The organism is Acinetobacter sp. YH12064, assembly GCF_013419735.1.
In the GTDB taxonomy this organism is placed as follows: domain Bacteria; phylum Pseudomonadota; class Gammaproteobacteria; order Pseudomonadales; family Moraxellaceae; genus Acinetobacter; species Acinetobacter amyesii.
The window spans coordinates 115,344-173,014 of record NZ_VOZP01000006.1 but is presented as its reverse complement, the minus strand read 5'-3'; the positions used below and the strand labels follow the sequence as shown (position 1 = coordinate 173,014).

At 40.1% G+C, this 57,671-nt stretch carries 54 protein-coding genes and 1 other RNA gene (2 of these 55 cut by a window edge); 24 read left to right on the top strand and 31 right to left on the bottom strand.

Annotated features, from left to right (window positions below):
- The 6 genes from FTU13_RS07990 to FTU13_RS07965 all read right to left on the bottom strand — a co-directional run.
- Positions 1–115: the 5' portion of an NADH:flavin oxidoreductase/NADH oxidase family protein gene (locus FTU13_RS07990; protein ID WP_180126545.1), read on the bottom strand. 1,130 nt of this gene lie to the left of the window's left edge; the window shows 115 of its 1,245 coding nt (coding positions 1–115); its start codon is at positions 113–115; its stop codon lies off the left edge, out of view.
- Positions 116–227: 112 nt separating this feature from the next.
- Positions 228–1,829, bottom strand: coding sequence for an ABC transporter ATP-binding protein (locus FTU13_RS07985; RefSeq protein ID WP_180126696.1), 1,602 nt, complete (start codon positions 1,827–1,829; stop codon positions 228–230).
- On the bottom strand, positions 1,804–2,817 hold the full coding sequence (locus tag FTU13_RS07980; protein WP_180126547.1) for an ABC transporter permease: 1,014 nt from the start codon (positions 2,815–2,817) through the stop codon (positions 1,804–1,806). The genes FTU13_RS07985 and FTU13_RS07980 overlap by 26 nt, the downstream gene beginning before the upstream one ends.
- The gene (locus FTU13_RS07975) at positions 2,817–3,884 is read right to left on the bottom strand and encodes a microcin C ABC transporter permease YejB (protein WP_180126549.1); all 1,068 of its coding nucleotides are present in this window, start codon (positions 3,882–3,884) and stop codon (positions 2,817–2,819) included. The genes FTU13_RS07980 and FTU13_RS07975 overlap by 1 nt, the downstream gene beginning before the upstream one ends.
- Before the next feature lie 33 nt (positions 3,885–3,917).
- Positions 3,918–5,756, bottom strand: a complete 1,839-nt coding sequence (locus FTU13_RS07970; protein WP_180126551.1) for an extracellular solute-binding protein — start codon at positions 5,754–5,756, stop codon at positions 3,918–3,920.
- A 26-nt stretch (positions 5,757–5,782) separates the two neighbouring features.
- Positions 5,783–9,109: a LysM peptidoglycan-binding domain-containing protein gene (locus tag FTU13_RS07965; RefSeq protein WP_180161104.1), complete on the bottom strand. Its 3,327-nt coding sequence runs from the start codon at positions 9,107–9,109 to the stop codon at positions 5,783–5,785.
- Positions 9,110–9,315: 206 nt separating this feature from the next.
- On the opposite strand from FTU13_RS07965, the gene dnaQ reads away from it, so the two are divergent.
- The 3 genes from dnaQ (at position 9,316) to nudC (ending at position 13,267) form a co-directional block, all read left to right on the top strand.
- Positions 9,316–10,719 carry a DNA polymerase III subunit epsilon gene (dnaQ, locus tag FTU13_RS07960; protein ID WP_180126555.1) on the top strand — a complete coding sequence of 468 codons (1,404 nt, stop codon included), beginning with the start codon at positions 9,316–9,318 and terminating at the stop codon, positions 10,717–10,719.
- A gap of 128 nt (positions 10,720–10,847) precedes the next feature.
- Positions 10,848–12,494: a chemotaxis protein gene (locus FTU13_RS07955; protein WP_180126557.1), complete on the top strand. Its 1,647-nt coding sequence runs from the start codon at positions 10,848–10,850 to the stop codon at positions 12,492–12,494.
- Positions 12,494–13,267 carry an NAD(+) diphosphatase gene (gene nudC / locus FTU13_RS07950; RefSeq protein ID WP_180011997.1) on the top strand — a complete coding sequence of 258 codons (774 nt, stop codon included), beginning with the start codon at positions 12,494–12,496 and terminating at the stop codon, positions 13,265–13,267. The genes FTU13_RS07955 and nudC overlap by 1 nt, the downstream gene beginning before the upstream one ends.
- Positions 13,268–13,352: 85 nt before the next feature.
- Here the strand turns inward: nudC and FTU13_RS07945 are convergent, their stop codons facing one another.
- The 4 genes from FTU13_RS07945 to FTU13_RS07930 are packed head-to-tail and all read right to left on the bottom strand — an operon-like array spanning position 13,353 to position 16,408.
- Positions 13,353–14,225, bottom strand: coding sequence for an alpha/beta hydrolase (locus FTU13_RS07945; protein WP_180024161.1), 873 nt, complete (start codon positions 14,223–14,225; stop codon positions 13,353–13,355).
- A 25-nt stretch (positions 14,226–14,250) separates the two neighbouring features.
- Complete coding sequence (locus FTU13_RS07940) at positions 14,251–14,949, bottom strand: BON domain-containing protein (protein ID WP_078192932.1); 699 nt, start codon at positions 14,947–14,949, stop codon at positions 14,251–14,253.
- Positions 14,950–15,009: 60 nt separating this feature from the next.
- Complete coding sequence (locus FTU13_RS07935; protein ID WP_180079073.1) at positions 15,010–15,417, bottom strand: YraN family protein; 408 nt, start codon at positions 15,415–15,417, stop codon at positions 15,010–15,012.
- 46 nt (positions 15,418–15,463) lie between these two features.
- Entirely contained in the window at positions 15,464–16,408 is a 945-nt protein-coding gene (locus FTU13_RS07930; RefSeq protein ID WP_180126559.1) for a penicillin-binding protein activator, read from the bottom strand.
- 10 nt (positions 16,409–16,418) lie between these two features.
- On the opposite strand from FTU13_RS07930, the gene rsmI reads away from it, so the two are divergent.
- Both rsmI and FTU13_RS07920 read left to right on the top strand, forming a co-directional pair.
- Positions 16,419–17,261 (top strand): 16S rRNA (cytidine(1402)-2'-O)-methyltransferase, encoded by an 843-nt coding sequence (rsmI, locus tag FTU13_RS07925; protein WP_078189168.1) that lies wholly within the window; start codon positions 16,419–16,421, stop codon positions 17,259–17,261.
- Positions 17,262–17,365: 104 nt separating this feature from the next.
- Positions 17,366–17,788 (top strand): hypothetical protein, encoded by a 423-nt coding sequence (locus tag FTU13_RS07920; protein ID WP_180126561.1) that lies wholly within the window; start codon positions 17,366–17,368, stop codon positions 17,786–17,788.
- Between the two features lie 114 nt (positions 17,789–17,902).
- On the opposite strand, the gene FTU13_RS07915 is transcribed toward FTU13_RS07920, so the two are convergent.
- The 3 genes from FTU13_RS07915 to ubiH all read right to left on the bottom strand — a co-directional run bounded on the left by FTU13_RS07915 (position 17,903) and on the right by ubiH (position 20,775).
- Positions 17,903–18,151, bottom strand: a complete 249-nt coding sequence (locus FTU13_RS07915) for a hypothetical protein (protein ID WP_078192934.1) — start codon at positions 18,149–18,151, stop codon at positions 17,903–17,905.
- A gap of 174 nt (positions 18,152–18,325) precedes the next feature.
- Positions 18,326–19,570, bottom strand: coding sequence for an FAD-dependent monooxygenase (locus tag FTU13_RS07910; protein WP_180126562.1), 1,245 nt, complete (start codon positions 19,568–19,570; stop codon positions 18,326–18,328).
- Positions 19,567–20,775: a 2-octaprenyl-6-methoxyphenyl hydroxylase gene (gene ubiH, locus FTU13_RS07905; RefSeq protein WP_180121758.1), complete on the bottom strand. Its 1,209-nt coding sequence runs from the start codon at positions 20,773–20,775 to the stop codon at positions 19,567–19,569. Before ubiH ends, FTU13_RS07910 begins: the two co-directional genes overlap by 4 nt.
- 348 nt (positions 20,776–21,123) lie before the next feature.
- Between ubiH and FTU13_RS07900 the strand changes: the two genes are divergently transcribed.
- On the top strand, positions 21,124–21,288 hold the full coding sequence (locus tag FTU13_RS07900) for a hypothetical protein (protein ID WP_180126564.1): 165 nt from the start codon (positions 21,124–21,126) through the stop codon (positions 21,286–21,288).
- A gap of 31 nt (positions 21,289–21,319) precedes the next feature.
- On the top strand, positions 21,320–21,457 hold the full coding sequence (locus tag FTU13_RS07895; protein ID WP_180121756.1) for a hypothetical protein: 138 nt from the start codon (positions 21,320–21,322) through the stop codon (positions 21,455–21,457).
- Positions 21,458–21,860: 403 nt separating this feature from the next.
- Here FTU13_RS07895 and FTU13_RS07890 read toward each other — a convergent pair whose 3' ends face one another.
- The 3 genes from FTU13_RS07890 to FTU13_RS07880 form a co-directional block, all read right to left on the bottom strand.
- A complete protein-coding gene (locus tag FTU13_RS07890; RefSeq protein WP_180126566.1) occupies positions 21,861–23,036 on the bottom strand; it encodes a tetratricopeptide repeat protein in 1,176 nt (391 codons plus the stop codon).
- Between the two features lie 187 nt (positions 23,037–23,223).
- Positions 23,224–24,546, bottom strand: a complete 1,323-nt coding sequence (gene pepP / locus FTU13_RS07885) for a Xaa-Pro aminopeptidase (RefSeq protein ID WP_180126568.1) — start codon at positions 24,544–24,546, stop codon at positions 23,224–23,226.
- Between the two features lie 131 nt (positions 24,547–24,677).
- Positions 24,678–25,295 carry a UPF0149 family protein gene (locus FTU13_RS07880; RefSeq protein WP_111885849.1) on the bottom strand — a complete coding sequence of 206 codons (618 nt, stop codon included), beginning with the start codon at positions 25,293–25,295 and terminating at the stop codon, positions 24,678–24,680.
- Between the two features lie 64 nt (positions 25,296–25,359).
- On the opposite strand from FTU13_RS07880, the gene FTU13_RS07875 reads away from it, so the two are divergent.
- The 3 genes from FTU13_RS07875 (at position 25,360) to ssrS (ending at position 26,483) form a co-directional block, all read left to right on the top strand.
- The gene (locus FTU13_RS07875; RefSeq protein ID WP_111885848.1) at positions 25,360–25,911 is read left to right on the top strand and encodes a hypothetical protein; all 552 of its coding nucleotides are present in this window, start codon (positions 25,360–25,362) and stop codon (positions 25,909–25,911) included.
- 2 nt (positions 25,912–25,913) lie between these two features.
- On the top strand, positions 25,914–26,201 hold the full coding sequence (locus FTU13_RS07870) for a cell division protein ZapA (protein ID WP_180126570.1): 288 nt from the start codon (positions 25,914–25,916) through the stop codon (positions 26,199–26,201).
- Positions 26,202–26,300: 99 nt separating this feature from the next.
- Positions 26,301–26,483, top strand: a non-coding RNA gene (ssrS, locus tag FTU13_RS07865) — 6S RNA.
- 153 nt (positions 26,484–26,636) lie between these two features.
- Here the strand turns inward: ssrS and FTU13_RS07860 are convergent.
- From FTU13_RS07860 to FTU13_RS17640, 3 genes are all read right to left on the bottom strand, one after another.
- On the bottom strand, positions 26,637–27,101 hold the full coding sequence (locus FTU13_RS07860; RefSeq protein WP_180126572.1) for a hypothetical protein: 465 nt from the start codon (positions 27,099–27,101) through the stop codon (positions 26,637–26,639).
- An 85-nt stretch (positions 27,102–27,186) separates the two neighbouring features.
- Positions 27,187–28,386 (bottom strand): YncE family protein, encoded by a 1,200-nt coding sequence (locus FTU13_RS07855; protein WP_257226711.1) that lies wholly within the window; start codon positions 28,384–28,386, stop codon positions 27,187–27,189.
- 262 nt (positions 28,387–28,648) lie between these two features.
- Positions 28,649–30,589, bottom strand: a complete 1,941-nt coding sequence (locus tag FTU13_RS17640; RefSeq protein ID WP_180126576.1) for a type I secretion C-terminal target domain-containing protein — start codon at positions 30,587–30,589, stop codon at positions 28,649–28,651.
- A gap of 441 nt (positions 30,590–31,030) precedes the next feature.
- Between FTU13_RS17640 and FTU13_RS07845 the strand changes: the two genes are divergently transcribed.
- The 3 genes from FTU13_RS07845 to lon all read left to right on the top strand — a co-directional run bounded on the left by FTU13_RS07845 (position 31,031) and on the right by lon (position 34,857).
- Positions 31,031–31,558, top strand: a complete 528-nt coding sequence (locus FTU13_RS07845) for an OmpA family protein (RefSeq protein ID WP_180035387.1) — start codon at positions 31,031–31,033, stop codon at positions 31,556–31,558.
- A 137-nt stretch (positions 31,559–31,695) separates the two neighbouring features.
- Entirely contained in the window at positions 31,696–32,283 is a 588-nt protein-coding gene (locus FTU13_RS07840; RefSeq protein WP_180126577.1) for a 5-formyltetrahydrofolate cyclo-ligase, read from the top strand.
- Positions 32,284–32,430: 147 nt separating this feature from the next.
- Entirely contained in the window at positions 32,431–34,857 is a 2,427-nt protein-coding gene (gene lon / locus FTU13_RS07835; protein WP_180107599.1) for an endopeptidase La, read from the top strand.
- A 415-nt stretch (positions 34,858–35,272) separates the two neighbouring features.
- On the opposite strand, the gene FTU13_RS07830 is transcribed toward lon, so the two are convergent.
- Entirely contained in the window at positions 35,273–36,235 is a 963-nt protein-coding gene (locus FTU13_RS07830) for a M20/M25/M40 family metallo-hydrolase (protein WP_180126579.1), read from the bottom strand.
- A gap of 152 nt (positions 36,236–36,387) precedes the next feature.
- Between FTU13_RS07830 and rlmH the strand changes: the two genes are divergently transcribed.
- From rlmH to FTU13_RS07815, 3 genes are all read left to right on the top strand, one after another.
- Entirely contained in the window at positions 36,388–36,870 is a 483-nt protein-coding gene (gene rlmH / locus FTU13_RS07825) for a 23S rRNA (pseudouridine(1915)-N(3))-methyltransferase RlmH (protein WP_078189858.1), read from the top strand.
- 137 nt (positions 36,871–37,007) lie between these two features.
- Positions 37,008–37,784 carry a dioxygenase gene (locus tag FTU13_RS07820; RefSeq protein ID WP_180126581.1) on the top strand — a complete coding sequence of 259 codons (777 nt, stop codon included), beginning with the start codon at positions 37,008–37,010 and terminating at the stop codon, positions 37,782–37,784.
- A 168-nt stretch (positions 37,785–37,952) separates the two neighbouring features.
- Positions 37,953–38,729, top strand: a complete 777-nt coding sequence (locus tag FTU13_RS07815) for a DUF4377 domain-containing protein (protein WP_180126583.1) — start codon at positions 37,953–37,955, stop codon at positions 38,727–38,729.
- 615 nt (positions 38,730–39,344) lie between these two features.
- Here FTU13_RS07815 and gdhA read toward each other — a convergent pair.
- On the bottom strand, positions 39,345–40,691 hold the full coding sequence (gene gdhA, locus FTU13_RS07805; protein ID WP_227591817.1) for an NADP-specific glutamate dehydrogenase: 1,347 nt from the start codon (positions 40,689–40,691) through the stop codon (positions 39,345–39,347).
- A 330-nt stretch (positions 40,692–41,021) separates the two neighbouring features.
- Here gdhA and FTU13_RS07800 point away from each other — a divergent pair, with 330 nt between their 5' ends.
- Both FTU13_RS07800 and nth read left to right on the top strand, forming a co-directional pair.
- Positions 41,022–41,816 carry an RnfABCDGE type electron transport complex subunit B gene (locus FTU13_RS07800; protein WP_180126585.1) on the top strand — a complete coding sequence of 265 codons (795 nt, stop codon included), beginning with the start codon at positions 41,022–41,024 and terminating at the stop codon, positions 41,814–41,816.
- Between the two features lie 2 nt (positions 41,817–41,818).
- Complete coding sequence (gene nth / locus FTU13_RS07795; protein ID WP_180079050.1) at positions 41,819–42,508, top strand: endonuclease III; 690 nt, start codon at positions 41,819–41,821, stop codon at positions 42,506–42,508.
- Positions 42,509–42,564: 56 nt separating this feature from the next.
- Here the strand turns inward: nth and FTU13_RS07790 are convergent, their stop codons facing one another.
- The 4 genes from FTU13_RS07790 to FTU13_RS07775 all read right to left on the bottom strand — a co-directional run bounded on the left by FTU13_RS07790 (position 42,565) and on the right by FTU13_RS07775 (position 45,492).
- Positions 42,565–42,762, bottom strand: a complete 198-nt coding sequence (locus FTU13_RS07790; protein WP_180026662.1) for a hypothetical protein — start codon at positions 42,760–42,762, stop codon at positions 42,565–42,567.
- Positions 42,763–42,848: 86 nt separating this feature from the next.
- Positions 42,849–43,508, bottom strand: a complete 660-nt coding sequence (gene adk, locus FTU13_RS07785) for an adenylate kinase (protein WP_078189866.1) — start codon at positions 43,506–43,508, stop codon at positions 42,849–42,851.
- A gap of 84 nt (positions 43,509–43,592) precedes the next feature.
- The gene (locus tag FTU13_RS07780; RefSeq protein ID WP_168378316.1) at positions 43,593–44,909 is read right to left on the bottom strand and encodes a hypothetical protein; all 1,317 of its coding nucleotides are present in this window, start codon (positions 44,907–44,909) and stop codon (positions 43,593–43,595) included.
- Positions 44,910–44,973: 64 nt separating this feature from the next.
- Complete coding sequence (locus FTU13_RS07775; RefSeq protein WP_078192958.1) at positions 44,974–45,492, bottom strand: hypothetical protein; 519 nt, start codon at positions 45,490–45,492, stop codon at positions 44,974–44,976.
- 234 nt (positions 45,493–45,726) lie between these two features.
- On the opposite strand from FTU13_RS07775, the gene mrdA reads away from it, so the two are divergent.
- Positions 45,727–47,769, top strand: coding sequence for a penicillin-binding protein 2 (gene mrdA / locus FTU13_RS07770; RefSeq protein WP_180126587.1), 2,043 nt, complete (start codon positions 45,727–45,729; stop codon positions 47,767–47,769).
- 3 nt (positions 47,770–47,772) lie between these two features.
- Positions 47,773–48,324, top strand: coding sequence for a 16S rRNA (guanine(966)-N(2))-methyltransferase RsmD (gene rsmD, locus FTU13_RS07765; RefSeq protein ID WP_168378319.1), 552 nt, complete (start codon positions 47,773–47,775; stop codon positions 48,322–48,324).
- Between the two features lie 56 nt (positions 48,325–48,380).
- Here the strand turns inward: rsmD and FTU13_RS07760 are convergent, their stop codons facing one another.
- Positions 48,381–48,863 carry a hypothetical protein gene (locus tag FTU13_RS07760; RefSeq protein WP_180126588.1) on the bottom strand — a complete coding sequence of 161 codons (483 nt, stop codon included), beginning with the start codon at positions 48,861–48,863 and terminating at the stop codon, positions 48,381–48,383.
- A gap of 199 nt (positions 48,864–49,062) precedes the next feature.
- On the opposite strand from FTU13_RS07760, the gene FTU13_RS07755 reads away from it, so the two are divergent.
- On the top strand, positions 49,063–49,800 hold the full coding sequence (locus tag FTU13_RS07755) for a sulfite exporter TauE/SafE family protein (protein ID WP_180126590.1): 738 nt from the start codon (positions 49,063–49,065) through the stop codon (positions 49,798–49,800).
- A gap of 190 nt (positions 49,801–49,990) precedes the next feature.
- On the top strand, positions 49,991–50,320 hold the full coding sequence (locus FTU13_RS07750) for a hypothetical protein (RefSeq protein ID WP_180126592.1): 330 nt from the start codon (positions 49,991–49,993) through the stop codon (positions 50,318–50,320).
- A gap of 82 nt (positions 50,321–50,402) precedes the next feature.
- On the opposite strand, the gene FTU13_RS07745 is transcribed toward FTU13_RS07750, so the two are convergent.
- On the bottom strand, positions 50,403–50,981 hold the full coding sequence (locus FTU13_RS07745) for a 1-acyl-sn-glycerol-3-phosphate acyltransferase (protein WP_171262613.1): 579 nt from the start codon (positions 50,979–50,981) through the stop codon (positions 50,403–50,405).
- Between the two features lie 280 nt (positions 50,982–51,261).
- On the opposite strand from FTU13_RS07745, the gene FTU13_RS07740 reads away from it, so the two are divergent.
- Entirely contained in the window at positions 51,262–51,744 is a 483-nt protein-coding gene (locus FTU13_RS07740; RefSeq protein WP_180126594.1) for a copper resistance protein NlpE, read from the top strand.
- Between the two features lie 94 nt (positions 51,745–51,838).
- Here the strand turns inward: FTU13_RS07740 and FTU13_RS17450 are convergent, their stop codons facing one another.
- Positions 51,839–53,782 carry a YadA C-terminal domain-containing protein gene (locus FTU13_RS17450; protein ID WP_257226705.1) on the bottom strand — a complete coding sequence of 648 codons (1,944 nt, stop codon included), beginning with the start codon at positions 53,780–53,782 and terminating at the stop codon, positions 51,839–51,841.
- A 511-nt stretch (positions 53,783–54,293) separates the two neighbouring features.
- Between FTU13_RS17450 and FTU13_RS07730 the strand changes: the two genes are divergently transcribed.
- Entirely contained in the window at positions 54,294–54,668 is a 375-nt protein-coding gene (locus FTU13_RS07730; protein WP_180024135.1) for a hypothetical protein, read from the top strand.
- A 428-nt stretch (positions 54,669–55,096) separates the two neighbouring features.
- Here FTU13_RS07730 and groL read toward each other — a convergent pair whose 3' ends face one another.
- The 3 genes from groL to FTU13_RS07715 all read right to left on the bottom strand — a co-directional run.
- Positions 55,097–56,731 carry a chaperonin GroEL gene (groL, locus tag FTU13_RS07725; RefSeq protein WP_078192965.1) on the bottom strand — a complete coding sequence of 545 codons (1,635 nt, stop codon included), beginning with the start codon at positions 56,729–56,731 and terminating at the stop codon, positions 55,097–55,099.
- Positions 56,732–56,804: 73 nt separating this feature from the next.
- Positions 56,805–57,095 carry a co-chaperone GroES gene (groES, locus tag FTU13_RS07720; protein WP_078192966.1) on the bottom strand — a complete coding sequence of 97 codons (291 nt, stop codon included), beginning with the start codon at positions 57,093–57,095 and terminating at the stop codon, positions 56,805–56,807.
- A gap of 183 nt (positions 57,096–57,278) precedes the next feature.
- Positions 57,279–57,671, bottom strand: partial view of a metallophosphoesterase gene (locus tag FTU13_RS07715; RefSeq protein WP_180126596.1) — the 3' end only. Its footprint extends 393 nt past the window's final position; only the last 393 of its 786 coding nucleotides appear in the window; the start codon falls outside the window, past its right edge; it ends in the stop codon at positions 57,279–57,281.

Sequence of the window (57,671 nt, the reverse complement as noted above, 5' to 3'; positions counted from 1 at the left end):
GTAAGTGATTGGGTTGGCCTGCAGTATTGGCCAATGCTTCACTCATTGCACCTTTAATGATGCGATTTTTAAATGTGGTATTACGAATTTTAAAGCTTTCAGCTAAATGGCTCATGGCAATATCCAAAATGAAATAATAAGTCCTGAGTATTTACTCTAAGTATTATTTTCTAAAGGTCAAGGATATTTTGACAATGACACTTGTCAAAATATCCATAAGTTTGATTTTAGTATTGGCTGGCTTCAATTAATTTACGGGTATAGTCCGTTTGTGGTCGCGCAAATAGATCTGCGGTGTCTTGAAATTCCATGACTTTGGCATGACGCAGTACCAACACTTTTTGACACAAGGCTTTGACCACGTGTAAATCGTGACTGATAAATATATAACTCATATTAAATTCTTGCTGCAAACGCCGTAGTAGCTTCACGATAGCTTTTTGTGTCGTCCGATCAAGTGCCGATGTAGGTTCATCGAGTATCAGCAATTTAGGGCGTAAAACCAATGCACGTGCCAAGGCAACTCGCTGTCGTTGCCCACCGGACAACTCATGCGGATAACGCTGCTTAAACGAGCTGGCTAATTCGACTTTCTGCAATGCTTCATCTATACGCTGTGCAATTTCATTTGCAGATAAATGCTGTAAGGCCAGACCTTCCCCAATGGTTTGCTCTACATTGAGCCGTGGATTTAAACTACTGAATGGATCTTGAAAGACGATTTGAAATTCACGACGTAAAGGTCTGAGCTGTTTTTCTGAAAGTTGATTGATGGCGTGTTGATTTAACATAATTTCACCATCACTTTCTATGAGCCGAGCAATAGCCAGTGCTAAAGAGCTTTTCCCTGAACCACTCTCACCAACAATACCGATCGACTCACCTTCAGCCACTGTTAAATCCAAAGCTTCTACAGCAACGACATAATTTTTGATGCGGTTCAATAAGCCTTGTTTGACTGGGAATTTCACTCCTAACTGGCGTAATTCTAAAAGTTTTTGAGTTTGCGAAACCTGTATTGCTTTACCAAAATCATGGTCTAATAAATTTTGGGTATACGCCTGCTTCGGTTGCTCAAAAATTCCCTGAACATTACCTTGCTCCACCACTTGACCACGATTCATCACAATCACATGTTCGGCATAGCGCTTGACCAAATTCAGGTCATGGCTAATTAATATCATCACCATATTACGCTGCTGTTGTAGCGACTTTAATAAATTTAAGATTTGCGCTTGCAAAGTGACATCTAAAGCCGTGGTTGGCTCATCAGCGATTAAAATATCAGGATCTAAGGCCAATGCCATGGCAATCATGACACGTTGTCGCTGCCCGCCTGATAACTCATGTGGGTATCGTCTTAACTTATCTTCAGCATCTGGAATACCCACATCATTTAATAATTCTATAACCCGCTGCCGGGTTTTTGCCTTCGACCATCCCCGTAACAACAGTGACTCACCAACAATCTTTTCAACCCGATGTAAGGGATTTAAGGCAGTCATCGGCTCTTGAAAAATCATGGCAATTTTCTGCCCACGAATGTTTCGGTGTTGCTCAGGACTCAGTCCAAGAATATTCTGCCCGTTAAGGCTGACGCTGCCTGTGACCTGCAGATCACTTGGCAACAAACCGAGTATAGCTAGGTTGCTAATCGATTTACCTGAACCGCTTTCTCCAACAATCGCTATCGTTTCACCTGCATGCAATTTAAAATTCAGGTCTTCAACCAAGACTTGTGCTGCATGTGAAATATGTAAATGTTCCACCTCTAACACGATGGGAGGTACATTAACTTGATGATTATTGACGTCTAGGATCGAATGCATCACGTGTCGCCTCCCCAATGTAAATCAATAAAGACAGCACGATCGCTAAGGTAAAGAATCCCGACAAGGCCAACCATGGTGCATTCAGATTATTTTTCCCTTGTAGCAATAACTCACCTAATGACGCTGCATCAGGCGGTAAGCCATAACCTAAGAAATCTAAGGCTGTGAGTGCCGTAATATTTGCCGTAAGCATGAAAGGTAGCTGTGACAAACTCGAACTCATCGCATTTGGTAAGATATGCCGAAACATAATCGTACTATCTGTAACGCCAAGACTCCGTGCTGCACGTACATAGTCAAAATTACGCGCCCGTAAAAACTCTGCACGAACCAAGCCAACTAAGGTGGGCCAACCAAACAACAGCATAATGACAAAGAGCCAATACACACTCGGCGTAAACATGCTGACCAAAATCATCACCATGAATAGCATCGGTAGTCCACCCCAGACTTCTAAAATCCGTTGACCAATGAGGTCTACCCAGCCACCATAATAGCCCTGTATCGCCCCAACGATGATGCCCAATATGGCTGAAGCGAAGGTTAATGCAAAGCCAAACAGGAGCGACACACGTAGTCCATATAAAATACGCGCCAGCACATCACGTCCTTGGTCATCGGTACCGAGCCAATTTTGTGCAGTCGGTGCAGATGGCACAGGCACAGCCAACTCTAAATTCGGTGTTTGATAGGAAAATTGAATCAGTGGCCATACAGCCCAACCTTTATCTTCAATCAGTTGCTGCACCACAGGATCTTTATAATCTGCCTCAGTTTCAAATACCCCACCGAAAGCGGTTTCTGGATAACTTTTTAGTACCGGCACATATAAAGAATCATCGTATTTGACCAAGAGCGGCTTATCATTGGCAATAAACTTGACAGCTAGGGACAACATAAAAATCAAGGCAAAGCTAATAAAGCATGTAAAGCCTAATTTATTTTCTTTAAAACGTTGAAAACGCGCTTGCATGATCGGAGACATTATTTTGCCCCCTGTGAGTCAAAATTAATTCGTGGATCAATCATTTGATACATGACATCACTGATTAATCTTAAGATCAGCCCCATCAAGGTAAAAATAAACAAGGTGCCAAAAATCACTGGATAATCGCGCTGTACTATGGCTTCAAACCCCAACAATCCCAAACCATCTAAATTGAAAATAATTTCAATAAATAGATTTCCCACAAAGAAGATGCCGATCAAGGCTTCTGGTAGACCAGCAATAACAATGAGCATTGCATTACGAAATACATGCCCATACAGCACACGTGATTCGGTCAAACCTTTAGAACGAGCAGCAAGAACATATTGCTTATTTAGTTCTTCCATAAAAGAGTATTTGGTCAGATAAGTTAAGCCAGCGAAACCACCAATTACCATAGCAAACAAAGGCAACGCCATATGCCAAAAATAATCTGCAATTTTGCCAAACACACTTAACTCAGCAAAATTCTCTGAAACTAAACCTTGTAGAGGAAACCACTGAAAATATGAACCACCTGCAAAAAAGACAATGAGTAAAATGGCGAAGGCGAAAGCAGGAATGGCATAGCCGATAGCCAATAAAATAGACGTGCTTTTATCAAATAGCAGACCATGTTGACGGGCTTTTTTAATGCCTAAAGGAATAGACACCATATAGATCAGCAAGGTACTCCACAAGCCAAGGGATAAGGATACAGGCAGCTTTTCCCAAAGCAGCTGAGTCACAGGCTTATCTTTAAAAAAACTGGTACCAAAATCTAGCGTTACATAGCCCTTTAACATGAGCCAAAAACGTTCGAATAATGGTTTATCGAAACCATATTGCGCTTCGATTTTTGCCACCATTTCTTCACTTAAGCCTTTAGCACCTTGGTATTTACTGCCTGTCGTCGCAGTTTCACCACCACCTGTGTTTCCCATACCTTGAAAGGACTCAGCTTGCTGTATGGCTTGTTCAACAGGTCCTCCCGGTGCAATCTGCATCACGACAAAGTTAATCAGTAAAATGAAAAACAATGTTGGAATAATCAGGAGCAAACGCTTTAATATATAAGTGCCCATGTTGCTTTCACATTCCTTGTCCTTCAGGTGTATTCATTGCTGCCGTAGATATTGTGTTATGTGCTTGGTTTGAGCTGCATCACTCCACCAATAGTCAATCCCAACAGAAAGTTTAGGTTTGACATAAGGCTGCTTATACATATGCCAATAGGCAAACCAGTTTTCACTTTGCCCAAACATTGGGATTTGATAATAACCCGCTCTGAGCAGGCGGTCTAAAACACGCGTACGAATAATCAATTCTTCCCGATTTGGAGCATTGATCACCTGTTGAATGAGCTGATCTATTACAGGATTTTTAATCCCTGCGTAATTATAATTACCCACTTGGTCAGCTGCTTGACTGCCCCAAAGTTGAGCTTGCTCACCCGCTGGAGTGAGCGATTGAGGCATTTCATCCACGATCATATCAAAGTCAATATTTCGCATACGCTCGGTGTATTGCGGTCCATCGACTTGTCGTAATAACACCTGAATACCTAAACGTTTCAAATTTCGTATAAATGGCATTAAGGTTCGCTGCAAATCTTGTTGCTGAATCAAAAGTTCAAATTTCACAGGCCGAGATTTTGCATCCACCAATCTGCCGTCTTGATAACGATAACCCGCATTCAATAACAGTTGGCGTGCATGCAGCAGATTTTTTCGATTAAATCCACTGCCATCAGAAACGGGATATTGCCAATTGGATAAGACCCCCTGTCTTTGAATAGGATCAAGTTGCGATAACATCGGTTTTAAAATATCCAACTCTTGGATAGAGGGTTTCCCCTTCGCTTCTAGCACACTATTACTAAAATAACTCTGCAAACGCTGATACTGCCCATAAAATAATGCTTTATTTTGCCATTCAAAATCATAAGCATAGGTTAAAGCTTGTCGAAAGCGAATATCACTAAATGGCGCACGACGAGTATTAAATACGAGACTTTTTGTGGGAATCGGTCGTTCATGTTTAAAGCGATATTTGACAATTTTACCGTCTTTAAAAGCAGGAAAATTGTACGCTCCCACCCAATTACGTGCGGTCTTTTCCTCATATAACGTAAATTGACCTGCTTTAAAGCCTTCAAAGGCTATGTCTGGGCTGCGATAATATACATATTTCAGATGGTTAAAATTATAGCGACCACGATTGACGGCTAAGTTCTGCCCCCAATACTCAGGATTGCGCTTGTAGCGAATACTCCTACCTGCATCGATCGTCTCAATCGTGTAAGGGCCTGAGCCTAATATGGGCTGCAATGTAATTTGAGTAAAATCTTTTTTTGCCCAATCTTTTTTGGAGTAAATCGGCATTTGCGCCAAAATCATGGGCATATCAGTGTTGTGTCCAGATTTAAAATTCATCCTTACCTGATATTTAGATAAAACATCTGTTTTGTCTAAATCCGCTAAATACATTTGCAAACCAGGATTTGACTTGGTCTGAAAAGTATCAAAACTAAATTTAACGTCTTCAGCAGTGAGTTCAGAACCATCACTAAACCGTGCTTTTGGGTTTAAATGAAAAATAACAAAATTAGTTTTTTTCGGGTCAAATGTCACCTTTTCGGCAAGCAATGGATACATCACACCCGGTTCATCTAAAGATGAACTCATCAAGCTATCAAAAAGATAATTGATACCTTCAACAGAACGCCCTTTTCCATTCATGCTGTTTAAATTATCAAAACTCCCAATACTCGAGGTCGTGATATATCCCCCTTTATTGGCAAGAGGATTGGCATAGGGCATTGCCTGTAATTGATGATATTGAGGGCTACTATGTATGGCAAGAAAAGGCGTGGTCTGCAACGCAGCCCACGCCCCTGTTGAAAGTATGCTCAAAGTCACACCAAACACGTAACGCGAAGTTGAAGCAGAATACATTCAACTTAACTCCTTAATGTTTGGACTCAGTTTGGTACTTTAATGACTTCACCAATACGTAACTGAGCAGACGGTTGTATATCATTCATTTCAGCAAGTTTTGATGTATCAAGTCCATAACGGCTTGCTAAACCAATCAATGTATCGCCGCGTTTAATACGGTATTCACTGATAGTTTTAGGGACTTGTAAATTTTGACCGACACGCAGTCCTGCACGGGGGTTCAAGTTATTTAATTCAGCCAATGCTGCCACAGTTAAACCTGTCCGACTAGCAATCGAATTTAAAGACTCGCCTGATTTCACAGTATACCTTTCAGTATTTGTTGGTTTCACATTGCTCGTAGAGGATTTAGCTTCCGTTTTTTTGGTTTCAGTTGCTTTACTAGCTACATCAGCAGGTAGTTCACCATCTACTTTTAAACGCTGCCCTACACGAATCGCACTATTGGTATTTAGGCCATTTAATTCAGCTAAATAACGTAATTGAAGATGATATTTCTTCGCAATCACACCCAATGTTTCACCTGATTTCACCACATGAATATCGGTCGCATCAACAGAATTCGTTCGTGTATTGGTTTTGCTTTCAATTTTGGTCGCCTCAGCTTTGGTTTCTACTTTAACCGGTGTGACATCACCTGTTAATTTTAATTTCTGCCCAACGCGTAGACCAGAACTACGCTCTATACCATTTAAATTTGCGACATAGTCCATGCCTAAATCATAGCGACTAGCAATGCCTGTCAGTGTATCGCCAGACTGCACCACATATGTATCCGGAACAGTTGAACTTGCAGGAACTTTAATGCTTTGCCCAGCCATCAGCCCACTATTTACCGACATATCATTTAGACTCGCCAATTCTAACAAACTGATCTTTGACTGCGTCGCAATGCTGTAAAGCGTATCACCACGCTGCACTTTATAGCTTTCAACTTTATACGCAGGATCAACTTTGACATTTTCAATGCGATTCACGACTTTGCTTTCGAGCTTCTCAACTTCTGCTACAGCTTGTAATGGCACATTAATTTTTTGCCCCACCATCAAGCTACTGCCAGCCGTTAAGCCAGTTGTTAAATCTGCCAACTCTTGATTTGACAGCGCATAACGATCTGCAATAAGTTTTAGATATTCACCACGTTTTACCGTGTAGGATTTGGTTTGAACTTTTGCAGGTTTTTCGACAACTTGAGCTGCTTTCTTGTCAGCTTCCAATTTTGCTTTAGATGCAGGCGTTTCTTTTAAGGATAATTTCTGCCCAACATATAAACCACTCGTGGTGGTTAAACCATTGTAGTCTGCGAGTTGCTTCGTACTTAAACCAAACTGACTCGCAACAGCTGTAAGACTGTCATTTGCTTTCACCACATAGCTATCTGCAATAGGCTTGGCTTTCGATTCTTCATTATTTTGCACAATCGGTTTCGCATCATATAAATAGATGGTCGTACCGACATACAAGGTCGAATCTGGCGAAATTTGGTTCCAAGCTGCAATATCACGCCAATTTACGCCATTTTTCATCGCGATCAACGCTAAAGTGTCACCTGCCAAAACTGTATAAGTACTGCGTTTACCTTTAGGTGGTACAACTACAATTTCAGAATCTGTACGAATGACATTTTTACCTTGGTTGCGTTTGGCTTCTTCGGAATCTGCACCTGTATTTTCAGCCACGCTTTTCGGGTAAGAGAAACCTTTGGTCAGTTCTTTACCTTGTTGGTCTGCAATTGACTGACTGGTCTGAATCGCAGTCAACTTAATCTTGCCATCGTAAGGATCGACAATTTCAGTGCCTTTCGGCGCAATAGCTTTAATTTCCTGAACGACTTCTTCTTGTTCTGCTTTAGTCGCTACTGGTTTTAATACCTCATCGACTGTTTTGGTCTCACCTTCAGCTTTAATAGCCACCATGATTTGCTCACGCTCATTTGCGCTGAGTGGTGGCTCGACAGACACGGCTTTCACAGGAGTCGAAGGTGTTACAGCGACTGGTATACGCGGCGCACTTGGAATATCACTATTCGAAGCAAAAGCAGCCAAAGCAGATGATCCTATTGGCGTTTTGCCTTTCGTTCCTGATGGAACACTCGGCGTTACCGTTGTAGCGACTACAGGTGGTTTGGCAGAAGCTGTCACTGTCGGCTGTGTTTTAAGCGTAGGTGGCGTCACTTTAGCGGGCTGAATAGTTTTACTATTTAATTCCGGCGGAGTAACACGTGACGGTGTTATTTCAACATTATTTTTTGGTAAGTTATAAGTTGAATTACTTGCCCAATAACCTGATGAACCACCTGATTGTAATTTTTTCAAACGCGCATCGACTGATGGACTCACATCCGCAGGAATTAAAATCCGCATTGGGCTGCTGCTATCAATCACATCGCCACGATGACCAGGGTTTAGTGCATAGAGTTCTGCACGGCTTAAACCGGTAATAGATGCAATTTCATTTAAATTTGCAGGCCCTACAGCCACTTCACGAAAGTGTGGACGGTTGGCAATTGGCGGTAAACTTACGCCATAGGCACTTGGATTTTTAATAATTTGAGCAACAGCCAAGAAACGTGGGACATAGTTCATGGTTTCTTGGGGCAGTTTTAGCGACCAATAATCCGTTGGCAAACCTGCCGCACGGTTACGGTTAATCGCCTGTTGAATGCGGCCCGGCCCTGCATTATATGCAGCCAAAGCCAATTCCCACGAACCGAACTGGTTATGTAGCGCGCCTAAAAACTCATAAGCTGCACGCGTTGATTCCACTACATCACGACGGCCATCATACATTGAAGTTTGTTTTAAGCCGTAAATACGTCCAGTACTTGGAATAAATTGCCATAACCCTGCTGCGGCTGCACTTGAGGTTGCTGCTGGGTCATAAGAACTTTCAATCACTGGTAATAACGCCAACTCCGTCGGCAAACCACGACGTTCTGCTTCTTTAACCGTGTGATATAAATAACGGGACGCGCGCGCACTTAAACGATCAATATATGGTTGACGTGAAATAAACCAACCACGCTGCGCTTCAATTCGCGTATCCCAGTGGTTCAAATCCATTTTGAAACCCACAGTCATACGCTTCCAGACATCACCATGCTTCAGTACTAAAAGGCGATCGCCTTCTACGGCACGCATGTCTGTTGCAGAAAGTAAATCTTCGAGTGAATCTAAACTATTGGCATCGAGAAAGTTTGAGCCAACTTGTTTACTTGCTGAGTTCTGCTTAGTCGTTTGCGATGAAGAACAGCCCGTCAGACCAAGAGCTGCGAGCGCAGAACCCAAGACTGTAAATTTAAAAATTTGTGGTAACGTAGGCTGCCAGACAGTCGCAGTTGATTTATACATAAAAAAATCCAGACAACTCATATAAAATTTATTTTTTAGATATGCCATTGTAGTGAAGCAGAACACAGACACAAGGCGTTAATTTAACGCTATTTCAGTATAAATGTTACAAGAAATTAAAAAAATCGCCAGAAATGGATTTCTCTCTGTCATTTGCGTTATACAATATACGGTTCTGAATGCTTGTTTTTCTCCGGATTTGATTTATGTCTCAAACAATCACGCTTTATGTTGATGGTGCATGTAAAGGCAACCCTGGCTTAGGGGGTTGGGGGGCCTATATCATCCGTGAAACTGGAGAAGAAAAACTCTGCGGCGGCGAAGCTGAAACCACCAATAACCGTATGGAATTGACTGCTGCAATTGAAGGTATTCAACACTGTCCGTCCGATGCAAAACTGATTATTTGGACAGACTCTAACTATGTCAAACAAGGCATTACCGAGTGGATACATGGTTGGAAAAAGAAAAACTGGAAAGATGTTAAAAATCCTGATCTGTGGAAATTACTGGATGCAACTTGTCAGGGGCGGGAAATTGAATGGAACTGGATTAAAGGACATGCAGGCCATCCGGGAAATGAAATGGCAGATCAATTGGCCAATCTAGGCGCAGAAAAAACCCTCGAACAGATCAAACTAGCGGCATCAACTACAGCTGAAGCACCTAAAAAAAAAGCTGAACCAGACTGGCTGTTAAACGATCCGTTTGGACTTGAATTTGCTGATAGCGAGGATGAAGCAGAAGAAATCTCTGCTGAGAAAACTATTGACGCAGAGCAGATGGATGACATTGCGATAGAACAACAAGCAACAGACACTGCTTCAACGTTGAATGAAGCTGCCCCTATACAGTCTAAGCAAGCTGCTGAAATCCATCCAATGATTGTCATTACACCAGCAACCGTCGATGTATCTGGCCCACGACAATTAATTTTGGATACGGAAACCACAGGTTTCTATTTCCAAGATGGCGACCGTATTATTGAAGTCGGTGCAGTGGAAATGATTAACCGCAAACTGACCGGTAGCTCAATTCATATTTATATCAACCCGCAAAAACCTGTCGGTGAATCTGAAAATATTCACGGAATCAGTGATGACTTTCTAAAAGACAAACCACTGTATGCTGAAATTGCTGATGTCTTATTTGACTATCTAAAAGGCGCAGAAATCATTGCGCATAACGCAACCTTCGATATGAACTTCCTAGATATGGAGTTTAAACGTGCAGGTTTTGTTGCCTTATCGGAGGTATGTGAAGTCACCGATACCTTGGCTATGGCCAAAGCCAAGCATCCAGGCCAGAAAAACTCACTCGATGCATTAGTGCGTCGTTACGAAATTCCACAACGTGACCGTACCTTCCATGGTGCGTTACTCGATGCGGAAATCCTGTCTGACGTATACCTAGCAATGACGGGCGGTCAGGTTTCCTTTGATATCGATGCACTGACCCACTCGCAAAATGAAGATGGTTCGCAAACCCGCGCCGCTGTTGAAATAGAATTACCTGTGATTTTACCTTCACCAGATGAACTTGAAGCCCATGAGACATGGGTCAAACAATTTGAAGAAAAACATGGTACACCTTGCCTTTTTTCGAAATAAAATCTAAATTTCGTGTTACTTTTTGTATATAAACAATTCTTACATACGCTATAGTAAAACCATAAACATGGACCGCCTTAAGGGGCGGTTAATAAACAAGATAAAACATCTAGGAAAGGTGCAGATACATGTCTTACCAAACCTCTATCCATTTTGATCCAACGGCTTTGCTGATAATAAAAAATGAGGTTGATAACTCAATCAAGTTAGTCGAATCAGCAGTCAGCACCTTAGTTGAAGATCAAACTTTACCTTTCGGGATTGATGATGCACTGATTCAATTTGAACAATGTGCTCAAGTACTAGCTTTAGTTGATATGCCAAGTTTGGCAAAAATCGCTCAATATTCAGCAGAGTTAATGCGCAAGATCATGGGGAATCCTGCGCAAATTAACACTCAAGAGGTCATCGCACTGAGCGAAGGCACGACCATGCTGAAACGCTACATCGAATTTATCTGCCTACGTGAAGTTAAAATTCCACAATTCCTGCTGGACAGTCTTAATCGTCTAGAACTGTCTTTGGGTAAACCTCTAACGTCGGAAGGCCAACACATTGAGTCCCTACTCGATTGTATTACTCCTGACTTTGACTTACCTCAAGCGCCTGCACTTGAAAAATCAAAATACGTTCACCGTCTGTATAAGTTGGCGTTGAATAAATTGATTAAACAAGAAGAAACTGAGCTGGATTTGCAAGCGATTAAATTGGTCAGTGCGTATTTAGCAGGTCTTTCAGACAAACATCCAAGTAAACAATATTGGAACTTGGTTTTTGTTGCGTTTAATCAAATTGATCAAATCTTAATTACCGATGCTCGTTTACGTACCTTGGTGAGCATTGAGCGCAATATGGCTCAATATTTTGCAGGAACTGAGCGCTTTAAAGCATCCATTTCTGATTTAGCCAATGTCTTAAGTCTAAACATTAGCCAAGAAGATGACATTTCTCATCATATTCGTGGCAAATTAAATATCGGTGAAGACCTTCTTACCGACACCCAATTGCAAGTTTTCAGTCGTCATTTATATGGTCCTGACTTCGACACCATGCATACCATTGGTGAATTGGTTACGACTGAAATGACGCAAATTCGTAATGATATTGAATTTAACTATCAAAATATGACGCCTGAAAAAACCCAAGAACTTCAAGCGAAATTAAACGAATTGGCAAATATTTTCAAAGTCTTGAACTTAAATGAAGCGTATAACGACTTGTCGCGTCAAGCCGCGTCATTAGGTAATGCTGAGATTTTACAAGATGAAAGCTTTGCCCAGCAGTTGATGAACAATATCTTGTCTGCCATGAACTCGATTGGTGTGCTTGAGCGTCATCACACTTCTAGCCGCTTACAACTTCGTGTGAATAATATGAATATTTCACTCGACCGTTTAGATGAAGCACACGCTGCTCTGTTAAATGAGACCAAGGTTTTAATTGATGCTGCTAGCCAATCTTTGGTTCAGTATTTACAAAACCAAGATTTGACACAACTTGAAGCGACTGCAACTCAATTCCGTGAAATTGGTGGTGCAATGTTGTTCCTCAATGCAGATGCAGCTCAAAATGCGCTGAATTCAACAGCTCAATTCATTGTGAAACGAGTTGAATCTTCAACAGCGATTGATGCAAATGAAGTGAATCAAGCATTAGATTCATTGGCAAGCGCAGATATGTTGATTGACAATTTAAAGAACAAACAACCTGTTTTACAGGGCATGTTTAAGGTAGCATTGGACAGTAGCGAAAAACTGAAATCAGCAGCAGCCTAATGTCTAAATTATCACTTGCGTATATCTTCAAACAACAGCAATTGCTGGTCGATGAAAACTTTCAACTTCCCGAAGTTGAGCAACTCGCAAGTGATTTAAATATTGGCACGGGTGATCAAGTGATTGCCCGTGACCTACTTGAAAATGAGCCTATTCCTGAAGGCTTACAGCTCATCCCTATTCGTCAACTTTTACAACTTTGGAATGTTCAGCAATTTGAACAAGCCAGCCGTGCTATTCAACTCTTAGAATGGCGCCGTAATCATAAATTTTGTAGCCACTGCGGTACTGCAACTCAAGTCCACGCCACAGAATATGCTATGGTTTGCCCTGCTTGCGGTTATCACCAATACCCTCGTGTCAATCCTTGTGTCATTACCGTCATTACCCGTGGCGAAGATGAAATTTTATTGGCAAAAAATGCAAAAAATGTCCGTGCTATGTATGGACTGATCGCAGGTTTTGTTGAAGTGGGTGAAACTCTAGAAGAAGCGGTTCGTCGTGAAACTGAAGAAGAAGTTGGGCTGAAGGTCAAAAATATTCAATATTTGGCAAGCCAACCTTGGCCTTTCCCAAGTAATTTAATGATCGCCTTTAAAGCAGAATATGCTTCAGGTGAGCTTCAATTACAAGAAGAAGAAATAAGTGATGCGGCTTTCTTTAAATTTGATGCATTACCTGAAATTCCGTTCAAAGGAAGTATCGCCCATTCGATGATTATGCATGTCATCCATGGGTCTGCTGTTGCAGATGACACCGAAGCATGGTTATAAGTAGCTATTTTTAGTAAATAAATCATGCAATAAAAAAACCGCCATACTTGGCGGTTTTTTATTTTCAATCATTTAACCAAAGACATTAAGGTGGACTAATTTCATCGAGTACACGCATGATTTCAGCTTTGGTTTTAAAGAAGCGACTAAATAGACTCGAAACTGAACCAATCATCGTGATGTGCCCAACACGAGGGATTTGAATCAATTGACTATGGTTGCCTGAGGCTTTTAATCGACGATCAAAATCTTCACTATTGCTATGGCCAACGATATTGTCTTTATCCGCAGTGAATAGATAATGCTTCACTTGATTGTGCTCAACAAAATAATATGGCATCACTTGTTGATACGGTACATTTTGATCAAAGGCATCTGCACAAATCGGATCACCCTTATAATCAAAATGATATGGCCCTGCCAATCCCACAATTGCACGAATATTCTCTTTCACTTGCAGCTGATATGGCGTCGGATGATACAGTGCAGACATGACATTAAATGCCCCTGCCGAATGTCCCATTAACACCACATTTTCCACTTCAATCTGCAACTTATGCTGAGACTGCGTCAAATAGTTTAATGCAAGGCTAAGATCATCAATTGAAGCCGGAAAAATATACTCAGGTGCGAGATGGTAATTGATGACAGCAACATCGAAGCCTTCTTTTGCAAAAGCTTCACCAATGAATCCATAGTCCTTTTTGTCACCATGCATCCACGCCCCACCATGTACAAACACGATGAGTGGACGTTGCTGACGAGGTGCTGACGTGCGATACAAATCTAGGCGATGGCGCGCTTTTAGACCATAAGGGATATTGTTTTGAACATGATATCCTTGTTTGGGTGTCAGTCGATTTAATGCATAACTGCCAAAATCATATAACCGAAAATTTCGGTATAAAGATTTAGCCAAATCCATTTTTTGCTGAAGCCGCAGAGACCATTGATTCATATTTTACAGCATCATTTCCGACATTTTATTGAGCATTTGGATCGACAGCATCCGGATCTATCGCTACAGGCGTTTGTACTTCAGGTTGCACATTGCCTACAGCAGGTGTGGTGTAACTTGAGTTAATTGAACGTGCCTGCGGATTTGGGTTCTGATCAATATTATCGATTAAAGTGACAATTCGCGTTACATTACCCACTTGTTGCAAGATTTGATTTAAGTCTGTGATTTCCGCACTGTTTAAACGGCCCATCACATAAAGAACAGCATCTTCAGTATGAATGTGTACTTTGCTGTCAGATACCACAGGCGCTTTCATAATCAAACCACGGGTATTCGCAGTAACCGCAGTATCTTGCATGATGGTGCTATAGCTGATCTGATTACCCACTGTAATATAGTTATGTACAGTTTTGACATCACTCATTGAACGGACATTTTCTTCTGCCAATTCTTTTAAATGATTATCCGGCACTTGCCCAGTCAATAAGACATTGCCATGAAAACTTTCAATATTGACACGTGACTGTTTAAAACGAGTATCTAATTTATATAAATTAATTTTTGCTGTTCGAACAATGGAAGAGTCAATAAAAACTTGTCCCAATGAGCGTGCGCCGCTTTCAGTTCCTACAGGTGCTGATCCTGTTCCATTCGAAATAAAACTCGCACAGCCAGATAAACTTGCGACACAAAGCATCGTTATTGCAATACGCTTAACCACTCAGCACGACTCCTCAAATTTCCACACGTATTTTTCTATGCGTTTACACAGTTTGTTTTATCAAAGATTAATCAACTCTTGATCAAAAGTAAAAGCATTTTCAATCCATTGCTGATGATACGGGTATTTAGAAAAGTCTTGCTGTAGTGTTTTTGCAAAGTGTTGATAAAAATCAAAACAAATTGCATCAAAGCGACAATAATAATTTTGAAAATGTGAATGTTCATTTAAAAAATGCAACGCAGTCTTCATCATCTTACGTTGTTTGTGAATTGAGATACTTTCGATGGCTTGGGCATAGCGGGTATTCGAACGGGCTTTAACTTCGATAAACACCAATTCTTGACCACGTGCAACGATCAAATCAATTTCACCATAACGACTATGATAATTCTGTTGCACCTGTACATAGCCTTGCTGCTTAACCAAACGCAGCGCTTGCCGTTCTGCCCACTGCCCCAGATTCATCTGTCCCAAATTCATCTGCTCTAAGTTTAGCTGCATCGTTTCATCCCTAAAGTGAGATCGCCACGATGCCTTTTTTACTTCGCTCATAGCAGTGAGGAACACGCTGAATATTATTTTGACTAATTTTGATTAGCCCTGTTCGCCCCTGAAACTCAATGCTTTTTAATTTCGGTTCTTGCAAATATTGTTTTGCGATATGCCATGTGTCTCCGCCAAAAGCTAAAAGACGTTGATATGGCATATCTACTGGGTTTTCCTCATAAGCTCGGATCAGGTCAGGCCAACGCGCGTCATGCAATGCAGGTGCATCACAAAATTTCAGCCCTACAGGAATGGGCTTAGTAGCCTCAATCGCATTGGCTACGCTATATAGTTTCGCTTTGGGCAGTTTTGTTTGACTGTTTATCCATTCATTATTGCCTAACAACAGCACCCCTTGATTTTTGTCCAGCTTCGTTGGGAGTTGTTCAACCACTTGTATCGGCACTGAACTTTGACTAATTAAGGACATGAGTAGTAATTCATGTTCTGCCTCTGTTGCAGGCTGACGTAGAACAAGCACTTGCGCTAATTTGTCTTTTTCGAAGACTTTTTGGAGTGCTAAGGCATCATCACGTTTCGATAAACTGTACTGCCAGACATTTGGAATTTGGCTTGTCGTTTCATTTAAAGCCAACACGCGGACTTTAGGCTTTGCTTTTACAAGTGCTTCAACATCTTGACGTGCTAAAGGGCCAATCACCAATTGAGTTTTTTTATTTACCTGTTGCTTCAATATCGCCGCAATTTGCTTTTGATTTGAATCCACAAACTTAATGGGTACTTTGTAGTCCGACGATTGATATGCGCTATTGAAACCTTGCTTAATACTGGATGCGGCTCGCGCCATAGGGCCAGATTCAGGTAGAATGACCAAGACGTCTGCCTGTGCAGCAGTAAACAGACTGCTTAAAAGGCAAAGACCCAAAATTTTGTTCTTATTATCCAACATGGAGAAACCTATGAGTGCTCAGTTATTTGTTGTTGCAACTCCAATCGGGCACTTAGATGATATTAGTTATCGTGCAATTGAGGTATTGAAGTCGGTTAAAATTATTGCCGCCGAGGATACACGAACTTCCGCACAATTACTTAAACATTTTAGTATCAATACGCCTTTAACTGCTTGTCACGACCATAACGAAAGCAACAAAATAGACCAGCTCATTGAACGCCTAGAAAAAGGTGAAAATATGGCGCTGATCAGTGATGCAGGCACGCCATTAATCAGTGACCCTGGCTTTAAACTGGTTCGTGCTGCACAAGAAAAAAATATTCGTGTCATTCCTGTGCCGGGTGCCTGTGCTGCCATTGCAGCTCTCAGTGCTGTCGGCCTACCCAGTGACCGTTTTAGTTTCGAAGGCTTTTTACCTTCTAAACAGTCACAACGTCTTTTAGCACTCGAAAAACTGAAAGACGAAACTCAAACCATGATTATTTATGAAGCGCCGCACCGTATTGTGGATTGTCTAAAAGATATGTCGAATGTCTTTGGTGCCGATCGTCCTGTAGGCTTTGCACGTGAAATTACCAAAACATTTGAAACCATTAAAAAAATGTCTTTGGGTGAGTTGGTTCATTTTGTCGAATCTGATCACAATCAGCAAAAAGGCGAAATTGTTTTGGTGATTGGTGGTGCGACCGAAGAAAAAGACCTAGAGCAAGAAAAGTTAGACAAATTGCTGACGCGTTTACTTCAAGATTTGTCCGTTAAAGCTGCCTCTCAGTTGGCTGCAGATTTAACTGGGATTAAAAAGAAAGTGGCCTATCAACGTGCTTTAGAATTAACCCAAGCGAACGATTAAGCTTAATTTTTTTTATTTTTAATTTGAACCGCTTATGGGACCTACGGGTTCCATAAGCTATCCCATACAATAATTTAAATAGAATGAAAAAAGTTGCTTATAACATGTCCATAAATCTGTCTGTCAAAAAACCGCTGATGTTCATTCTCTTTAATCTGGTTTGGCTCACGGCCCTTGCACATATTATTTATACTGGCATTCAACCCTATCCGCACTATATTAGTGGCGAGCAAATGACGGCCGATCATAGCGCGATTACGATGGTCTGTGGATATTGTTCCCTCTATTTTATAGTCGGTAATGTACTGAAACTGAGCCAATTTTGGGATAGGCATCGCTATTGGGCTTATGTCGTTTTGAGTGCGGTATTACTTTTTCAATCTTTTGTCGCTGCTGTGGCGGCCATGCATGCACCGCCGTATATTGCTGCATTTATTATTAATTGTATGTTTTTGCTTTTACTGCATTTTGTGTTCTATCCTATTTACGCGATCAGTCGTAAATATATGAAGCCAAAGACGGCTTAAAATAACTTCACAACGTCATAACTAAACATGCTTAGTTAAAAAATGAATGACGTGCATCATCGCACAAGCGAATGAAGCAAAAAAAAACACCACATGACGTGGTGTTTTTTCATTTTAATCTTTTGCCGATTCGTCTGGAGGGACTTCGGTAATACGACCACCACGCGCTAAGAACGCAGCAACTTCATCTTCAAGCGCCTGACGTTGTTTTAGTTTTGCAGTCACTGTTAATGTTTCAGCTTCAGAGGTGTCATCATCAGAGGCAGAATCAGCTGCGTCACCTGCACCTTTTTCAGCTGCTTGTGCTTCATCTTCATCAACTACTGAATCTTCTGGATCATCATAATCGTTCATATCAGTCATTGTGTTCTCCCCGCGAATGACTTCTGTTTGCCAGCGAATGGCTGGTTTTAAATTAACAGAAATTTAGCAATCTCTGAGCATTTCGACTAGTACCCACAATCAAAAAATCGTATCTTTTTTAATCAAAATCGTAACCTTGTTTATACGACTGTCTAAAAAATATCTGACTTTGACCTAAGCTGCGTAGATTGTATCTTTTAAAATACTCAGACCATTGGCTTGAGCCATAAATGCATCTTTAAGAACAGTCTGATTTTCCACTTGTTTTAAACCAAAGTTTCGCGCCCACACCACAGGAGAAAAAGTTGTGGTTTCTAACCAACCAATCGCGGACATGCTATGCATCATGGCATCGTTTTGCCCTTTACGGCGGTGTTCATAGCGCTTCAAACTTTGTTCATGTGCCCACACACCCCGTTTTTTATCGGTCAAAAGCACATCGCAAAGCACTGCTGCATCTAAACAGCCAATATTCACGCCTTGTCCTGCAAGCGGATGAATCACATGGGCCGCATCTCCAATCAGCGCCAGACCATCATGAACGTATTGCTGTGCAGCTCGTGCCTTCAATGGAAATTTAGCACGTGGCGTTGCTTCTAAGACTTCACCGAGCATGTGATGACTTTCTCGAGTGAGCAACGCAGTAAATTCAACATCGGATAAAGCCACATATTCATCGGCATAATCATCTGGTAAGGTCCACACAATGGATTGCCAATAACCACTTTCTTCTTTTTTCAGACTCGCCATCGGCAAAAATGCCAAAGGCCCAGTTTCTAAGAAAATTTGACGCGCTACATGCTGATGCGGTTGGGCGGTTTTAATTGCACAGCTCACACCGGCTTGTTTATAGTCCAGCACATCTAGATCGATGAAAGCTTGCTCACGAACAAATGAGTTTGCACCATCTGCACCTATCACCAGTTTTGTTTTGAGCTGGGTACCATCTGCGAGGTGAATGATCCACACACCAACGCCGCGCTCAACTCGACTGACCTTAATCTGGGTTCGGTAGTCTTCGAGTTGTTCTAGCATTTTTTGTTGAATGGCTAAATTCAATACGCTTGGTTCAACCATTGAACCTAAAGCTTGCTCAACTGATGGTGTTTGCTCTGCAACATGACCAAAATTGATTTCTCCATAGCCATTTTTATTCCACACCTGCATGCCTGTATACGGCTGCTGACGTGCAAGTTTTTCCCAAACGCCCACAGTCTTGAGTAAATGAATGGTGGCTTGACTGAGCGCCAAAACTCGAGGATTCGCAACACTTTTGGTTTTTTCTGCATCCAAAATAGGTGCCGCATCCAATACCGTAGCCTGCACACCGCCTTGCGCCAATAACAATGCCGTTAAGCCACCGACCAAGCCACCGCCTACAATCACTGCATCCAGTACATTTGTTTGATTTAAACTCATGCTTTTAGCCCCATTGCATAATTCGCGACCAAAGGCTTAATCCCCGGAATGGTGTCAAAGGCAACTAATCCAGTATTGCGAATCAATTTTAAAAATGGGTTCTGGTTGCTAAAACCACGAACAACTGAATCACAGAATTTAATCACCCGCTGCTGATCGGTCAGGCGCGATTTTTCATAATCAAGCAACATAGCTGCATCACCCAGATCTGCATTTTTTTCAACTTGCTCTTTTAAATAACGGCGTAGTACATAGGCATCGCGCATACATAAGTTAAAGCCCTGACCTGCTACTGGATGAATGGTATGGGCAGCATTTCCCATGAGCACTACACGACCTACAGCTTGTTTCTCTGCAAGTACTTGCGACAATGGGAAGCTGAAACGTTTACCAGTTTTTTGGAATTTACCTGCACGGTCGCCATAGGTTTCTTGTAAAGCATCTAAGAAGTGCTGATCATTTTCATCACCCATCCACTCGCCTTCAGTTCCTTTAGGAACAGGCCAAACCACTGAGCGACGGTATTCACCTGGAAGTGGCAGCAGCGCTAGCGGACCAAGCGGACTAAAACGCTCGAAACCGACATGACCATGCGGTTTAGAGGTTTGTACTGTAGTGACAATCGCCACTTGGTCATAATCATGCACCGATGCGCCAATACCTAAGGCTTTACGGCAGAATGAATCACGGCCATCTGCTGCAATCACAATTTTAGATTGTAGTTTGAGCTGTTCTTCAGCACGCTTTGCTTCAATATAGGCATGGTCTGCATCCTGCGTCAGCGAAGTCACTTGTACGCCGTCAATTAATTCTATCAGCGGTTCTTTTTTGACTTCTGTGAGCAGCACACGGCCTAACCATGCATTTTCAATAACTTGTCCAAAGCTTTCGACTTTTTCTTGTTCTGCTTTGAGTCTTGCCTTACCAAAACTGCCTTGCTCTGTAATATTCACTTCTAAAATAGGTGTGGCGTGTTCCTGTAAAGCATCCCAGAGGCCTAGTTCTTGATAAATTTGCACCGTACGGCGTGACAAGGCGCTGTTTCGTGCATCAAAACTCGAGTGATAAGGCTCAAGGTTTGCATCATCATAATTGGGGTATTTAATGGCTTCTAAAAGTTTTACGCCAATTTTGGCTTTGGCCAACATGAGTGCCAGACTTAAACCGACCATACCACCACCAACAATGATGACTTCTTGCTGCATGCTTGTTTCCTTTTTTATCAAGTATTCGAATTTAGGACATTCACTCGAAATACATATAATCTGTAATGAATTTTATCTTACATCAAGGGCATGATTTTTTATAATGAAATACAAATTAGTTGCAGGTATTTGCACTGATTAAATACAAAATTAATCATCTCTTGCCGTAAATATTGATCTTTAAAAAAGAGAAAATCACAATAAAAATGGCTGAGTCCATCAGTATGAGCCACCATTTGCGTAAATCAGCGTCATTTGAACACGTCATGTTTTGATGCATTCAAAAGGACGATATCAAGCTAACTACCTGATGATCAACCTTTAGCCATTGCTCAATTAGTTGAATAAGTGATTGCAGCTGCAAAAACCAATTCTGTTACACCATTCGGTTTAATGAGCTTTTCATTACACAACATTTTCTGGATATATTCCGCAGCAGAATATCCAGAAGATGTAATTTTTGTTGTGTTATTGGCGCCTTATCCTAAAGTTGATGCACGTACCAAGCTTTAATTTGAGTTAGGTACAGAGCAACTCTAAAGCGATGTCGAGCACTATTATTCAAACAGGTTTTAGCGCCAACTTTACCTTGGCATGGTGTGAAAATACTATGGCGCAAACCTTAGAAAATACGCTGCAAACCAATAATTTAGAAAGATTTACCCACCAAGCTGAGTTGTAGATTCATACCGATATGACTGAGCCAGCGAAAAAAAAATCAACAAACAAACATTAGTGAATGGCTGTAATTATGATTATATGCCCCCGAGTGTATTGGTCAAATATGCTATAGATCTGATTTCACATGCTGAATATGCTGAACCGGCAACCGGACATTTAGCCGTATATGAAAAACCGGAAGAGTTTTTAAAATTAGCGACTGATTTTTTACAAAAATCTTAATGTTTGAATGAAGTTAAAAAGCCGATCTAATGATCGGCTTTTTATATTTATTTAATATTTTCCATGATTTGGTCAAAATATTGCGCTCATGCATTCAATTTATTTTCATAGCAATAGATAAAGATATAGAACATAAATGACAGAAACGATCTCCTTAATACGGAATAATTTAAATGAATGGCTTAAGCATTAAAATGCTGGATTAATTTCTGCAATCGAATTTCTGCATCTTGATTAAAAGCATTCGCCGCTTGGTGATACCAGCGTTTCGCCATCTTTAAATCTTGAGCTGCGCCATTGCCTAGCTCATACATTAAGCCAATTTTATAGGGAGCAATTGCACAGCCTTGTTTTGCCGATTGCTTGTACAAGCTCATTGCTACATTATAATCTTGATCAAGAATTTCGCCCTTTTCATATATTTCAGCAAGAGTCGTTCTTGCGTTTATATTTCCCTTTTCCACTGACTGATTCAGTAGATCTAAAGCGATATGAATATCTGTTTTAAATGGCTTTTTGAACAACAGCACGGCTAACTTCAGCATCGCTGCATCATCACCCTGATCAGCCGCTTTTTGATACCATCCTTGTGCTGTAACATCATTTTTTTCGACGCCGCATCCCGTTTCATACATTTCACCCAATTTAATTTGGGCTGCAATATCCCCTCTTGAGGCTAAACTCAAATAATCATCATAAGTAGGCTGATTGTTATACTTAAACTTTATTTTCTTTACTGGATTATAATCACTATCAAAGATTTCAAAACCGACATAGTTTTTAAAGAGCTCAATCAATAACTGCCGAACCAATTGAGTATGATAAATTAAATGATCCTTTTCGCTAAAATAATAATACTGATAATAGCTTTCCAAATCTTGATTGATTTCTTCTTTTAAACTGTTTAAATCAGTCGTCCATTTTTTTTGAACTTTGCCATTTTCAACATATTCATATAAATATCTTGTTGAAAAGTTTAACCATTCCTTTTCAAAATCTTGTCTTTCTCCATCCATGTAAAGTTCGTCTTCTTCCGCTTGAATGACACATCTGATTTCTGCACTCTCTTTATAAAGCGCATAGCTATAGCTTGAATTTGTGTCTGCAAAATCAAAGAAGATCATCCATTTCATCGGCAATTGACTGCTTAGCAAACTGCTCCATTTTTCAGGTTCAGTAAAAGCAAAATGTGCTAATCCGGCACTATTAATACAAACAATATGATCCGTCAGCCACTCTATATCTAATGCAGATTTTGAGTTTTCTTCAAAATAAACCAGCCAATCATTTACCAGTCTTTCAATATCCTGTTGATTGCCATTAAAGGGAATAACCACTCCAGCTTTTCTAACACCCATAATTATGATTAAAATAAAAAATTTATACGATTAATTTAAAAAGACTTATATCTAATTTTTGTAAAAAATTAACATCATAAAATCAGCTCCATTGTTAATTAAACTTGTCTATATAACTAGTATTTATAAGACTGCTTGTACACAAAAAAAGCCGATCAACTGACCGGCTTTTTTTATTCATTGCAAGTTACTGCGCCATCAGCGCTTCAATGTCTTCCACCGACTTGACCACTGCAGCTGTTAAAACACGTGGACCTGCTTTAGTTACAGCCACATCATCTTCAATACGAATACCGATACCACGCCATTTCGCATCAACGCTTTCATCATCAGGCGCAATATAAAGACCTGGCTCAACAGTCACAACCATACCTTCCTCATAGGCACGCCATTCACCCTCTTGTTTGTATGAACCGACGTCATGCACATCCATACCAAGCCAATGACCCGTACCATGCATATAGAATTGGCGGTAACTTTCTTTTGCGATGATTTCGTCAATATCTCCTTGCATAATGCCAAGATCCAATAAACCTTGAACTAAAATACGCACTGCAACGTTATGTGGTTCTTTATAAGAGTTGCCGATACGCACCGCATCAATCGCCGCAATTTGCGCATCGAGTACGATATTATAAAGTGCTTTTTGTTCAGGGCTGAATTTACCGTTGACTGGGAAAGTACGGGTAATGTCTGAGGCATACAGCTGATATTCACATGCTGAATCAATCAGTACCAAATCACCATCTTTGAGTTCTTTGTCATTTTCCACATAGTGCAAAATACAGCCATTTTCACCGCCGCCGACAATGCTGTTATAGGAAGGCACACAGCCATTTTTACCAAAGACATAATTAAGTTCAGCCTCTAAAGCGTACTCCATCATGCCCGGTTTAACCGTTTGCATGGCACGAGTATGCGCTTCTGCTGAAATATCCGAAGCAATTTGCATCAATTCAAGTTCATCATCAGATTTGTGCAGACGCATTTCATCAATGATGCGATCTAGTTGAATGACTTGAGCAGGTGCACTTGCACCCTTACGTGATTCACCATTTGCTGCCGAAATCCACTGCGCCACACGAGCATCAAAATCTGGTTGCTGCCCAATACGGTAGAATAATTTATCTTTATTTTGTAATTTTTCTAAAATTTCTTCGTCTAATAAATCAATGGCATAAGCCTCATCAGCTTCATAATCTTCTACAGCCCCATCTACACCCGCACGGTAGCCATTCCAAATTTCCATTTCACGGTCACGTTCACGGCAGAACAAACTATAGCTATAACCTTCTTCTTCGCTATCAAAGGTTTCAATCACTGCAACCGCTTCAGGTTCAGCAAAACCTGTTAAATAAAAGAAACTACTATCAGCTCGAAATTTATAATCTGCGTCGCGATTACGCATGGCTTCTTTGCTCGTGGCAATAATTGCAATACTACGTAGTCCCATTTCACCCGCAAGGATGTCTCGACGTTCTTGAAAATCCGCTTGAGTTAATTTCTTCATTTAAATACTTCTTATACCTGCTGGCTGATATTGTTTAAATTTTGATTCAATTGAATATGAATCTCTCATTCTATGTGAGGCATGTATAAAAACACGTAATACCTCACATAGATATAAGCAAAATTAATGCCTTAGCTTGGACGATGTGGGGTGAACATTTCAACCACATTCCCCACTTGAGCCGATGAATTTTTAGCGCTCAGTTGTAGCAACGGTGTTTCTGAAACATCAACTTTGGTACGTCCCATAGACAGGCTCACTGGGATTAAACGAACAAATTCGTATAATTCCTGATAGCTTTCTTCACCTTCTTCATCATCATCTGAATCTTCAAATTCTACTGAAGCGACATCCTGTAAATGCTCAATCAATTCTTGTTCATTGGTGCGCAGATGACCTGCCGCTAAACCAAAACCAAGAACAACACCTGCACACCAATCTGCCAAGGCTTGCACACGCTCACCTAGCAAGTGATCATCATCTGGTAATAAAGGAAGATAGTCGAGTTCATCATCTGAAAGTGAATGAGCTACATCTTCTGCTTCTTCAGTCAACAATGCCACCGCATCTTCGTCTAATTCAGCCACATCAAGCGTTGCTAAAATTTGTTGCCACTCTTCACGACTCGGAGGTTGTGACACACAAACTATACCAGTGAGTAGACCGTGTAACTCACTTGGGCTTGAAATTTCTTCAATTTTAGAAAAATTCTGGGACCAATCTGACCAACCTGAAATATCGTCTTGCATTCGCTTATCCAATCTCTATACTTCGTATATATTACCTTTGTTTGCAAGACTGTGCGACTACGTTATGTTAGAAGAATTACAGCGTCTCCAAGCGCATATTAGCGTTTTAAAAAAGCGACTGGCGCAATTTGAAAGCGAAAATAATGCCCTACAAGATGAGAAAAACTCGTCTGATGAGCACCATCATGCTCAAATTGTACATAAGAACGGTATTATCACCTCCAAACAAGAAGAAATTGATGCGCTGAATGAGCAATTAACTGATTCACGTGCTCAACTTCAACAGCTGAATACTGATGCAACTGCTTTGGCTGACCGATATAGCCGTCTTGAAAAAAGCTGTACTGATCTAAAAAATCGTTTTCAAGAAATTTTGGCAGAACGTAATGAGCTACGTATCGTTAAAGAAAAGATGCAAAATGAACAGCGTCATGCTCAACAAGAAATTCAAGGTTTGCAGCAAGAACGTGAACGTTTATTGCAAAAAAATGAACATGCCAAAGCAAAAGTTGAAGCGATTATTCAACGTTTAGCTATTTTAGGTACAGCTCAAGATCAACATGCGCAAGAAATTCAACAATTGGCACATCCGACTGAAAGTAATGAGGAAGTTTGATCATGAGTGAACAAATTGCAGTTGATTTAAAAGTTCTAGGTCATAGTTTCCGTTTAGCAACGACTTCTAACCAACAAGCCGATTTAGAACGCGCAGCACAATTACTGAATGACAAATACGATGAATTTCGCCGTAAAGCACCACGTATGGAACCGAGTAAGCTGATCATTATGGTCGCACTTGAATTAATGCAAGAAGTCCTGTCAATGAATAAGAGTTTGCAAGAATATGCAAACTGCGAACTTTTGTTGCAAAATATTTTGGAACAAGTTGAAGAATTGACTGATTAATCGGTGGTTTAGTGATTATACTTTGCCCGATTGCTTCATTTTAAACACTTTGTCAGTGTTTGGTGATTTGCCAATAACGCTGAATTCGTTATACTGAGCACATCTCTGAGGTGTTCGCCAGCTAGGTCTAATCCCCTGCCGATACTTAAACTTATGGATGTGTTCTGTATATTCTGAGCGTATGCCCTCCTCGAGTGGGAAACCCAGCGAGTGTACGTCGCGTCCACCTTGAACTCATCGGGTTCAGGGTCACGACATTTGCAGCGGCATCTTCGGAGTGTTTATTTTCCAAATCCTGATTTAAATTACAAGCATTTGATTTAAAAAATTTTTTTAATTTACTATTCTATTTCCGCGCCACTCTACTTTTGTTCTCCCCCCTTAATTATTTCATTTAAGTTTGGTTAGTTTAAAAGTGTATTTATTCAAGTTAATTCATTTTTTGAGTTGTTCCAGTTTAGCTAGTTGTCTATCCAAAGCTCTGTCCATTTCAGGAAGTATTTGTCGTAAATATTGAATTGATGAAATGGCTTCATCCAATTTCACGACGCCTTTTTTAACCAAGTTATATTGTTGCTCGAGTAGAGCGAGTACTTGATTTTGATTCGGCTGCTGTCCCTGACTCATCAGCGTGTTTATTTGCTGAAATTGTTGATATACCTGTTCACGTTGCTGTAATAGCTCAGAGTGCGTTTCACTGTCGAGTATTGATTGTTTGGAATTAGAACTTGAATGCTGCAATACATTTTCTGTAGTTCGCTCTGAACGTGTTTCAGACACTTTTTGTTGATCTAACGGTAGCTGTTCATGAACCTCCTGCTGCTTTGGTTTTAGTAACTGAATCATCAACAATAAAATCAAGCCAACCACTAACCCGATAACAATCCATTTCTTATACATGATTCAATCTCTAAATGTTCTTCAATTAAAAAATTCAGAGCCGATTTGACTCTGATTTTTCCATTTTCTTTTGATTTAAACTGTTTTACTGACTGCCCCATCCTGCTGGTGCATAACCTAAACGAACACGCTGTGGGTGATTGCCAACTGGAACTGTGATGACTTTTTCACCTGTTGCAAAATCGATCACGGTTACTGCATCTGTGGCACTTTCAGAAATGACACAGCGTTTACCATCTGGACTTTGCGTTGCCCAATACGGTTTGCCCGCAGCAATCAGTTTCGCCGCGGTCAAAGTTTTACGATCGACGATGGTGGCATAATCATCCATGGTTCCTGCGACACATAGTTTTTCACCATCTCCACTGATTGAAAGCCCATGATGACGTGAGTCATTTACCCATTTCGTGCGATCAGAGGGAATAGTTGTACTTCCCGGAAGCTGTGCAATGCGCGTGACTTTGTCTTGATTGAGATCATATTCGACCAGACCATTAAAAAATGAGACCTGAGCATAGATTTTGGATTCATCTTTGCTAAATACAATCGGTCGAACTGAGTTAGACAGGTCTTTACGTCCTACGGCATCTAAAGCAGGTCTAAAATCGATTTTTTTGAGGACTTTATAGCTTTGAGCATCTGCGATCGTGATGTAGCGTTTGCCTTTGGTAAAGTCTTGCCAAGATGCATCCATGGCTGTTTCAACATTACCAATGGCTGAATTTAAGATTTTAGTACCGTTGGCAAAATAGATATTTTCATGTGGTTTATCGCCCGTCGCAAAACGTCCTAGTTCTTTGCCCGTGTTGATATCGAGTACTTGTACGACATTCCCTGAAGATGCTGAAACAGCAACTTGTTGCCCATCGGGTGAAACCGCCATATGGTCTGCGCGAAATCCTTCAACGGGTGTGCGCCAATTGATTTTTCCTGTTGCTATGTTAATCGAGACTACATCTGCATAACTTGGGCGTGATGCAACTACCGATTTGCCATCTGGTGTGGAATACATGTCATCGACCAATTGATCATTTCCCTCTCCTGCTGTATTACGAATATAGCTATAGGCAATCAATTTTACTGGGTTAAGGTAAATTTCAGTGAGCCGTTCTTTTTTGTCGGGCACCATATTGATGACACCAACTTTTTGATAGTTTTTTGAAGGATTGATGACTGTAACCGTACCATCCCAGTTATTGCCGACAAAAAAGACTTGCTGGCTATTGGGTGGAACGGGTGCAGTGGTTGTCGCTGCGAAAGTAAGTGGCGACACCGCAACCGTCATACAAAGAAGTGTCCTGATCCAGAGATTCTTTTTCATTTTTATTGTCCATTAATTTGTTTTTATGCATACCTTTTGAGCTACGTCATCAGATAAGTGTCGCTTTTTAAGCGCAAAGAAAGCTTATTCAATATACATGTGTAGATATAGCGTATTTGTTTTAATTCCGATGAGTTGTTGATTAAAACCAAGTCTTCAATCTGCATTCACTTTTTAGGAAGCATAAAAAAAGCACCCGAAGGTGCTTTTTTAGTTCATCAAATTATTAGTAAATAATTTGATTATTGTTGATTAGGTCATCTAGTTCGACTTTGCTCGTTTGATTGAGCAAGATCACGAGATCTTGTGATTCATATTCCGTACCTGATGTGCCATCACGGTCAATTGAAACCACAGCCGATTCACTCACTTCATCATATTCAACCGTTACAAACTCTGCAAGATTTGCTTCAGTTGCATCGTCAGAAAGTAAAGATGAGATGTCGATTTTTTGATTAGACCCCACTTCAAAATTATCAATACTACGCAATGCGTTGCTTTCCGATGTACTATATTCAAGTAGATCAAAAATCAGGTCATCAGATTGCTCTGCAAGGTTGAATACTGATAGTGTTGGTACAGTTATTCCACCATTAACATCGACAGTTTTAGAAACTCCAGTGTCATGAGCTTCATCATAAGCTGTGACAGTGATTGTATTCGCATCACCAGCCTTAGAATAAAAACCAGCTGAAGATATAATACTATTCCAGTCTTCTATAGATGCAGTCTGACCATTTTTAATCGTAATGGTTAACATTCCATTAGTAGTATCAACATCAAAAATATCACTTAATAAGCCATCTTTTACATATAACTTATCACCTGCAGATGTATTTGCTAATGCTAAAGTCACTTTATTTAAATCATTATCGGCATCTTGTAAATTAAATTCAGAGAATAATGCAGTCGATGAAGCTGCCGATGCAGTCAAACGATCTCCGTCTATATAATTCAGTAACTTAATTGTACCAATGATAAAGTCATCAGCAGCATTACTTGTCGTTGCATCCACTGTAACTTTTAATTCATTTGATGTAGATAATAAAATATCCTTTGGTAAGTTAATTACAAAATTACTCCAGAGCTCAGACATTTTTTCCGGATTTGCACGATAATCAGTTTTAGACAAATCCACAGCATAAGTTAACCATTCATAAGCATCATCACCAGAATAAGTTTGACCATCAATCGTAAATGATGCGCCATTTAACGTGGTTACTTTCGCATAGAAAGAATTCTGAATATTATAGGCTCCTGTCTCCCAATCATATTCAATATGATTTCCATCTACTGCTTCTGGCGTAACAATTTTCAATAAGTCGACTCCTGCAAAACTTATTGTAACAGTAACCCCATTTCCTAAAGATTCTGTCCAACCATTATTCCAAGCCATATCTAGAAGTAATTTACTGTCTTTAGTGACAGCAGAATTAGTAACAGTTTGAGAAATAGTTGATTTACTTAACCCATCCTGATCGATATATGCTCCAGTACCATTAGGTGCATATCCAAGAGTATTAAAGTTCCCAGTCGTCTCCCACTTTCCACCATAAGCACCGGTATTACCTGTAATTAAATCACCATTTTCTGTTAATTCAGTATATGTATTCAAACTAAAATCAAGAGTTGGTAATTTTGATTCAGAGGTTGGCGCACCATCAAGCTTATCTGGACCTTTAACTTCATTGCCATTGCGGTCCGTACTTACAGCTTCACCAACTAATGGTGAACCTTCAACAATCTTGGTATCGGCTGGAAGTTTCGCTTCATAGCTACCATCTGGCTTAACTGTGGTTTTAACTTCTTCTGTCACCACTTCGCCATCTTTGTCTACACCTTGAATGGTGATAACAACTTCTGTACCTGGTGCTACGTCTTCTGTTACACCTTTCAGTGAGCCATCTTTGCCAATCGTTAAGTCAATTGAACCCGGCTCAAGGTCTAAACCTCCACCATTTTCTGGTGTAATCGTCACTTCTGCTACAGGCGGAACCATATTGATGTTTTCGTTGCCTGTACCTGGTAGACCCAGGTTACCCGAAGTGTCTTCATATGAACCTTCTGGTACATTAACCATAACTTTGCCTTCAACGTCCTTTGGCACTTTACCCGTTACCGTGATTGAACCGTCTGGTTGAGTCTCAGGTGTACCAAACTCAACCACGATGTCTTTGCCATTTGGATCTTTAACCGAATTTGGTCAGGCGTAATTGTGTATGGATCGGTGTCATCAGGGTAAGTCTGTACGATGTCACCATTCGGTGTCACAGTCACTTCAACTTGTGGACGCTCAGTTGTCGCATGTTCAACTTTTCCTGGCGTAAATAAATATGCAAAACCAGATAATTTATTGTTTCAAAACAATATGATTGATGCATATAAAATACATGTTCAACGTGATGAAAAATTATGCGCAGATGATTAAGCTAAGAACCAAAAATGTGCAACTAAGCTCTATATAGAAGACTTTAAAGCCGGTGATTTTTATATTAATAATTCTGCTGATTTTTATTTAAAAGAAGGTGAATACCAATTTAAGGTGAAAAATTGTACAAATCATTGTGAAAATTATTCAGTTAGCTATTATGTAAACGAAAAGTCACTTTTGAATAACTTATTTCTTACAGTTGATAATAACGGAAAAACCATTATATTAAATAATGATGGCACTACGATTAATAATTGCTCGATTAGAGAAAATGCTCTAAAAAATGTGATAAAACCAATTGAACCGATTTTAGATAATATAAACTTAGCTGCCGATTCTTTATTTAAATTTAATGGTGGCAAATTAACCGATTTACTTCCTGCAGGTAAATCAAGTTTGAATGAACTAGCAACTAAACTTAATAACCAATATGCACGTATTGATATGATTAAGCTTACCGGACATACCGACCGTTTAGGCAGTGAAAAATATAATCAGCAACTTGCATTGCAACGTGCACTAACTGTCAAAAATTACTTAATGAACCAAGGGATTGCTGCTGACAAATTAAGTTTCGCTTCAGCAGGTGAAACTCAGCCTGTAACCAATAGTTGTTTTGATGTTCAAGATCGAAATACCTTAAAAGCTTGCTTACAAGCAGATCGTCGTGTTGACGTCCAAATTCTTGGTATTAAAAAGCCTTAAATAAGTCCGCGTTCCTTAAGCCGACTAGTGTTTTAAGGAACGCTTTATATAAAAAAGATAAAATCTATTTCTTCGGACTTTTAAGCTTGAACGCGTTAAAATGCCTTTGAGAATTTTGTGCTACTTTGAAATGAATCATGACTTTGAGCACCACCAGCCTTCGTAAACAACTCCGTAAGCAGCGTCGTAGCCTAAACCTATGGGAGCAACGACAAGCTGAACAACAAGTCCTACAGCGCTTAATCAGACACAGTTATTTTAAGCGCAGTCAGCATATAGGCGTTTATTTACATGCATTTGGTGAAATTCACACTCAAAAGATCATCCACTACTGTTTTGCGCATCAAAAACACGTGTATTTACCCATGATTTGCAACATGAATCAGCAACTGGTTTGGGTTGAAATCTCACGCCATCAATACATTAATAAACGTTTTTCTCATCACCCGCTCGGTATGAAAGAACCGATGGCAAGCCGCGGGAAGCATGTTTCTCACCTTGACCTTTTAATCATGCCCTTACTCGCTTGCGACAAGTACGGCACACGTATTGGTATGGGGGGTGGCTTCTACGATAAAACATTAGCGACTGCCCACTCTACCCCATACCGTTTAGGACTTGGCCATGATTTTCAACTCATTCAAGACTCTTTGGTTCGAGAAGCATGGGATCAACCGCTAGATGGATTTATTAGCCCATCTCAAACTTTAAGTTTCAAACGTTAATTTGATATTTTTGACACTGAGTTACACTTAAAAATCACATATTTAGTCATTTTTTACACATTTTAATTGGCATGACCCTTGTAATTTAAAAAATACACATCACTATAAAAAACATGGCAACACCGTTGTCACTCATTAGGAGTGCCCATGTCTGAGATTATTATGAATGAAGAAAGCTTGGAAACTACAATTCCGAGCGTATTACCGCTCTTAGCGCTACGAGATGTGGTTGTATATCCTCACATGCAAATTGCACTGTTTGTGGGTCGTGAAAAGTCGATCAATGCAGTCAATGTCGCACGTGACAGTGACAATCTTGTATTCGTAGTTGCACAAAAAGATTCGCTAACAGAAGAAATTGATCACGACAATTTATATCAATACGGTACTGTCGCGAAGATTGTGCAAGTTGTGAATCATGAGAATGATGAAAACTGTATAAAAGTACTGATTGAAGGCTTATATCGTGCCAAGTTAGAAAAAATTATCGATGCCGATAATTACCTGACTGCCGAGCATTCATTAAGCCCAATGACGGTTTCTGTAGACTCAGAAACTCAGAATAACCGTGTGGAAGAATTACGCACCTTATTTGCTCAATATGCAGAAGCAAAATTGCGTAACGCACGTGAATTGATTGCAGCAGCCAATAAAATTGATGATTTGCTACAATTATTATTCTTCGTAGCAACACGCGTGCCTTTGAATATTGATGTAAAGCAAAAATTCTTAGAGCATGATGAATTTGAAGCGCATTTAGCTGAGCTCATGACGTATTTATTACAACAGTCAGAAGAGCAGCAAATTGAGCAAACCTTACATGATTCTGTGAAACGCCAAATGGAAAAGAATCAGCGTGAATACTTCTTAAATGAAAAAATGAAGGTCATTCAACGCGAACTTTCTGACATGAATGGCGGTGGTGAGGATGACGTTGCAGAAATTGAAAAACGTCTAGCTGAAGCCGATTTACCTGAACATGTACGCAAGAAAGCTGAAAATGAGTTCCGTAAGCTAAAAGCAATGCAACCTGCTTCGAGCGAAGCTGCTGTCGTGCGTAACTATCTAGAAGTTATTTTAGATACGCCTTGGAACAAAGCCAGCAAAGTCAGCATTAACCTTGCGAAAGCTCAAGATATTCTTGATGCCGATCACTATGGTTTAGACGACGTGAAAGACCGCATTGTGGAATACCTTGCTGTTCAATCACGTGTAAAAAAACTTCGTGGCCCAATCCTGTGCTTAGTTGGTCCTCCAGGTGTAGGTAAAACTTCACTCGGTGAATCTGTTGCCAAAGCAACTGGCCGTGAATTTGTCCGTATGGCGCTTGGCGGCGTGCGTGATGAAGCTGAAATCCGTGGTCACCGTCGTACTTATATTGGTGCGATGCCAGGTAAAATTGTGCAGTCTTTGACAAAAGTTGGCGTAAAGAACCCACTGTTCTTACTCGATGAAATTGACAAAATGGCGCAAGACTACCGTGGCGACCCTGCTTCAGCATTGCTTGAAGTCTTAGATCCATCACAAAACAGCAAGTTCAATGATCACTACTTAGATCTTGATCTAGACCTTTCTGAAGTGATGTTCATCTGTACTGCAAACAGCATGAATATTCCAGAAGCTTTGCTTGACCGTATGGAAGTGATTCGTCTACCGGGTTACACCGAAGATGAAAAAGTGAATATTGCTGAACGTTACCTTGTTCCAAAAGCCATCAAGAATAATGGTCTACGCGCAAAAGAATTAACCGTTCACGAAGAAGCCATTCGCGATATCGTACAACGTTATACACGTGAAGCCGGTGTGCGTAGCTTAGAGCGTGAAGTGTCGAAAATTGCGCGTAAAGTCGTGAAAGAAGCGGTGAGCAAGAAAGCGAAAAATCTTCAAATTGAAGTGAATTCGAAAAATCTTCCTGACTACTTAGGTCCACACAAATTCGACTTCGGTATGGCCGAAGAAGAAGCTGAAGTGGGTCGTGTAAATGGCTTGGCATGGACATCTGTTGGTGGTGAACTACTGACGATTGAAGTTGCAGCAGTTAAAGGTAAAGGCAAGTTCATTACCACCGGTTCTCTTGGCGATGTCATGAAAGAATCGATCACAGCAGCGATGACCGTTGTACGTACCCGTGCAGATGAACTGGGTATTGAAGCGATTCGCTTTGAAGAAACAGATGTGCATGTGCATTTACCAGAAGGCGCAACACCGAAAGATGGTCCATCTGCTGGTTTGGCCCTGACCACTGCTCTGGTTTCAGCGTTTACAGGCATTGCGATTCGTCCAGATATTGCGATGACAGGTGAAACCAGTCTTGGTGGACGTGCAATGCGCATTGGTGGTTTAAAAGAAAAACTTCTCGCTGCTCACCGTGGTGGCATCAAGCTTGTCTTTATCCCACAAGACAATGTTCGTGACTTGGCTGAGATTCCAGACAATGTCAAAGAAGGTCTAGAAATTAAACCAGTAAAATCAATTGATGAGATTTTACCTCTAGCCTTGGTTGATATGCCGAAACCTCTTGCAAAGACACCGATTGTCAAAGCAACTGAAGGTGGCAAAGCTGCTCGTCACTAAGCGCTAGCAACTCGCAATAAATGAAAAAAAGCCCTGTTTCAACAGGGCTTTTTTTATTCATGCTTTCAACTAAATATTCGAAAAATTTCATTCAAATCCTTCGCTATGATAAGACTCAAGAAAACAGCTACAACTTTTGATTGGATTACTATTTCAAATTCGACATCAAGATCAATAATAGCCAATAAGAAAGTCTTACAAAATTTGAATGCTATTACTTGAAATATCGCCCTCTATCCCACATATATAGTAGAGAGATATACGCGCTGTATGTTTCTTTATTGGTTCCAATCACGTCTAAAAGCGTGATGATCATTGGAACAAGATGGTCATCTACATCTCCAGGTAGATGACCTTTTATCGCAGTCCACAGGCTTTCGGGGCTGCGTTTTTTATGTCATGTTTTTAAAGACACTCATTTCAAATTTAAGATGGTTTTTACTAAACCATCGATCACTTGAGCCATTTTGTCTAAGTTTAATTTATCCAGGGTATCTTGCTCAGTGTGATAGTGCTTATTACGATAAAATGCCGTATCAGTGATCATCATCGCCGGCATATCAAATTGCCAATAATTCATATGGTCTGAAAAATCCACACCCTGAATAAATGAAGGTGAAATCAAGCGTTCACATTGCAACTGCTTCAATGACTCCATCGCAGCACAATACGATGAGGTTAAGTCACGAGACTGAATATTCCCCACCGATGCAATAAAATTCGTATGTGATGGATAAATCCATTTCAGCCCAACAGGATATTCTTGGGTGACTTTGGGATCAAAATAACCAATCATTTCCAGAATATACACACCTGAAATTTTATCCTTTTCCTTTGCTACCGATTTTGCATGGATAAAACTGCCCATCGACTCTGTTCTAAAATATGGCGGTTCTTCGAGGGTATAAAATACAAATTCAATATTTTGTTTTAAACGCGCTTTTTCAGCCGAAAGAATCCTAGCAGCTTCGAGTACACCTGCAACGCCAGAAGCATTATCATCAGCGCCATGCTGCTCCTCAAATACATCATAGTGCGCGCCAATGATCACTCGGTTGCTATGCCCTGCATTTAAGGGACAAACCACATTACGGTATGGTTGGCTATTTACGGTATAGGTTTGAAAACGACAATTCACACCAAATAAACGCATCTGCTCACGAATCCAAGCAGACACCCGGTTTAACTCTTGAATATTCTTATAGTTACGATATTCAGCTTCATTACCAATAATTTGCTCTAAATAGACTTTTAAATTATCCGGTTCAGCCGTTCTAATATTGTTGGCATACGCCGCAAATGAACACAATGCAAAAATTGAAAGCATTGCTGCTTGCTTGAGCAAAAATAATTTACCGTCCTGCCATGTTTTTTTCATTGTTATTATTCCAATTTTCATCTTTGATCTAATCTGTTTATGCTGCGTATTTAAACAGCAAGCAGAACACGATTTCAATTGCAAATTGTGTCTTAACATACAAAGCGCAAGCGAACCGTTATAATGCTCTTTTGTATACTTTCAGGCGCTGTATGAAAATTCGTATTCTGACAATCGGTCAAAAAATGCCAGCATGGGTTCTGACGGGTTTTGAAGATTATTTCAAACGTATTCAGCCATTTGTTCAAACGCAAATCATTGAATTACCTATGGCTAAACGTGGCAAGAACGACTCAGAAGCCGACATTTTAAAATACCGTCAAATTGAAGGTGACAGCATTTTAAATGCCATGAAATCGAATGAAGTGCTGATCGCCTTAGAAGTCGGTGGTCGAGAGTTCAGTACCGAAAAACTAGCTGAAACCATGAAAGGTTGGATGCTTGAAGGCAATGATGTGGTTCTAGCTATTGGTGGGCCAGATGGACATTCTGAAGCAGTACGTAAAGCAGCAGCATGGCATTGGTCTTTGTCTAAACTGACTTTGCCGCATCCTATGGTTCGTGTCATGCTCATCGAACAGCTATACCGTGCAATGAGTATTAACCATAATCACCCTTACCATCGTGCGGGTTAATCCGAACTAACATCCAGCATATATAGCAGTTACAGCGTTGCAACAATGAAACAAACCGTTGAAATTATCCGAATTGTTACGCTGAATAATTTAGTGCATGATCATCATATTCCTTTAAACAACCAACGGCGACCGCGATGAATTTACAAACACTTCCAGGTTTATTTATTTCCCATGGCTCACCTATGCTTGCCATCAATCCTGAACAAGTCGGTCCTGCGTTGGAACGTTTAAGCCTGAATCTTCCCAAACCTAAAGCTATTATTATCATGTCCGCGCATTGGGAAAGTAACGCACTAGAAGTAAGTACCAGTGCCCGTCCTGAAACTTGGCATGACTTCCGTGGTTTCCCTGCGGAACTTTATGATATTCGTTATCCAGCACCGGGTAACCCAGAGCTTGCAGAAGAAATCCTTCATTTGCTTGCCAATGCAGGATTATCGGCACATGCCAACAGCACTCGTCCACGCGATCATGGCGTTTGGATGCCGTTATTGCATATGTATCCTGATGCCGACATTCCTGTAATTGAAATATCACTGCCGATGACCATGTCTGCGCAAGAGATCTATAAAATTGGACAAACGCTTGCACCTTTACGTGACAAGCAAATCCTGTTGATTGGATCGGGCAGTATTACTCATAACTTACGTGAATTGGCTTGGGATGGACGTGCAGCAGCCGTGCCTGAATGGGCGTCTACATTCCGTAATTTTGTGGTCAATAAGCTCACTCATCAAGATTTTGATGCAGTTCTCGATTGGCAAAATATCCCGTTTGTACAACGTAACCATCCGACCATTGAACATTTTGCACCCATCTTCTTTGCGATGGGTGCAGGCCCTCGCTTCTCTATTGTTCACAGTAGCTTTAGTATGGGTTCACTGGGTATGGATATTTATCGTTTTGATTAAACGTGAATAAAACGAAATAGTTTGACTTATTCATAATTTATATTAATAAGTTAACAAATTATTATTTATGGATACATTTTGCTACTTATTTGAGCTGAATGTATTCATATTTTTTTAAAATGAATGGGTTATGCTACAGGCTGAAATTCACTTAGAACAGTTAGCGTAATGAAATTAAAATATTTAGCGATCGCCCTCTTCCCTTTAGCCCTTGCAGCATGTCAATCAAGCGATATCCAAAAAGCTGGAGATTTAGCCGTGAGCGTATTACAACAACAAAATGCTGATAAAACTTTAGCTTCATATCAATGGAGCACCACCACTGAAAATGCACCAAAACCTTTAGTTTTAAATTTTATAGAAAATGGCACTTTGGGTATTTCAACCAGCTGTAACAGCATGTCAACCCAATGGAAAGTGGAACACAATACACTTGTAACAGGCAACATTGCATCTACCATGATGGCGTGTCCTGATAATGCGATGAAACAAGAAGGACTTGCATCTTCACTCTTTATTGACCGTAAAGCACCTTTTGTTTTAAATACTACAGATCCACAAAATCCAACGTTAACCATTATCTCTGCAACAGGTGAGAAACTGGTGTTCACTGGAAAATTAACACCTGAAACCCAATATAACTCACAAGGCGAAACGATTTTCCTTGAAGTCAGCCCTGAAACGAAACAATGTACAGGCGTTGCTCCACAAACTTGTTTGCAAGTACGTGAAGTGAAGTACGATGAAAAAGGCCTAAAAACACAAGTTGATAAAGACTGGACCTTATTTTACGATCAAATTGAAGGCTTTAAGCACACTCCTGCAGAACGCCAAATTATTCGCGTAAAACGTTTTGAACGTAAAAACCCTGCTGCTGACCAATCAAAATATGCCTATATTTTTGATATGTCAGTCGAACGTGAAGCCGTAAAAGGTACGTTGTAAGTTACAGCCGATAAAAAACCGAGGTCATCGCCTCGGTTTTTTTATATCTACACAACCGCAAACGCTGATTGGATATGCATAGTATTGAAATCACGATGTACTGTTCAGCCAACGCTTTAGCGATGTTAATCTAAAGCTCCTTCTTGCAAATTACTGAATTCATCCTGACGAATCGCAATCAACAGACAGATATTTTTAAGCATACAGCGAATTACCCATTGACGCGATTTTGAAGCAAAACAATTAACTCAAAAGACGTGGGTTCTCGTAGAAAATAAGGCTTTACCCGCCCAAATAACTCTCAAATTAACGATGGCAGTATGACATTCTTAGTGGCTGTAATTACATTGGCCACAATTATGATGTAGAAAAGCATACTTTGCGTTTTATAGGAGATGTAGGGAGTACTCTGAAGTTCTGCACACAGTTACATCAGCTAGGGCTTCATATTAAACGTTTGCTCGACCAACCCTTAAATTTTCACTTCAGTGTTATGGATAGCGAAATCCAACTTACCCTGATGAGCACTAATTAACAATCCAATATATTCCACACCATTAAGCCATAAAAAAACCGAGGCTTGAGCCTCGGTTTTCAGTTCAACTTACGGAGAACTTAGTAAACGCCTTGAGCAAGCATTGCGTCAGCAACTTTTACGAAGCCTGCAATGTTCGCACCGTTTACATAGTTCACAGTACCATCTTCTTCAGTACCGTATTTCACGCAGTTGCGGTGAATTTCTTTCATGATCGCGTGTAGACGCTCGTCAACTTCTTCGAAAGTCCAACCCAAACGAATTGCGTTTTGAGACATTTCAAGACCAGAAGTTGCAACACCACCTGCATTTGAAGCTTTACCTGGTGCATAAAGAATTTTCGCTTCAACGAATTTCTCAACTGCAGCCAAAGTAGATGGCATGTTTGCGCCTTCAGCAACACAGATTACGCCATTAGCAAGAAGAGCTTCAGCATCAGCTTCATCTAATTCATTTTGAGTTGCACATGGCAGTGCGATATCACATTTGATTGACCAAGGGCGTTGACCTTCTAAATATTCAAAACCGTGCTTAGATGCAAATTCAGAAATACGGCCACGCTTAACGTTTTTCAATTCCATTACTTCAGCAAGAAGTTCAGTTGTGAAACCGTCTTTCACGTATACAGTACCAGCTGAGTCAGAAAGTGAAACCACTTTCGCACCTAAGTACATTGCTTTTTCAGCAGCGTATTGTGCAACGTTACCAGAACCCGAAATCGTTACAACTTTATCTTTAAAGCTATCGCCACGAGTTTTTAGCATTTCCTCAGCGAAATACACAGTACCGTAACCAGTTGCTTCAGGACGCGCAAGTGAACCACCGAAAGTTAAACCTTTACCAGTGAACACACATGCTGTGTCATTGCTTAATTTTTTCATCATACCAGCCATGTAGCCAACTTCACGGCCACCTACACCGATGTCACCCGCAGGGATGTCAGTGTTAGAACCAAGATGACGGTATAATTCGATCATTAATGCTTGGCAGAAACGCATGATTTCGCCTTCAGATTTACCTTTAGGGTCAAAATCTGAACCACCTTTACCACCACCCATAGGAAGTGTAGTTAAAGCATTTTTGAAAGTTTGTTCAAAACCTAAGAATTTAAGAATTGAAAGGTTCACTGATGGGTGGAAACGCATACCACCTTTGAATGGACCAATTGCTGAGTTGTATTGAACACGGAAAGCACGGTTAACTTGAGTTTGACCTTTGTCATCTACCCATGAAACACGGAACTGAATTGCACGCTCAGGCTCAACAAGACGTTCTAGCAAACCGTAGTCAGCATATTGTGGGTTCTTTTCGATGAATGGCCAAAGGCTCGTCATCACTTCTTCAACAGCTTGAAGAAATTCAGGTTGATGTTCATCACGTGTTTTAACGTAGTCTAGGAAGTCGTTAAGGCTGTTATATTTCAACACTTAATCCTCAGCAGATGTATGGATCAAAATTGATCACAATTTTGATCAAAGATATATTTTGGCGCAAAATATTAAATATCTTTTGTAACTAATCAGCAATAGTTTTTTTAAAAAATCTTTAAATTCTTTAAAGAACAGCGATTTAAATTGATTACTCAGATATTTTAGTTATAAATATTATTACTTTTAGGAATATTTTAATGAATTATTTTGCTCGTTTATGATGCATCTATAGACCCATTTTTGCGCACAGCAATTCATACTGAAACATGCTAGAATTCAACGTCCTCTTTGGTTTTTCTCTGCCTTCATTTGTACTCGCGACTACCCATGACTTCTGAAATTTCCCTCATCCAACAAATTGATGCCCTATTGCCACAAACTCAATGTGGACTTTGTGGACACCGAGACGGCTGCTTACCCTATGCCAAAGCCATCAGTGAAGGAGAAGAAGCCAATAAATGTATACCCGGTGGTCAACCTGTGGCAGATTCACTAGCAGCGTTATTAAATCGTCCACACTTAACAGCAGAAGCCAGCGTTTGGCCAATCCAAAGTGATGGACGCCCGCAACGGGTTAAAGCTGTGATTCGTGAAGATGAATGTATTGGTTGTACCAAATGTATTAGTGCCTGCCCTGTTGATGCCATTATTGGCTCAGGCAAATTGATGCATACCGTCTTGACGGATTTATGTACGGGCTGCGAACTCTGCATTCCACCTTGTCCAGTGGATTGTATCGACCTTGTCGAAGAGCTTGATCAAGTGCCATCTGAAGCCGTTCGAATCGCAGAACAGAATGATTTACGTCGCCGCTACTATGCACATATTCAGCGTGAGGAAAAGCGCCGAATTCATCGTAAAGGCCCTATTGTACGCGCAGAAATTGATACGGAACTTTTTGCCCAATTTTCGACCCAGACAGACTCGGTACCGGTCATTGAAGTCGTGGAAAAACCTGCTACGCCAGTCGTTCAACTCGATGCAAAAACTACGATTGAACTTGCCAAAATTCGTACACAAATTAAGAAATTAGAAAAACAACTGAGTGTTCGAGACGATGCAAAAAAACGTGAATTACTCCATACGCTCACGCTACAACTAACACAACTGCAAGGGGGTTAATTATGGCGGTTAAAAATATGACTAAGAAGCAAATTCAAACTTTTTTTGAACGCTTACGTGAGCAACGCCCCAACCCGAAAACTGAACTCAATTATAGTAGTCCATTTGAACTTTTAGTGGCTGTTACCCTATCTGCTCAGGCCACAGATGTCAGTGTCAACAAAGCCACAGACAAGCTTTTTCCAGTAGCAAATACTCCTGAAGCTATTTATGCGTTAGGTGTTGACGGACTGAAGGAATATATCAAGACCATTGGCCTGTATAACTCAAAAGCGGAAAATGTCATTAAAGCCTGCAAGATGCTCATTGAGAAGCATAACAGTATCGTTCCGAATAATCGTGCAGATTTGGAAGCCTTACCCGGTGTCGGTCGTAAAACTGCAAATGTGGTGCTGAATACTGCTTTTGGTCAACCAACCATGGCCGTTGATACGCATATTTTTCGTTTAGGTAATCGTACAGGATTGGCTGTCGGCAAAAATGTTTTGGAAGTCGAACACCGACTCGTCAAAGTCATCCCCAAAGAGTTTATTGTTGATTCACATCATTGGTTGATTCTGCATGGGCGTTATACCTGTATTGCCCGCAAACCCAAATGCAATGAATGTATCGTGTCTGATGTATGTAATTGGCCTGACCGTTTTGACTTTGGCGCATTAAGACCGATTAAAACCACCCAAATTGAAGATTAATCTCTTCAATTTCGGGGTAGATGGAATTTGTATAAATCAATTGATCGAGTTGATGCTTAATTTTTATCTTGTTCTTTGTTTTTTTTATCAAACTCTTGCTGCAGCTTTGGATGTAAGCGATATTGCTTCGGGTTCAATTTAGCTTGCTCTGCTTCTTCCACTTGCACCTTACGCAACATTTTAAAGCTGACAAATAATAAGCCCAATAACACCGCCACAGCGATGATGACCATTATAACCAAAGCAAATTTCATAACAGATTCGCCCTAAAAGCCACATAAAAAAAGAGCCCCACTATGCAGTAGGACTCTTTGATTGTCAAAAATTCAAAAAAGTTGAATTATTTAGACTGATCTAAAATCGCGAACAAATCAGTTTGAACTTGATCGATTGGACGAAGACCATTTAATTTGTCATAAGTCGGTGCGTTTTCGCCAGAAGCTGCACGACCTTGGTAGAAACCAACCAATTGCTCAGTTTCAGCGTGGTAAGAACCTAAACGCTTACGAATTGTTGCTTCTTGGTCATCCGGACGTTGAACAAGGTCTTCACCAGTTTCGTCATCTTTACCTTCCACTTTTGGTGGGTTGTAAACGGTGTGATATACACGACCAGATGCAGGGTGTTGACGACGACCAGATAAACGTTGAACGATTTCTTCGTCAGGTACATCGATTTCAATCACGTGATCGATGCTGATCCCTTCGTTTTCAAGCGCTTCAGCTTGTGGAATCGTACGCGGGAAACCGTCAAAAATACAGCCGTTGACACAGTCAGGTTGAGCAATGCGTTCTTTTACAAGACCAATAATAAGCTCATCAGATACAAGGCCGCCATTATCCATGACGCTTTTAGCTTGTAGACCTAATTCAGTACCTTCACGAATCGCAGCACGGAGCATATCACCGGTTGAAATTTGTGGGATATCGTAGCGCTTACAGATCAACTGAGCTTGTGTCCCTTTACCTGCTCCAGGTGGTCCGAGTAATATAATGCGCATAAAAAAACATCCTCATTTTAAACATTGTATATGACGCTATGTAGTGATCTAAACCCAAGATTCAGATCATCTTCCAGCATCTAATTATAAGAAAGCCACAAACAAATGTATTGTACCCGCGATAAAACCGGTTACACCACCCAAGACAATTAAAATCCATTCGTCTTCCTGAAATGCAGGACGTAATAGATTTTGAAATTCTTTCGGTGTTAGCTCACGAATACGGTCTCTAAACATTTGAAAGATTTTCTGTGCACGGCTCGCATTAAACGCAGGGTCGCATACAGGCACCATCGTAATTTCAATTGAGCGATCGATCAAGTCTGTCTTGAGTTTTGCGTACTCTTTTGGACCTAAAGACAACTGTAATGAGGTACGAACCAGTGGAGATTCCATAATTTCATTAATATGACGTTTCACAATGCGACGGGTCTTATCTTTCTTCCCGCCATACATCATTTCGGTCATGATGGATTTTAACGTAATTAGGTCTTCTGTGACTACACTTGCGAATACATCCGAAACTTCTTCTTGGCGTTTCATAAACGCCCCTTGAACATTGTACGTTCCAATACGTGGAATCACAGGTTTAATCCAAGGGAATTTACGATCTTTAGTTAATTCAAATAATTGCAAATACTTAACAGGGTGCGGCTCAATGGGATTAAATACCATCCAGATGGCAATCCAGTTGGTCAAAAAGCCCCAGATTGCTGCCCAAAATGGAACCGTCCAATGCCAAGGCACCACAAACCAAACGATCATCTGGAAGATACCAAAGAACATCCCAATCAAGGCACTGATATGCCAAATAAAGTTGATTTCTTTTTGGCCAACTTTAAGGAACATCCGCACCATCAAGAGACGATCTGCTTCCATTTGACTCACCACCATTTCACGCATATCAACAAGTGACTCTACGTTCATGGTCAGTTCGGTCACGAGTTCTTTTAAGGTATTTGGTAGCTGTTTGTGTGCTTGGGCATAAATACGACGTTTAATCGAATACGGTAGGTTTTCCCAAAGCACCGCATTTCGGTCTAGCATGACTTCATCAATCAAATGTTCAAGCTCAAAGCCAACTTGTTCACCAATGATGCGCGCCATGTCCTCAGGATCCATTGCATCCAAAAACTCACGCAAGGAACCCAATTTAGACAATGTATTATCCGTAATAATGCCAGAAATACGTCCAGCTTTTCTTGGCACAATCCCCTGCCATCCCACGGGTAATGGACCTAAATGGAATCCCCAGAAAGTAATAGGGTAAAACACCATTTTCAGTGCCATCCAAACGTGTGCCCAGGTAACGAATGCGGTAACGGGGATAATACTCAGCACAGCCCAAAAATCGGGACGTTGCAAAAAGGTTTGCCACAATTCGTTAACGTACTCAAGCATGCATAACTTCCATATTTAATTTTATTCAGTGAGTGCGGTTATAAAATAAAGTTGATTATTTTCACTACAAACCAAAACTTAAAGTATATGAGATTTGTAGTCTCGGTTCGGTTTCCACAATCACATTACCTGATTTGTCTTCTAATTTTTCACCCGCACCCAAGCCTACACTAAACGTACTAATACGCTCGGCACTCAACATCACATAAGCAAGATCGATACCACCACCTAAACGCGCTTCATCTTCACCATCTACTTTCTTGGAGTCGATGTGGCCCGCATAAGCTCCGATATAATAACCATTTTTATCTTTGCCAGTGAAATGAACTGGGTAACGAAAGCCGACTTGCCCACCAGGTGTTTTATCATCGTTCAAGAAAACACCAGCTTTTGCATAGGCAATGCCATATGGGTTTACCCACTCACCATTCACGTGAATAATTTTTTGAGTAAAACCTGCTCCAACATTCCATGGTTGATAACCCTTACCTGTTAACTTTGCCTCAGGTAAAAATGAATTGTCATTGGCATGTGCGATGCTTCCGAGCATCATAAATGCAAGCAATGGATATAATTTATTCATTGTTTTCACAAACTTCCTTAGTATTATTTTTTGGAATATTCCTTTTTTATACGTTTCGACTTTAGCAGAATAATATGAACTGTTATACACAAAGCCCCATATTTTTCATGTCTGCAAAGTCAAAATATAGACTGCAATCACAGCAGAGTCGTTTTTATTTATCAAAAAAATGTCAGTTGCGCTAGAATATGCCTCTTCCGTTATTTTAGCTCTCAGTCTTTAAGTCGATCGCGTATGAAGCAGCATTATCCTTTAAAAAATGTCCAGCAAGAAAAGCGGATTTATCGTAATCGCGTAGTGATTTCGATAGGGATTGTCTCCTTCTTTATGCTGTTGCTTGTGGCACGTTATGCATATTTGCAAATCAAGAGTTATGAGACCTTTTCGACTGCTGCAGATCAAAACCGAATTCGACTGCAACCGCTTGCACCCTCACGTGGTTATATCTATGACCGTAATGGCGTGTTATTAGCCGATAATTATCCGGTTTTCTCAGCAACCATGAGTCGTGCGGATGTTGAAGACATTGATGATACGGTAGAGCGCCTAACGCCTCTGTTAGAACTGACTGATGAAGACATCGAACGTTTCAAAAGTCGGATTAAAACCTCTAAAAAGACTGAACGCGTTTCGATTAAACTGAATTTAAATGAAAATGATATCGCCCGTTTTAGTGAGGTGAAATATCAATTCCCGGGTGTCAATATAGAGACCCAAATGACTCGCTACTATCCACATGGCGAACTGTTTGCCCATGTGATTGGCTACGTAGGTCGTATTAATGACAAAGAACTAAAAACGATTGATAAAGATTTATACGCTGGCTCAAACCTGATCGGTAAAATTGGCGTTGAAAAATCATACGAACAACTTTTACATGGTATGCCGGGAAATGAGTCGGTTGAAGCCGATGCCTTTGGTAATGTGTTACGACATCTAGGTCGTAAAGATCCGATTCGTGGTAATGACTTATATTTATCCCTAGATTATGGACTGCAAATGGTCGCGTCAGAGCAGCTTGCAGGTCGACGTGGTGCAATTGTTGCGATTGACCCACGTACTGGAGAAATTCTTGCTCTCGTTTCTAGTCCAAGTTTTAATCCTAACTTATTTGTTACCGGGATTAGCAGCAAAGATTATTCTGAACTGCGTGATAGCCTCGATCAGCCATTATATAACCGTGCCGTGCAAGGGGCTTATCCACCGGGTTCAACGATTAAGCCAATGTTTGGTCTAGGTGGTATTCATTATGGTCTAGTGGATTGGAGTACTGCCATTTCAGATCCGGGCTATTTCACGCTTCCGGGTGACAGCCATCGTTTCCGTGACCACAAAAAAACTGGTCATGGCTCAGTTAATTTACACAAAGCTCAAGTCATTTCCTGCGATACCTACTTCTATGTCTTGTCCTATCGCATGGGCATTGAAAAAATGAATACTTGGATGCGTCAGTTTGGTTTCGGTGAAAAAACCGGTGTAGATTTACCAAGTGAAAGTACGGGGCTATATCCAAATCCTGAATGGAAGCTCCGCACACGGAAGTCCAACTGGCTTAAAGGTGAAACCATTTCTGTCAGTATTGGTCAAGGTGCATTTACAGCAACACCATTACAACTGGCGATGGCGACTGCTATTACCGCCAATCAAGGCTCTCATGTTACACCTCACGTTTTGCGTGAAAGTAAAGGCGCTAAAGTCCACAAAGTACATAACGCCCCGAATGGTCGCATTCAATTTAATGGTAAGCCAGATGATTGGATCAAAATGCGTGATGCCATGATTGATGTGGTTCAAACAGGGACCGGTCGTGGTATTCGTACCCCAATGTATCAAATCGCAGGTAAAACAGGCACCGCACAGGTTAAAAGTATTGCCCAAGGTAAACGCTATAACGAGTCCTTATTGACAGAGCGTCAGCTTGACCATGGTTTATTTGTTGGTTTTGCCCCTGCGGAAAAACCTGAAATTGCGATTGCCGTCGTTTGGGAAAATGGTCGTCACGGTGGTTCTGCTGCTCAAATTGCTAAACCAATGTTTGACTACTGGTTATTAACACGTAAAAAGAATCCAATTCGTCCTGCAGGCCATCAAATTAGCGGTGGTCTCATGACTGCGGGTCTAAAACCGAGTGAATTACCAAGCGGCTCGAATATTTTATCTGCCGATCCAAATGCAACCCCAACAGCTCAGCAGAACAACAGTGCAACTCAACAATCGAATACTGCAAATACCCCACCTCGTGCTGCCAGTGCAGCACATGCAACCGATGAGGAATAATTCATGAAAAATCAATTAAGAATCATTGGGGGTGAATGGAAACGCCGTCAACTGCCTTTTGCCAGTATTGATGGTTTACGCCCTACACCTGACCGTGTGCGCGAGACATTATTTAACTGGCTCATGTGGGATGTTCAAAATGCCAAAGTTCTCGACCTTTGTACAGGTTCAGGTGCTTTGTCATTTGAAGCACTCTCACGTGGTGCAGCAGAAGCTGTTTTAATTGAACCTGATCGCACCCAAGCGAAGTTTCTCATGGACAATTTAGAACTTTTAAGAGTTAGCAAACAACGTGTGCAACTCAAAAACATGACGGCACAACAAGCCATTCCTAACTTGAAAGACCAATTTGATCTGATTTTCTTAGATCCCCCTTATAGTCTTGATTTATGGCAGGAACTTGCTGAATTGGTCGATCCGTGCATTGCAGACAATGGTTTAATTTATATCGAAGCTGATCGTGATCTTGCTCAGTTAAAACTCCCGAGCAGTTGGCAGCAAATTAAACAAACCAAAGCTGGAACGGTGCGTGCAGGCTTATATAAAAAGGCTTAATGTAGATGCACATAAAAAAGGACGCCAATGCGTCCTTTTTTATTACTTGAAAATCATTAAACCTGTGGTCGAAGTGGACGCTGGCTGTTAAATCCACCTGTGGTTTTAACTTTATCCACGTGCGTCACTTTTGGACGTTGTTGCTGTGGTTTTTGCTGCTGGGGCTTGCTTGTATTGGGTTTAGCCGAAGTCTGAGGCTTTGAGCTTGGACGATGCACATTTGACGGATGCTGAGATGAAGGATTCTGTACATTCGGGTTATGCGCATTTGGTTTATATATATTGTCTGGACGGTTATTCGAATTCGGTCGGGGTGAGTTTGGTCGATGTTGCGGGCTATTCACTCGACCATATGAGCGGTCATAACGCTGACTTGAGTCATAGCGCTGACCGTATGAACCACCATATTGACCTGAATAACCATATTGATTTGCATAACCATATTGATTCGATTGGTATCGGCCATCATCAAATGGCGCTACGACACACCCTGTAAATGTAATTGCAACCACAGATAGCAAAGCAACTTGTTTAAGCATGTGTAGCACTCCTCTTTGATGAAGAGCATTTTCACTTATCGAAATAAATTTAATTGGAAGTCTGTGTACATCTGCTGTATTTAAATATTCATGTTCTATTCATGATTTGATGTCCAATTTTGCTACATTTACTCAGTCAGCCACATTTATATAGAAAAATTCACTACAATAGCGCCACGTATTTCAAAGCTGTAATTTAATGACTTGGCTGATTTTTATTCTTGGTGCCATCTTTGCGGGATTCGTACAAGGATTAACAGGGTTTGCATTCGCCCTTATCGCAATGTCATTTTGGGTTTGGATACTTCCCCCGCAAATAGCAGCACCCTTGGTCGTCTGCGCTTCAATTTATAGCCACTTCATTTCATTATCATCAGAACGCAAAAGCATTCCGATCAATAAAAAAATCATTTATACCTATTTAATTGCAGGAATTTTAGGTGTGCCGCTAGGTACCTATTTATTAGACAGCATTAATCCAGATACATTTAAATTGGTTTTGGGCGCTTTTTTAATGTTTTGGTGCCCAATTTTATTTTTTAATCCAAAATTTTCATTCATCCAAAAGACAGGGAAATGGGCGGATTCTAGTATCGGATATACTGCTGGAATCTTGGGTGGTCTTGGAGGCTTTTGTGGTGCATTACCATCTGCATGGCTCATGCTGAAAAATACACCCAAAGCAGAACAACGCTATATTTTGCGACATTTCAATTTAGCTATTCAGCTCGTCACACTCATTAGCTACCTATTACAAGGAATCATCCATCGTGAACATCTGCCCTATTTAGCCGTGCTTTTGGTAATTATGGCTTTTCCCGTGATTTTTGGTGCCAAACTTTTTTATCGTATTTCAGAAAGCCAATTTAAGCATATCGTGTTAGGGCTATTATTTTCTTCAGGCTGCTTCTTGGTGACAATGAGTATCTTAAGCTGATAACTCAAAACCTAAAGATATTTATCCAAGTCATTCTAGAAAAACCCCTTCTAAGTTAGATATTCACATCTTGTAACAATGACATAGTTCACATTTAAATAAAAATTAGCCAAATGGTAAAAAAGTAATTAATTTTTCTGACGAATATTAATAGAATATTGCACCTCATAATTTTGCTTAAAATAAAACCATGAAAAAGTTCATCCTGCTTGCAGGTGTAACTGTGCTTAGCGGCTGTATGTTTGGCACGTCCAGCGAAATTAAAAAAGCTGAAAAACTACTCTCACATTTTCAATGCAATAATATTGAAAGTTCACATATGACTCATAGCTCGATTACAACTTTCCATGAAGAAAAACTAGCATCAAGCAAACAAAAAGTCGTGTCTTATATCGATAGCTATAAGCAAGGCGAAAAGTTATTTCGTATCCCGCTCATCGATGTGGTTGACCAGCAATACATTATTTATAAGGCGGCATGTCAAAATCTGGGCGGTATCCATCCCGATTTTAATGATTAAATTCAATATAAAAATCTAAACAGAATCATTTAAACGTAAAAAAAGGACAGCCCATGCTGTCCTTTTTTATTGGATTGTTGGATTAGTGATAGCGTGTATCGACACTGAATTTTTCAGGAAATTTGGCATGTATTTGCGCGTAAAAATCCATGATTTCCGCCATATCTTTTTCATAATCGCCTGTAGGATAAACAATTTTACCCACACCCGTTTTTTTCTGCGCATAGTCCATATAGGCTAAAGCAATCGGCACACCTGCTTGCATGGCAACATGATAAAAACCGGTTTTCCACTTCTCTTGTTTGGCGCGTGTCCCTTCAGGCGTTACCAACATGACTAATTTCGGATGATGCTTAAATAAGTCAGCCATGAGCTCAACCATACTTTGACGTGCTTCACCATCTTGTTTTGGACGACGATTAATACCAATTCCGCCCATTGCACGTACAAAAGGCCCAAACGGGAATTTCATATAACTGTCTTTAATCGTGATACGAACATTTACCCCTAAAGCTTTCAGGGCAAGGCGCGCATAAAGTGCATCCCAATTACTGGTATGTGGCGCTGCAATCATGACACATTGGTCGATATTTAAATCCCAATGATTATCAATTTGCCACCCCATTAAGTTCAGACTTTTTTCCGCTGTTTTTTCAAACACAATTTGCACCGACAGTTTTTTCTATGCCGCAGAGTTTAACAACGCAAAATAATTATAAAAGCCTATATTGTTTAGTTATTCACCAATTAATATATAAATGTCCTTTAGCGTTCACTTTTAGGTAAATCACCAATATTTCACTATTTACGAATTTTAAAAATCAAATGTCTGTTTTGATGTATTAACCAAACACACAATTGTTAACAGGAATAAGCTATTTTTCTTGAGCAATAAAAGTCACGCTTAGCATTATATTGGGTACATACGGTGTATAAATCTCATGAAAAAACTAATGCTCGCTCTCTGTATGGTCAGTGCAACCTTAACGGCATGTTCAAAAACCAGCAATGAATCTGAAACCGCTATACCACCAGATAATAATGTCATTGCGAATACAGACGCTGCCTCAGAAAGTCCGATTGCCACAGGTGATAACACCGAAAATGCACTTGATTGGGCAGGTGAGTATAAAGGAATTCTACCTTGCCATGATTGCAAAGGGATTAAAACTGAACTTGAACTCAAACTTGATAAGAGCTATGAACTCAGCCAAGAGTTTTTAGGTAAACCTGCGAACACTGAAAATAAAGTGAAAGGCAGTTTTAAGTTCTTGCCAGATCAACCTGGAATGATTCAACTTGATTCCGAGGGCGACAATCGAATTTACTTTGTAGGTGAAAACTTTATTGAACTTCGTGGTGATAAAGGTGAAAAATTGGAAATGCCTGAAGTAAATCTTAAACTCACCAAAAAGCTTGATTAGCGTTTTATTTAACATTTGTAGTCATATATTAGTCATAAAAAATCCCCGCAAAAGCGGGGATTTTTTGTTTAATCCAAATGTACCAACGGGTTAATTATTTTCCGCCAAATACATAAGAAAGACCTACACGACCACCAACTTCGCTACCACCTGCAACACCGATTGCAGCGCTAAGTGAAGTACGGCCATCAGCAAATACGCTTGCAACACCTAGAGCACCAGCAGATTCACCTTCGTAGTGACCAACACCACCAAATACTGCAAATTGACCTGCACCAATGTTAGGAATTTGTTGTTGAGCAGCTAAAGCAATTGCAACACCACGGTAAGCTTTTTCTTCAACTTCGTTCACACGTGAATTTAATTGATCAACACGTGAATTTAAGTTAGCAGCAGTAGTATTGAATTGAGTTAAACGAGCATCAACTTCAACAATTTTAGAGTCTACTTCAGCAACTTTAGCATCGATAGCTTGAGTTGCACCACCAACAGCTTCATCTACAGAAGTTTTGATGTTGTCAACAATACTTACACCACCAATTTGATAGTCAGCAGCATTAATTACACCTGTAGTATTGATACCACTCGCCGTAATTTCTGTCTTTTGAGTACCGTTAGCATCTGTTTTTACAACTTCAGTACCATATTTATTAGAACCGTCTGCATTTTTACCGATTACACCAGTAGAAACTGATTGAGAAGTTTCAGTTGTCGGTGTAGCACTGAAAGTTTTGTTAACGTCAGTAGTATTAGCACCAGGAGTTGTAATACCTGCTTTTACTTGCTCTTGTTGTAAAGTTGCAACAGATTCACTGTAAGTTACATTTTTGTTAGTAACTGTGTTGTGAACTTTAGATGCATTGTAAGTACCTGAAGCGTATTCAGCTGTACCCGTTTTAATATGGCTACCAGCGACTGGAGTAGAACCAGTCCATTCAACTAGGTCTGTACCATTTGCAGTAATTTCGTAGTATTTGGAAGCCAATTCACGACCAGCATCGTTATTGTAAATTTCTAGAACACGTTTACCATCAACATCGTATTCACGAGTCTTTTGAACGCCGCTTGCTTCAGCTTTAACAAGAACTGAACTTGCTACGCTACCGTCAGTTTGTAACGTACCTTTGTTAGAAAGGTCAGCTAGAGCAATACCATTACCAGTAAGCATTGTTACATTGTTGTTATCACGAGCACTTACACCGTAAATGTTTTTAGATGGATCAAGGTACGGATCTTGACCATTGATTCCGTTTGAGTAAGAACCAGTGTTTGCAATGATACCTGATTGTACATAACGTACTTCAGTTGCAGATACGTTAGCATCACCGAAACTACCTGCTACACGTTCTTCAGTACCAGAACCATCTGGAGCAACGATTACACCGTTAACACCACCAGCATTCAATACATTACTACCTTGGTAACCGTAAAGAACATGTTCACCATTCACAACTTTGTTTTCAAAACCAGTTGTTGTTGTGCTACCTGTTACACCAGCGATCTGACCACCTTTAGTCAAGGTATTTACATCAACGCCTTGAGTGTATTGAACCAATGCATCACCTTGCTTAGTGAAGTAACCAGAAGATTCACCAGTTTTAGGATTTACGAATTCATAAACTGTAGCACCATCAGCGCCTTTATATTTGAACACGTCATAAGTAATCGCAGTACCAGCACCAGTTGCATTACCTACTGATTGTGAACCTAGATCGATACCAACGATTTCATTTGCACCATTAACTAGATTTGATAATTCAGGTAAGTAGTCTGAAGTTACACGTGTATTGTAGCCGACATTATTATTATAAGTAGTTGCCAATTCACCGTGAACAGGTGCATAAACATTACCATTAACACCAACTTGAGTACCGTTAGCATCATAAATTGCATAACCGAAGTCACTGTTAATGTATTTATTATTAACAAGATCTTCAGTTACTTGAACTGGAATAGCTTGTTGTGAAACAACTGCTGCGTTTGCTGATACTGCTACTACTGCCAAGCTTGCTGCTAGAAGTGATTTCTGAAATTTCATACAAATTCCTTCAATTTTTATAAAAAGACTGGTAGACCCTAGGATGATGTTTACCAGCGAAACTTTTACGAATGCGTACTTATCGTCTGGAGAATCCGCAATTCATAACCAACCGCCCCTGCGGTGCTGTGGCAATAATATACAAAATAAAACATTAATATCAATCAAAATTTGATTTATTTTTAAATAAAAAATATTTTAATTCTTTTTCTTCTACAAAAAATGCTATATTTTATTGTTTTTTTTATATTTTTTATAAAATACAATTAATATTAAAGAATTATATTTCCTTTAACTTTTACTTTTTAATCAATCAATATTTGATTACTGGTAAACACATATCGTATATTCTTACTTACAAAAAATTACTCTTATTTATCAATAATTAGACGAAAAATAATTGTTATTTATGTGGCTATTTCCTACAATTGACATTTGAATTTACCGAACTCTTATCGACATTCTGTTACATTTAAGAGTCCTTAATTATTGTAAGCAGAATCAATGAAATATGAGTAATCTACAAGAAAAGTTAGCTTTTAGTGAACGCTTGAAACAGGCACTAATAGATTCAAATCACCCTATTAGCCCAACTTATTTATCAAAAGAGTTTAATCATAGATATGATGGCGCTCCTGTTTCAGTGCAATCGGCAAATAATTGGTTATTAGGTAAAGCGATTCCAAATCAAGATAAACTGGCTATTCTTTCTATTTGGCTCAATGTCACTAGCCAGTGGTTACGCTTTGGCGACAATACATTAGGATCATCCAATCTTGAGTCAAATGATCAATCAGAACTTGATTATTTTTTAAAATTTCGGACATTGAATGCAAGTCAAAAACAAATCATTAAAGATCTAATTGACCAATTCATTCAGAGATAGAAGTATCTTTATTCAATAATTTTAAATATTTTTTATTTTCAACTTCGTAATAATTAATTCTCTCTTCATAGTCACGTATTGTCTTATAAAGCATCTGTAACTCTTTTTTACTCACGAGAATTTTTTCACAATTGGGATCGAATACTTTTGAATGTTTATTCATACATTTTATTCGCTTACCGTCTTGATTTATCATTGCTATTCTTATAAAGCACATATTGATAAAATCATAAATTAAAATTTTAAATATTCCAATATATAAATCATACAAATCAATAACAATTTCTTATTCTTAATATAAAAAATAAAAATGATCATATGTTTTACATTAATTTGCCTCATGTTATTCAGATTAACACAAAATTACAACATACATCACAAAAAAAAACCCTGCAAAATGCAGGGTTTTTTATTTAGCAGTAATTAGCTTACATCATACCGCCCATGCCACCCATACCTCCCATATCAGGCATAGCAGGTTTGTCTTCTGGGATTTCAGTAATCATACATTCAGTTGTAAGCATAAGACCTGCAACAGATGCAGCATGCTCAAGCGCAGAACGCGTTACTTTAGCTGGGTCAAGAATACCCATTTCAAGCATATCGCCATACTCTGAAGTTGCAGCGTTATAACCGAAGTTACCTTCACCGTTTTTCACAGCATTGATTACAACTGATGGCTCATCACCAGAGTTTGCAACGATTTGACGAAGCGGTGCTTCAATTGCACGACGTAAAATATTGATACCAACATTTTGGTCATCGTTAGCACCAGACACACCTTCAAGTGCTTTTGCAGCACGTACAAGTGCAACACCACCACCTGCTACAACACCTTCTTCAACTGCAGCACGAGTTGCATGAAGTGCATCGTCAACGCGATCTTTCTTCTCTTTCATTTCAACTTCAGTTGCAGCGCCGATTTTGATTACAGCAACACCGCCTGCCAATTTAGCAACGCGTTCTTGAAGTTTTTCTTTGTCGTATTCTGAAGTTGATTCTTCAATTTGAGCACGAATTTGAGTTACACGTTCAGCAATTTGCTCTGCAACACCTGCACCATCAACAATTACTGTATTTTCTTTAGAAACAGTAACTTTATGCGCTGTACCTAAGTGCTCAAGTGTAGTTTGGTCTAAAGACATACCAACCTCTTCAGAAACTACAGTCGCGCCAGTTAAAATCGCGATGTCTTGAAGCATCGCTTTACGACGATCACCAAAACCAGGTGCTTTAACAGCACAAACTTTGATAATGCCACGCATGTTGTTTACAACAAGAGTTGCAAGTGCTTCACCTTCAACATCTTCAGCAATGATAAGAAGCGGTTTACCTGTTTTAGCAACAGCTTCAAGTACAGCAATTAATTCGCGGATGTTGCTGATTTTTTTATCAACAAGAAGAATGTATGGGTTTTCAAGTTCAGCTGTTAGTGTATCTTGCTTGTTTGCAAAGTACGGGCTGATGTAACCACGGTCAAACTGCATACCCTCTACAACATCTAGAGAATCTTCAAAGCCTGAACCCTCTTCAACTGTAATTACACCCTCTTTACCAACTTTTTCCATTGCTTGAGCAATAAGTTTACCAACAGTGGTGTCAGAGTTCGCAGAAATAGAACCTACTTGTTCAATCGCTTTAGAGTCAGATGCAGGTTTTGCAGTCGCTTTAATTTCAGCAACTACAGCTTTAACCGCGATGTCGATACCGCGTTTAAGATCCATTGGGTTCATACCCGCAGTTACTGATTTAATCCCTTCATTAAGGATTGCTTGTGCAAGAACAGTTGCAGTTGTTGTACCGTCACCCGCGATGTCGTTGGTTTTTGAAGACACTTCACGAACTAGCTGAGCGCCCATGTTTTCAAACTTGTCTTTTAACGTGATTTCTTTAGCAACAGAAACACCATCTTTAGTGATGTGCGGTGCACCGAAAGAACGGTCGATGACAACGTTACGGCCTTTAGGACCTAAAGTCACTTTTACAGCATCTGCAAGTACATTTACACCCGCGATCATTTTTGAACGCGCTGAATCACCAAATTTTACGTCTTTAGCTGACATGTCTAACTCCGAATCTTTTTAAAATTTTTAACAATTTATGATGAATAAAAGGGTCTAAATGCGTGTACGAAACTTAAGCTTCAAGTACCGCTAAGATGTCAGACTCTTTCATAATAAGAAGCTCTTCGCCTGCTACTTTTACTTTTGTACCGGCATAAGTGCCAAACAATACGTTGTCACCAACTTTAACGTCTAATGCACGTACGCCATTGTCAGTTACTTTGCCATTACCTACAGCGATTACTTCGCCTTGAGCAGGTTGTTCAGCTGCTGAAGTACTTAAAATAAGACCACCAGCAGTTTTAGTTTCCTTTTCAACACGGCGAATCACAACGTTGTCATGCAAAGGACGAATATTGCTCATAGTTAACTCCAGACTAAGTCTATTTACTAGATAAAAGACGATGACATTTTGATTTCCATAAGCCATCGACAAAAAATAATTTAGATGACACTTTTGTGGGGATGGAAAAAAACCCTTCAAGGGCAAAATTTAATTTTTTTCATTTTTTTGTATTTTTTTTCTTCAAAATTTAAATTTAAAGGATTAAAGCTCATCCAAAATATGAGTACTAAAATTTTCTTCGAATATTTTTAACTTTGAATTATAAAAATAATGCTGCACATTCATCTGCTCATCAATGACATTAAAACTGTTGGCAAGGTTATCGTGTAGGCGATATGACGTTGCAGTTCCAGCATGAATATCCCAAACTGGATGCGCAGCACCTAAAGCATAAATCTGATTGAGGTCATAGCTGGCTGGAACATGTAAATGCCCATGCAATAAACCATTTAAACCGTGTTGACTCCACTGTTCGAGTGCCAAACGCCCTTGAACAGGACAATCTTTCACACCATGCGGGTCATTGGGCGGCGTATAAAAAGGTTGATGCGCTATGATTAATTTCACTTTATTGGACGGCGCATGTCTAAGTAA

Bases quoted from the DNA above. Each gene is read 5' to 3' on its own strand.
- ubiH (WP_180121758.1), bottom strand. From the start codon at position 20,775: ATGCAGCAAGAAGTCATCATTGTTGGTGGTGGTATGGTCGGTTTAAGT.
- FTU13_RS07790 (WP_180026662.1), bottom strand. From the start codon at position 42,762: ATGAAATTTGCTTTGGTTATAATGGTCATCATCGCTGTGGCGGTGTTA.
- FTU13_RS07730 (WP_180024135.1), top strand. From the start codon at position 54,294: ATGAGTAATCTACAAGAAAAGTTAGCTTTTAGTGAACGCTTGAAACAG.
- FTU13_RS07910 (WP_180126562.1), bottom strand. From the start codon at position 19,570: ATGAGTTTAAATCAAACAAATGTACTGGATGCAGTGATTGTAGGCGGT.
- groL (WP_078192965.1), bottom strand. From the start codon at position 56,731: ATGTCAGCTAAAGACGTAAAATTTGGTGATTCAGCGCGTTCAAAAATG.
- pepP (WP_180126568.1), bottom strand. From the start codon at position 24,546: ATGAAGAAATTAACTCAAGCGGATTTTCAAGAACGTCGAGACATCCTT.
- lon (WP_180107599.1), top strand. From the start codon at position 32,431: ATGTCTGAGATTATTATGAATGAAGAAAGCTTGGAAACTACAATTCCG.
- FTU13_RS17450 (WP_257226705.1), bottom strand. From the start codon at position 53,782: ATGAAATTTCAGAAATCACTTCTAGCAGCAAGCTTGGCAGTAGTAGCA.
- groES (WP_078192966.1), bottom strand. From the start codon at position 57,095: ATGAGCAATATTCGTCCTTTGCATGACAACGTTGTGATTCGCCGTGTT.
- rsmD (WP_168378319.1), top strand. From the start codon at position 47,773: ATGAAAAATCAATTAAGAATCATTGGGGGTGAATGGAAACGCCGTCAA.
- FTU13_RS07920 (WP_180126561.1), top strand. From the start codon at position 17,366: ATGTCCATAAATCTGTCTGTCAAAAAACCGCTGATGTTCATTCTCTTT.
- rlmH (WP_078189858.1), top strand. From the start codon at position 36,388: ATGAAAATTCGTATTCTGACAATCGGTCAAAAAATGCCAGCATGGGTT.
- FTU13_RS07860 (WP_180126572.1), bottom strand. From the start codon at position 27,101: ATGTATAAGAAATGGATTGTTATCGGGTTAGTGGTTGGCTTGATTTTA.
- FTU13_RS07870 (WP_180126570.1), top strand. From the start codon at position 25,914: ATGAGTGAACAAATTGCAGTTGATTTAAAAGTTCTAGGTCATAGTTTC.
- FTU13_RS07740 (WP_180126594.1), top strand. From the start codon at position 51,262: ATGAAAAAACTAATGCTCGCTCTCTGTATGGTCAGTGCAACCTTAACG.
- dnaQ (WP_180126555.1), top strand. From the start codon at position 9,316: ATGTCTCAAACAATCACGCTTTATGTTGATGGTGCATGTAAAGGCAAC.
- FTU13_RS07830 (WP_180126579.1), bottom strand. From the start codon at position 36,235: ATGAAAAAAACATGGCAGGACGGTAAATTATTTTTGCTCAAGCAAGCA.
- adk (WP_078189866.1), bottom strand. From the start codon at position 43,508: ATGCGCATTATATTACTCGGACCACCTGGAGCAGGTAAAGGGACACAA.
- FTU13_RS07780 (WP_168378316.1), bottom strand. From the start codon at position 44,909: ATGCTTGAGTACGTTAACGAATTGTGGCAAACCTTTTTGCAACGTCCC.
- FTU13_RS07895 (WP_180121756.1), top strand. From the start codon at position 21,320: ATGTCGAGCACTATTATTCAAACAGGTTTTAGCGCCAACTTTACCTTG.
- FTU13_RS07880 (WP_111885849.1), bottom strand. From the start codon at position 25,295: ATGCAAGACGATATTTCAGGTTGGTCAGATTGGTCCCAGAATTTTTCT.
- FTU13_RS07875 (WP_111885848.1), top strand. From the start codon at position 25,360: ATGTTAGAAGAATTACAGCGTCTCCAAGCGCATATTAGCGTTTTAAAA.
- mrdA (WP_180126587.1), top strand. From the start codon at position 45,727: ATGAAGCAGCATTATCCTTTAAAAAATGTCCAGCAAGAAAAGCGGATT.
- FTU13_RS07840 (WP_180126577.1), top strand. From the start codon at position 31,696: ATGACTTTGAGCACCACCAGCCTTCGTAAACAACTCCGTAAGCAGCGT.
- FTU13_RS07975 (WP_180126549.1), bottom strand. From the start codon at position 3,884: ATGGGCACTTATATATTAAAGCGTTTGCTCCTGATTATTCCAACATTG.
- FTU13_RS07985 (WP_180126696.1), bottom strand. From the start codon at position 1,829: ATGCATTCGATCCTAGACGTCAATAATCATCAAGTTAATGTACCTCCC.
- FTU13_RS07775 (WP_078192958.1), bottom strand. From the start codon at position 45,492: ATGAATAAATTATATCCATTGCTTGCATTTATGATGCTCGGAAGCATC.
- FTU13_RS07755 (WP_180126590.1), top strand. From the start codon at position 49,063: ATGACTTGGCTGATTTTTATTCTTGGTGCCATCTTTGCGGGATTCGTA.
- FTU13_RS07760 (WP_180126588.1), bottom strand. From the start codon at position 48,863: ATGCTTAAACAAGTTGCTTTGCTATCTGTGGTTGCAATTACATTTACA.
- FTU13_RS07915 (WP_078192934.1), bottom strand. From the start codon at position 18,151: ATGACTGATATGAACGATTATGATGATCCAGAAGATTCAGTAGTTGAT.
- FTU13_RS07800 (WP_180126585.1), top strand. From the start codon at position 41,022: ATGACTTCTGAAATTTCCCTCATCCAACAAATTGATGCCCTATTGCCA.
- FTU13_RS07890 (WP_180126566.1), bottom strand. From the start codon at position 23,036: ATGGGTGTTAGAAAAGCTGGAGTGGTTATTCCCTTTAATGGCAATCAA.
- FTU13_RS07930 (WP_180126559.1), bottom strand. From the start codon at position 16,408: ATGTTGGATAATAAGAACAAAATTTTGGGTCTTTGCCTTTTAAGCAGT.
- FTU13_RS07855 (WP_257226711.1), bottom strand. From the start codon at position 28,386: ATGACGGTTGCGGTGTCGCCACTTACTTTCGCAGCGACAACCACTGCA.
- FTU13_RS07945 (WP_180024161.1), bottom strand. From the start codon at position 14,225: ATGAATCAATGGTCTCTGCGGCTTCAGCAAAAAATGGATTTGGCTAAA.
- nudC (WP_180011997.1), top strand. From the start codon at position 12,494: ATGTCTAAATTATCACTTGCGTATATCTTCAAACAACAGCAATTGCTG.
- FTU13_RS07935 (WP_180079073.1), bottom strand. From the start codon at position 15,417: ATGAATCTGGGGCAGTGGGCAGAACGGCAAGCGCTGCGTTTGGTTAAG.
- FTU13_RS07955 (WP_180126557.1), top strand. From the start codon at position 10,848: ATGTCTTACCAAACCTCTATCCATTTTGATCCAACGGCTTTGCTGATA.
- rsmI (WP_078189168.1), top strand. From the start codon at position 16,419: ATGAGTGCTCAGTTATTTGTTGTTGCAACTCCAATCGGGCACTTAGAT.
- FTU13_RS07970 (WP_180126551.1), bottom strand. From the start codon at position 5,756: ATGTATTCTGCTTCAACTTCGCGTTACGTGTTTGGTGTGACTTTGAGC.
- FTU13_RS07965 (WP_180161104.1), bottom strand. From the start codon at position 9,109: ATGTATAAATCAACTGCGACTGTCTGGCAGCCTACGTTACCACAAATT.
- FTU13_RS07980 (WP_180126547.1), bottom strand. From the start codon at position 2,817: ATGTCTCCGATCATGCAAGCGCGTTTTCAACGTTTTAAAGAAAATAAA.
- FTU13_RS07750 (WP_180126592.1), top strand. From the start codon at position 49,991: ATGAAAAAGTTCATCCTGCTTGCAGGTGTAACTGTGCTTAGCGGCTGT.
- FTU13_RS07815 (WP_180126583.1), top strand. From the start codon at position 37,953: ATGAAATTAAAATATTTAGCGATCGCCCTCTTCCCTTTAGCCCTTGCA.
- nth (WP_180079050.1), top strand. From the start codon at position 41,819: ATGGCGGTTAAAAATATGACTAAGAAGCAAATTCAAACTTTTTTTGAA.
- FTU13_RS07820 (WP_180126581.1), top strand. From the start codon at position 37,008: ATGAATTTACAAACACTTCCAGGTTTATTTATTTCCCATGGCTCACCT.